This is a genomic window from Xanthomonas sp. XNM01 (genome assembly GCF_014851915.1).
In the GTDB taxonomy this organism is placed as follows: Bacteria; Pseudomonadota; Gammaproteobacteria; order Xanthomonadales; family Xanthomonadaceae; genus Pseudoxanthomonas.
In genome coordinates, this window is record NZ_JACVAP010000002.1 from 728,872 (window position 1) to 786,542 (window position 57,671).

46 protein-coding genes (2 of these 46 only partly in view) are annotated in these 57,671 nt (G+C 69.3%); 25 read left to right on the forward strand and 21 right to left on the reverse strand.

Features of this window, described 5'->3' with window-relative positions:
• Positions 1-2,285 carry the 5' portion of an Rne/Rng family ribonuclease gene (locus IB242_RS10995; RefSeq protein ID WP_192279099.1) on the reverse strand. The gene continues 847 nt to the left of window position 1, outside the view, so the window shows 2,285 of its 3,132 coding nt (coding positions 1-2,285); its start codon is at positions 2,283-2,285; its stop codon lies off the left edge, out of view.
• 403 nt (positions 2,286-2,688) lie between these two features.
• Between IB242_RS10995 and IB242_RS11000 the strand changes: the two genes are divergently transcribed.
• Positions 2,689-3,648, forward strand: coding sequence for an RluA family pseudouridine synthase (locus IB242_RS11000; RefSeq protein WP_192279101.1), 960 nt, complete (start codon positions 2,689-2,691; stop codon positions 3,646-3,648).
• Between the two features lie 265 nt (positions 3,649-3,913).
• Here IB242_RS11000 and zupT read toward each other — a convergent pair whose 3' ends face one another.
• From zupT to IB242_RS11015, 3 genes are read right to left on the reverse strand one after another with little or no spacing between them, the layout of a single operon-like run.
• Entirely contained in the window at positions 3,914-4,723 is an 810-nt protein-coding gene (zupT, locus tag IB242_RS11005; protein ID WP_192279103.1) for a zinc transporter ZupT, read from the reverse strand.
• Between the two features lie 45 nt (positions 4,724-4,768).
• On the reverse strand, positions 4,769-5,191 hold the full coding sequence (locus IB242_RS11010; RefSeq protein WP_192279105.1) for an energy transducer TonB: 423 nt from the start codon (positions 5,189-5,191) through the stop codon (positions 4,769-4,771).
• Between the two features lie 2 nt (positions 5,192-5,193).
• Positions 5,194-5,538, reverse strand: coding sequence for a 4a-hydroxytetrahydrobiopterin dehydratase (locus tag IB242_RS11015; protein WP_192279107.1), 345 nt, complete (start codon positions 5,536-5,538; stop codon positions 5,194-5,196).
• Positions 5,539-5,627: 89 nt separating this feature from the next.
• Here IB242_RS11015 and IB242_RS11020 point away from each other — a divergent pair, with 89 nt between their 5' ends.
• From IB242_RS11020 to IB242_RS11045, 6 genes are all read left to right on the forward strand, one after another.
• A complete protein-coding gene (locus tag IB242_RS11020; RefSeq protein ID WP_192279109.1) occupies positions 5,628-6,224 on the forward strand; it encodes an NfuA family Fe-S biogenesis protein in 597 nt (198 codons plus the stop codon).
• A gap of 16 nt (positions 6,225-6,240) precedes the next feature.
• Complete coding sequence (locus IB242_RS11025; RefSeq protein WP_192279111.1) at positions 6,241-7,983, forward strand: hypothetical protein; 1,743 nt, start codon at positions 6,241-6,243, stop codon at positions 7,981-7,983.
• Between the two features lie 178 nt (positions 7,984-8,161).
• Positions 8,162-9,290 (forward strand): peptide chain release factor 2 gene (gene prfB / locus IB242_RS11030; protein ID WP_192279112.1). Its coding sequence is split into 2 segments (ribosomal slippage): positions 8,162-8,236 and positions 8,238-9,290, totalling 1,128 coding nucleotides; the frame shifts between segments, so codons are not numbered across the junction.
• A 135-nt stretch (positions 9,291-9,425) separates the two neighbouring features.
• Positions 9,426-10,958: a lysine--tRNA ligase gene (lysS, locus tag IB242_RS11035; RefSeq protein WP_192279114.1), complete on the forward strand. Its 1,533-nt coding sequence runs from the start codon at positions 9,426-9,428 to the stop codon at positions 10,956-10,958.
• A 174-nt stretch (positions 10,959-11,132) separates the two neighbouring features.
• Positions 11,133-12,266: a two-component system response regulator gene (locus tag IB242_RS11040; RefSeq protein WP_192279115.1), complete on the forward strand. Its 1,134-nt coding sequence runs from the start codon at positions 11,133-11,135 to the stop codon at positions 12,264-12,266.
• Positions 12,259-14,442: an ATP-binding protein gene (locus IB242_RS11045; protein WP_192279117.1), complete on the forward strand. Its 2,184-nt coding sequence runs from the start codon at positions 12,259-12,261 to the stop codon at positions 14,440-14,442. The genes IB242_RS11040 and IB242_RS11045 overlap by 8 nt, the downstream gene beginning before the upstream one ends.
• 41 nt (positions 14,443-14,483) lie before the next feature.
• On the opposite strand, the gene IB242_RS11050 is transcribed toward IB242_RS11045, so the two are convergent.
• Genes IB242_RS11050 through IB242_RS11070 form a run of 5 tightly spaced genes read right to left on the reverse strand, consistent with a single transcriptional unit; the run spans position 14,484 to position 21,121 of the window.
• Positions 14,484-17,048 (reverse strand): EAL domain-containing protein, encoded by a 2,565-nt coding sequence (locus IB242_RS11050; RefSeq protein WP_192279119.1) that lies wholly within the window; start codon positions 17,046-17,048, stop codon positions 14,484-14,486.
• Positions 17,045-17,941, reverse strand: a complete 897-nt coding sequence (locus IB242_RS11055) for a hydroxymethylglutaryl-CoA lyase (RefSeq protein ID WP_192279121.1) — start codon at positions 17,939-17,941, stop codon at positions 17,045-17,047. Before IB242_RS11055 ends, IB242_RS11050 begins: the two co-directional genes overlap by 4 nt.
• On the reverse strand, positions 17,938-19,929 hold the full coding sequence (locus IB242_RS11060; protein WP_192279123.1) for a biotin carboxylase N-terminal domain-containing protein: 1,992 nt from the start codon (positions 19,927-19,929) through the stop codon (positions 17,938-17,940). Before IB242_RS11060 ends, IB242_RS11055 begins: the two co-directional genes overlap by 4 nt.
• Complete coding sequence (locus IB242_RS11065; protein ID WP_192279125.1) at positions 19,929-20,324, reverse strand: VOC family protein; 396 nt, start codon at positions 20,322-20,324, stop codon at positions 19,929-19,931. The genes IB242_RS11060 and IB242_RS11065 overlap by 1 nt, the downstream gene beginning before the upstream one ends.
• Positions 20,324-21,121 (reverse strand): enoyl-CoA hydratase-related protein, encoded by a 798-nt coding sequence (locus IB242_RS11070; RefSeq protein ID WP_192279127.1) that lies wholly within the window; start codon positions 21,119-21,121, stop codon positions 20,324-20,326. The genes IB242_RS11065 and IB242_RS11070 overlap by 1 nt, the downstream gene beginning before the upstream one ends.
• Before the next feature lie 114 nt (positions 21,122-21,235).
• Between IB242_RS11070 and IB242_RS11075 the strand changes: the two genes are divergently transcribed.
• The 3 genes from IB242_RS11075 to IB242_RS11085 are packed head-to-tail and all read left to right on the forward strand — an operon-like array spanning position 21,236 to position 23,592.
• Positions 21,236-21,487, forward strand: coding sequence for a FeoA family protein (locus tag IB242_RS11075; RefSeq protein ID WP_192279129.1), 252 nt, complete (start codon positions 21,236-21,238; stop codon positions 21,485-21,487).
• Complete coding sequence (locus IB242_RS11080) at positions 21,484-23,343, forward strand: ferrous iron transporter B (RefSeq protein ID WP_192279131.1); 1,860 nt, start codon at positions 21,484-21,486, stop codon at positions 23,341-23,343. Before IB242_RS11075 ends, IB242_RS11080 begins: the two co-directional genes overlap by 4 nt.
• 3 nt (positions 23,344-23,346) lie before the next feature.
• The gene (locus IB242_RS11085; RefSeq protein ID WP_192279132.1) at positions 23,347-23,592 is read left to right on the forward strand and encodes a DUF6587 family protein; all 246 of its coding nucleotides are present in this window, start codon (positions 23,347-23,349) and stop codon (positions 23,590-23,592) included.
• A 226-nt stretch (positions 23,593-23,818) separates the two neighbouring features.
• Here IB242_RS11085 and IB242_RS11090 read toward each other — a convergent pair whose 3' ends face one another.
• From IB242_RS11090 to IB242_RS11100, 3 genes are all read right to left on the reverse strand, one after another.
• Positions 23,819-25,318, reverse strand: coding sequence for a hypothetical protein (locus IB242_RS11090; protein WP_192279134.1), 1,500 nt, complete (start codon positions 25,316-25,318; stop codon positions 23,819-23,821).
• 1 nt (position 25,319) lies between these two features.
• Positions 25,320-27,008 (reverse strand): molecular chaperone HscC, encoded by a 1,689-nt coding sequence (locus IB242_RS11095; protein ID WP_192279136.1) that lies wholly within the window; start codon positions 27,006-27,008, stop codon positions 25,320-25,322.
• Positions 27,009-27,134: 126 nt separating this feature from the next.
• Positions 27,135-27,401 carry a DUF2798 domain-containing protein gene (locus IB242_RS11100; protein ID WP_192279138.1) on the reverse strand — a complete coding sequence of 89 codons (267 nt, stop codon included), beginning with the start codon at positions 27,399-27,401 and terminating at the stop codon, positions 27,135-27,137.
• A 131-nt stretch (positions 27,402-27,532) separates the two neighbouring features.
• On the opposite strand from IB242_RS11100, the gene IB242_RS11105 reads away from it, so the two are divergent.
• A complete protein-coding gene (locus IB242_RS11105; protein WP_192279302.1) occupies positions 27,533-28,441 on the forward strand; it encodes a LysR family transcriptional regulator in 909 nt (302 codons plus the stop codon).
• A 252-nt stretch (positions 28,442-28,693) separates the two neighbouring features.
• Here IB242_RS11105 and IB242_RS11110 read toward each other — a convergent pair whose 3' ends face one another.
• The 4 genes from IB242_RS11110 to IB242_RS11125 form a co-directional block, all read right to left on the reverse strand.
• Entirely contained in the window at positions 28,694-30,301 is a 1,608-nt protein-coding gene (locus IB242_RS11110; RefSeq protein WP_192279140.1) for a carboxyl transferase domain-containing protein, read from the reverse strand.
• A gap of 168 nt (positions 30,302-30,469) precedes the next feature.
• The gene (locus tag IB242_RS11115) at positions 30,470-30,889 is read right to left on the reverse strand and encodes a hypothetical protein (RefSeq protein WP_192279142.1); all 420 of its coding nucleotides are present in this window, start codon (positions 30,887-30,889) and stop codon (positions 30,470-30,472) included.
• Positions 30,890-31,038: 149 nt separating this feature from the next.
• Positions 31,039-31,380, reverse strand: a complete 342-nt coding sequence (locus IB242_RS11120) for a hypothetical protein (protein ID WP_192279144.1) — start codon at positions 31,378-31,380, stop codon at positions 31,039-31,041.
• 121 nt (positions 31,381-31,501) lie between these two features.
• The gene (locus tag IB242_RS11125; RefSeq protein WP_192279146.1) at positions 31,502-32,677 is read right to left on the reverse strand and encodes an acetyl-CoA C-acyltransferase; all 1,176 of its coding nucleotides are present in this window, start codon (positions 32,675-32,677) and stop codon (positions 31,502-31,504) included.
• Positions 32,678-32,839: 162 nt separating this feature from the next.
• On the opposite strand from IB242_RS11125, the gene IB242_RS11130 reads away from it, so the two are divergent.
• Positions 32,840-35,707 carry a S8 family serine peptidase gene (locus IB242_RS11130; protein ID WP_192279304.1) on the forward strand — a complete coding sequence of 956 codons (2,868 nt, stop codon included), beginning with the start codon at positions 32,840-32,842 and terminating at the stop codon, positions 35,705-35,707.
• Between the two features lie 836 nt (positions 35,708-36,543).
• Here the strand turns inward: IB242_RS11130 and IB242_RS11135 are convergent.
• Positions 36,544-37,701: an isovaleryl-CoA dehydrogenase gene (locus tag IB242_RS11135; RefSeq protein ID WP_192279148.1), complete on the reverse strand. Its 1,158-nt coding sequence runs from the start codon at positions 37,699-37,701 to the stop codon at positions 36,544-36,546.
• A 694-nt stretch (positions 37,702-38,395) separates the two neighbouring features.
• Positions 38,396-39,496 carry a Glu/Leu/Phe/Val dehydrogenase gene (locus tag IB242_RS11140; protein WP_192279150.1) on the reverse strand — a complete coding sequence of 367 codons (1,101 nt, stop codon included), beginning with the start codon at positions 39,494-39,496 and terminating at the stop codon, positions 38,396-38,398.
• A 201-nt stretch (positions 39,497-39,697) separates the two neighbouring features.
• On the opposite strand from IB242_RS11140, the gene IB242_RS11145 reads away from it, so the two are divergent.
• The 8 genes from IB242_RS11145 to IB242_RS11180 all read left to right on the forward strand — a co-directional run bounded on the left by IB242_RS11145 (position 39,698) and on the right by IB242_RS11180 (position 49,624).
• Complete coding sequence (locus IB242_RS11145; RefSeq protein ID WP_192279152.1) at positions 39,698-40,324, forward strand: TetR/AcrR family transcriptional regulator; 627 nt, start codon at positions 39,698-39,700, stop codon at positions 40,322-40,324.
• A gap of 116 nt (positions 40,325-40,440) precedes the next feature.
• Positions 40,441-41,274 (forward strand): alpha/beta hydrolase, encoded by an 834-nt coding sequence (locus IB242_RS11150; RefSeq protein ID WP_225540397.1) that lies wholly within the window; start codon positions 40,441-40,443, stop codon positions 41,272-41,274.
• 559 nt (positions 41,275-41,833) lie between these two features.
• Positions 41,834-45,568 carry a methylmalonyl-CoA mutase family protein gene (locus IB242_RS11155; RefSeq protein ID WP_192279157.1) on the forward strand — a complete coding sequence of 1,245 codons (3,735 nt, stop codon included), beginning with the start codon at positions 41,834-41,836 and terminating at the stop codon, positions 45,566-45,568.
• Between the two features lie 114 nt (positions 45,569-45,682).
• Positions 45,683-46,810: a retron St85 family effector protein gene (locus tag IB242_RS11160; RefSeq protein ID WP_192279159.1), complete on the forward strand. Its 1,128-nt coding sequence runs from the start codon at positions 45,683-45,685 to the stop codon at positions 46,808-46,810.
• Positions 46,803-47,732 carry a retron St85 family RNA-directed DNA polymerase gene (locus IB242_RS11165; protein WP_192279161.1) on the forward strand — a complete coding sequence of 310 codons (930 nt, stop codon included), beginning with the start codon at positions 46,803-46,805 and terminating at the stop codon, positions 47,730-47,732. The genes IB242_RS11160 and IB242_RS11165 overlap by 8 nt, the downstream gene beginning before the upstream one ends.
• Before the next feature lie 255 nt (positions 47,733-47,987).
• Positions 47,988-48,335, forward strand: a complete 348-nt coding sequence (locus IB242_RS11170) for a hypothetical protein (protein ID WP_192279163.1) — start codon at positions 47,988-47,990, stop codon at positions 48,333-48,335.
• Between the two features lie 30 nt (positions 48,336-48,365).
• Positions 48,366-49,157, forward strand: coding sequence for a restriction endonuclease (locus IB242_RS11175; protein ID WP_192279165.1), 792 nt, complete (start codon positions 48,366-48,368; stop codon positions 49,155-49,157).
• Positions 49,158-49,297: 140 nt separating this feature from the next.
• The gene (locus tag IB242_RS11180; RefSeq protein WP_192279167.1) at positions 49,298-49,624 is read left to right on the forward strand and encodes a hypothetical protein; all 327 of its coding nucleotides are present in this window, start codon (positions 49,298-49,300) and stop codon (positions 49,622-49,624) included.
• Between the two features lie 42 nt (positions 49,625-49,666).
• Here the strand turns inward: IB242_RS11180 and IB242_RS11185 are convergent, their stop codons facing one another.
• Complete coding sequence (locus IB242_RS11185) at positions 49,667-50,881, reverse strand: IS4 family transposase (RefSeq protein WP_192279169.1); 1,215 nt, start codon at positions 50,879-50,881, stop codon at positions 49,667-49,669.
• 463 nt (positions 50,882-51,344) lie between these two features.
• Between IB242_RS11185 and IB242_RS11190 the strand changes: the two genes are divergently transcribed.
• The 4 genes from IB242_RS11190 (at position 51,345) to IB242_RS11205 (ending at position 54,258) form a co-directional block, all read left to right on the forward strand.
• Positions 51,345-51,962 (forward strand): hypothetical protein, encoded by a 618-nt coding sequence (locus tag IB242_RS11190; RefSeq protein ID WP_192279171.1) that lies wholly within the window; start codon positions 51,345-51,347, stop codon positions 51,960-51,962.
• Between the two features lie 140 nt (positions 51,963-52,102).
• Entirely contained in the window at positions 52,103-52,735 is a 633-nt protein-coding gene (locus tag IB242_RS11195) for a hypothetical protein (protein ID WP_192279173.1), read from the forward strand.
• A 94-nt stretch (positions 52,736-52,829) separates the two neighbouring features.
• Entirely contained in the window at positions 52,830-53,399 is a 570-nt protein-coding gene (locus IB242_RS11200) for a hypothetical protein (protein ID WP_192279175.1), read from the forward strand.
• A gap of 88 nt (positions 53,400-53,487) precedes the next feature.
• Positions 53,488-54,258 carry a hypothetical protein gene (locus IB242_RS11205; RefSeq protein ID WP_192279177.1) on the forward strand — a complete coding sequence of 257 codons (771 nt, stop codon included), beginning with the start codon at positions 53,488-53,490 and terminating at the stop codon, positions 54,256-54,258.
• A 227-nt stretch (positions 54,259-54,485) separates the two neighbouring features.
• Here the strand turns inward: IB242_RS11205 and IB242_RS11210 are convergent, their stop codons facing one another.
• A complete protein-coding gene (locus IB242_RS11210) occupies positions 54,486-55,436 on the reverse strand; it encodes a hypothetical protein (RefSeq protein ID WP_192279179.1) in 951 nt (316 codons plus the stop codon).
• Between the two features lie 613 nt (positions 55,437-56,049).
• Between IB242_RS11210 and IB242_RS11215 the strand changes: the two genes are divergently transcribed.
• Positions 56,050-56,889, forward strand: a complete 840-nt coding sequence (locus IB242_RS11215; protein ID WP_192279181.1) for a glycoside hydrolase family 11 protein — start codon at positions 56,050-56,052, stop codon at positions 56,887-56,889.
• Between the two features lie 111 nt (positions 56,890-57,000).
• On the opposite strand, the gene IB242_RS11220 is transcribed toward IB242_RS11215, so the two are convergent.
• A protein-coding gene (locus tag IB242_RS11220; protein ID WP_192279183.1) for a hypothetical protein crosses the window boundary here: on the reverse strand, positions 57,001-57,671 show its 3' portion. The gene runs 244 nt beyond the window's last position; 671 of the gene's 915 nt are visible here — the last part of the coding sequence; its start codon lies off the right edge, out of view; it ends in the stop codon at positions 57,001-57,003.

Genomic DNA, 57,671 nt, shown 5'->3' on the forward strand with positions numbered 1-57,671 from the left:
TCCTCGCCGGCAGCCGGCTGCTCGCCTGCCACCGTCTCGACAGCAGCGATGTCGGCGCCATCGGTCTCGGGCGCCGACGTCGGCGCAGTCACGAGCGCGGCGGTCGATGCGGCGACCACGGCAGTTGTGGCCACGTCCTCGGCGGCCACCGCCGGATTCTCGCGCGGGGCCTTGGCCGGTGCGTTCTCACCGTTGGCTGCCGGCACCTGCTGCTTCTGCTCCTGGCGCGGCGCCTGGGCCTGCCGGGGCTGCTTCTGCTTCTGCGGCTTGGCGGCCTGGGCATCACCGGTGGTCGCGGCGGACGGCTGCTGCCTGACCTTGTCCTGCTGCCGATCCTGCTGCTTGTCCTGCGCCTTTTCCTGGCGCGGCTGCTGCGGATTGCCGCCCTTGCCCTGGCCGCGCTGCTTCTGCTGCTGGCCACGGCCGTTCTGGCCCTGGCCGCCGGCATCGCCGTTGCGACCATCGCGGCGCTGGCGATCACCGCGCTCGCCGCGGTTGCCACGCTGCTCGCCCTGGCGGGTCGACTGCTCCCTGGTCCGTTCCGGTGCCGGAGCGGAATCGGCCGCGCCGAACAGGCGCTTGAAGAAGCCGACCACGCCGCCACCGGTCTGCACCGGCGTCTGCACGGGCACGGCCACCGGCGCGGGTGCCGGCGCTTCCTCGCGCTCCTCGCGTACCGGGGCCGGGCGCGGCGGCGCCACGCGGGTCACGGCCGGCGGCGGCGGGATGTTGAGCTGGGCCTTGGTCAGCGCATGCACCGGCAGCTTGCGCGGGGTGCCGCGCTGGTAGCTGGGCTTGCCGCTTTCCTCGCCGAGTTCGTTCTCGCGCAGGCGCGTGACTTCGTAGTGCGGAGTGTGCAGCTGTTCGTCGGCGACGATGATGATCGGCGCGTCGTGGCGCTTCTCGATCTCGCGCAGCGCGTTGCGCTTCTCGTTGAGCAGGAAGTTGGCGATCTCGACCGGGGCCTGGACCAGCACCTGTCCGGTGTTCTCCTTCATCGCGTGCTCTTCGGCGACGCGGATGATCGACAGCGACAGCGACTCGACGCTGCGCATGCGGCCGTGGCCTTCGCAGCGCGGGCAGACGATCTGGCTGGACTCGCCCAGGCTGGCGCGCAGGCGCTGGCGCGACATCTCCATCAGGCCGAAGCGGCTGATGCGGCCCAGCTGGACGCGGGCGCGGTCGTACTTCAGCGATCCCTGCAGGCGGTCTTCGACCGCACGCTGGTGCTTGGACGAGGACATGTCGATGAAGTCGATCACCACCAGGCCGCCCAGGTCGCGCAGGCGCAGCTGGCGGGCCACTTCCTCGGCCGCTTCCAGATTGGTGTGGAACGCGGTTTCCTCGATGTCGCCGCCCTTGGTGGCGCGGGCCGAGTTCACGTCGACCGCGGTCAGCGCCTCGGTCTGGTCGATCACCAGCGCGCCGCCGGAGGGCAGGCGGATGGTGCGCTCGTACGCGTTCTCGATCTGCGACTCGATCTGGAAGCGGTTGAACAGCGGGATGTCGTCGGTGTAGTGCTTGAGCTTGCGCAGGCTCTGCGGCATCACCTGCTGCATGAACTGCTGCGCGTCCTGGTACATCTCGTCGGTGTCGACCAGGATCTCGCCGATGTCGGCGCGCAGGTAGTCGCGCAGGGCGCGGATGATCAGGCGCGATTCCTGGTAGATCAGGAACGGGGCCGGCTTGGCCAGCGCGGCCTCGGCGATCGCGCGCCAGGCGGCCAGCAGGTAGTCCAGGTCCCACTGCAGCTCTTCGGCATCGCGGCCGACGCCGGCGGTGCGGATGATCACGCCCATGTCGTCGGGGATGTTCAGCGCGTCCATCGCGCGCTTGAGCTCGGCGCGGTCCTCACCCTCGATCCGGCGCGAGACGCCGCCGGCCGACGGCGAGTTCGGCATCAGCACCATGTAGCGGCCGGCCAGCGAGATGAACGTGGTCAGGGCGGCGCCCTTGTTGCCGCGCTCGTCCTTGTCGACCTGGACCACCACTTCCTGGCCTTCGCGCAGCAGCTCGCGGATGCCGGCCTTGTTGTGGTCGACACCGGCCTGGAAGTAGTCGCGGGAGATTTCCTTCAGCGGCAGGAAGCCGTGGCGGTCGGCGCCGTAATCGACGAAGGCGGCTTCGAGCGAGGGCTCGAGGCGGGTGATGCGGCCCTTGTAGATGTTGGACTTGCGCTGTTCCTTCGAGGGTTGCTCGATGTCGATGTCGTACAGCGTCTGGCCATCGACAATGGCCACGCGCAGCTCTTCGGCCTGCGTGGCATTGATCAGCATTCGCTTCATTGTTGCGTTCCTTGAATGCGCTCTACCGCGCGGAACGCCGGGGTATTGGCTCTGGAATCCCACCCCGGGAGGTGGGGTCCGCCGTCCATACCGCGCAGGCGCGGGTTTGGACGGAATCTCGCTTCCAGCGCTGCAACACCGCGGCGGACCACGGGAGCGCTCTGTTACCTGTTGTTGCGGGCCGGCGGCGCTGGGCGCCGCACGGGACATGTTCAGCTACCGATGCTCTGACCCACCGGGCCATGGCCGGGTCTGCCTGCAAGCCGCTAACATGGCCGCCCCGGGGGCGGTGGTCGCGCACTGTGCCGGGATCGCGGGAAGCCCGGGCTTCTGGCCCTGCAACTTCTTCCAGCGGAATCAAACCCTTACATAGCCCCCCGAGTCTAACAGAATAATCGTGTCCATGACCGACCCAGCCAGCGCCCGTGCCGGCGCCCGCACCGTGAAGGTGCCGGACGACCGCGCCGGACAGCGCCTCGACAACTTTCTGCTCGGCCAGCTCAAGGGCGCGCCGCGCAGCCTGGTCTACAAACTGGTCCGCAGCGGGCAGGTGCGTGTGAACGGTGGTCGGGCCAAGGCCGAGCGCAAGCTCGAGGGCGGTGACGAGGTCCGGATCCCGCCGGTGCGGGTGGCCGAGGAAGGCGAGCGTGGCACGCCCGCGCCCGGCCTGCTGCAGCGGATCGAATCGGCGATCGTGTTCGAGGACGCACGCCTGCTGGCGCTGGACAAGCCGACCGGCGTGGCCAGCCACGGGGGCAGCGGGATCAGCTTCGGCGCGATCGAGACCCTGCGTGCCCTGCGTCCCGGCCAGACCCTGGAACTGGTCCACCGGCTGGACCGCGACACCTCCGGGGTGCTGATCGTGGCGAAGAAGCGCTCGGCGCTGAGCGAGCTGCAGGCGCTGCTGCGCGAGGATCATGGCGCCGGCATCCGCAAGCGCTACCTGACCCTGCTGACCGGCCGGATGCCGGACGGGACGATGACCGTGGACGCGCCCCTGCACGTGGGCCTGCGCCAGGGCGGCGAGCGCCATGTCCAGGTCAATCCCATCGGCAAGGAATCGATCAGCCATTTCCGGGTGCTGGAGCGACACGGCGGGCAGTCGTACTGCGAGGTCCGCATCGAGACCGGCCGCACCCACCAGATCCGCGCCCACGCCCAGCACATCGGTCATCCGGTGGCCGGCGACGACAAGTACGGCGATCCGGAAGTGAACCGGCGGCTGCGTGACAAGGCCGGCCTGCGCCGGCTGTTCCTGCACGCGGCTTCGCTGGAGTTCGCGCTCGACGACGGACGCAGCCCTTACACGATCAGGGCGCCGCTGGCGCCTGAACTGCGCGAAGTCCTCGAGCGGTTGTCGTGAGCGGAGGGGGCGGGACAGCGGATCAGTGTCCCGGGCTTCCCTCGTTCTCTCCGCCATCGATTGCCGATCCACCGGCGGGAAGTGCTGGCGGCCGGCGCTTCGGCTTCGGTCGCCACCACCGGCCCTTCCGATCGGCGGATCGCCGTGGGCGAGGGGAAACGTGGGCGAGGGGGAGGTTGCCTCCGCCTTCGGTGGTCGGTCGCCCGATCGGCGACGGGTGAAGGCGGGACTGCCGCTCCCGTCATGCGCCTGGGCTATACGTCCGTCACCATTTGAACAGCACCAGGCTCAGCGCCAGCACGCCCATGCCGCTGACCAGGCCGTACACCGTCTCGTGGCCCTTGGCGTAGCGCTTGGCTGCCGGCAGCAGTTCGTCGATGGCCAGGAACACCATCACGCCGGCGATCACGCCGAACACCGCGCCGAACACCGCCTCGGACAGGAAGTTCGACAGCAGTGCGTAGCCGATGAGCGCGCCGACCGGTTCGGCCAGGCCCGACAGCAGGCTGGCGACGAAGGCGTAGGTCTTGTTGCCGGTGGCGTAATAGACCGGTACCGCGATCGCGATGCCCTCGGGGATGTTGTGGATGGCGATGGCGAACGCCAGCGGCAGGCCGACGGCCGGGCTCTCCAGCGTCGCGAAGAACGTCGCCAGGCCTTCCGGGAAGTTGTGCGCGGTGATCGCGATCGCGGTCATCAGGCCGACCCGGCGGATGTAGTCGCGGTTCTGTTCGCGCAGCGCCGGGTCGTCGCTGGTCAGGCTGTCGTGCGGATTGGGCACCAGCCGGTCGATCAGCATGATCAGCACCATGCCGGCCAGGAAGGCGAAGGTGGCGTAGGTGAAGCCCAGCCGATCGTCGAAGGCCGCGGTGAACGAGGCGATCGACTTGTTGAGGATCTCCGACAGCGACACGTAGACCATCGCGCCGCCGGCGAAGGCCAGCCCGAACGCGAGCAGGCGCGGGTTCGGGCCGCGCGCGAAGGTGACCAGCAGGCTGCCCAGGCCGGTGGCCAGGCCCGCGGCGAGAGTGACGCCGAGGGCGACCAGGACGGCGGACAGGGAGGGGTCTTGCATCGGTATGGGCGGGATGGGCGGCGATGGAGAAGGGCGCGGCGGCGGTCAGCCGCCGCGACGGGCGTCGAGCGCGAAGCAGGCGTCCGGACGGATGTCCGGGGCGCGGAAGTTCATCGGCACCTGGATGGTCTTGGCCACCGGCTGCCCGTTGCGGGTCGCCGGGCGGAAGGTCCAGCCCTTCACCGACTCCAGGGCCAGCGTGTCCAGCGCCTCGACGCCGCTGCTGCGGGCCAGGTCGATCCGGGTTGGCTTGCCCTCGACGCCGATCTCCACGTTGAGCACGCTCTGCCCGGCGGCGCCGGCGCAGGCCAGTTCCATCGAATAGACCGGCGGTGGCGTATCGATCGCGGCGACCTCGGTCGGCGGGACGGCCGGGGCCGCAGGCTCGGTGCTGCCGCCACCGCAGGCCGTGAGCAGGCCGGCCGTGGTCAGGAGCGCGAAGATGCGGAAGGACGCGTGGGTCGTCATGGTCAGGTCTCCAGCAGGGCGGCGGCGCGGGCCGCGCAGATGAAGTCGTTCTCGCTCAGTCCGCCGACGTCGTGGGTCGAGAAGCGGACCACGCAGCGGTCGTAGTGCACGCCCAGGTCGGGATGGTGGTCCTCGCGGTGGGCGACCCAGGCCAGCGCGTTCACGAACGCCATCGTGCGGTGGTAGTCGTCGAAGCGGAAGGTCCGCATCAGGGCGCGCCCGTCCTCGGCCAGCTCCCAGCCCGGAATCTGCGGCAGCAGCTCGGCGATGCGGGCTTCGCCCAGGCGATGGTCCTGGCCGCGGCGCGGAGTGCAGTGGGCCTGGGCGAGCGGAATCAGGTCGGACATGGTGGTCCCTCCGGCAGTCTGAACATGGTGCGTGGCCCGTCCCCACGCCCGGGTGCGGCGTTGCGATGGGAGGGCGCTAGAATAGCCGCATGATCAACATTTCCGACAGCGCGCAGGCGCACTTCCGCAAGCTGGTCGAGCGCGAGGCGATCCCGGGGCTGGGCGTACGCCTGAGCGCCGTTCATGGTGGTACCTCGCGTGCGGACGCCCGGCTCGAATTCGCCGAGCCGTCCGAGCTGGCAGGCGACGAATGGGCCGTCGACTGCGACGGCTTCACCTTGTATGTGGCGGCCGACAGCGTGGCCTGGCTGGACGGGGCGGACATCGATTACGTGTTCCAGGGCACCGGGGCGCAGCTGACCATCAAGGCCCCGAAGATCAAGGGCGAGGCGCCTGCCGAGTCTGCGTCGCTGGTCGAGCGTGTGCGCTGGGTCATGGAGAACGAGATCAATCCGCAGCTGGCCCAGCATGGTGGCCGCGCGACCGTGCAGGAAGTGTCCAGCGACGGCGTGGTGCTGCTGCGCTTCGGTGGCGGTTGCCATGGTTGCGGCATGGCCGACGTGACCTTGAAGCAGGGGATCGAGAAGACGCTGATCGCACGGGTTCCGGGCATCACCGCCGTGCGCGACGCGACCGACCACGATACCGGCGACGCACCGTACATGCCGCGCGGCAACGCCGCCTGATCGCCTGCGCGCGCCGATGATGCGGGCTGCCGAGATCATCGACGCGCTGCTGGCACGCAGGCCGGGCGCGCTGCTGCTGGAGCGCGTGACCCGGCTGCCCTATGGGTGGGCGTTCTGGATCCGCGCCCGCGCGGCCACGCCGCTGCCGCCCGTGCCGGCCCAGCCGCTGGAACTGGCGCTGGCCGCCGGTGCCCGGGTCCATGAACGCGCTCCGCCGCTGGGGCGCTGGGCGGCGATGCTGTCGCTGCTGTGGCAGGGCTGGTATCCGGCACCCCGGGACGAGCGGCCATTGCGCTGGTGCTCCGGTGTCGGCAGCACGCTGCTGCATGTCCTGTTCTTCGCGGCCCTGCTCTGGATGGCGTACCTGCAGTCGCTGGTGCCGCCGTCGCCTGCGGCCGGTGGCGGTGGCGACCGGGTCCAGGTCGGCTTCGTCGCCCGGGAGGGGGAAGAGGGCGAGGCCGGAGCGGAAGCCGGGGTGACCGCCGCGACCGAAGCGGCCGATGGCGCCACACGCGCCGACGCCGCGGCGCCACCTGTGCCGCAGGCGGACGACGCACGGCCGTTCTCCTTCCTCGATATCCCGGTGCCGACCCCGCCCGACGCTGCCCCCATGCCGCCACTGCCCGATGAGGCGCCGACGCCGGCGCAGCCGGTGCAGGTCACCGTGGTGGACGTGCCGACCATCGCCCACGTGCTGCCGCCGACCACGCCGCCCGCGGCCCCGGTGCCGGAGGTGCGCGAGCGCGAGGTGGCGCTGGTGATCGTGCCCCGGGTGACCGCCCTGCAGCCGCGTCCGGTCGACGTGCCGCAGCCGCCGCTGCGCGAGCCGCAGCTGCGTCCACGCGAGATCCAGGTGCCGGAGGCGATCGCGGCGCCGGTGCTGCCCGACCGCACGCTGCCGGTGCGCGACGCGGCCATGCCGGCGATGCGGGAGCCCGCGGTGCGCCAGCGCGAGATCGCGATGCTGGAACAGCCGCCGGTACCGGTGCTGCGCGCGCCCGATGCCGGCGTGCGCGAGGTGATGGTGCCGGCAGCGCCTGCGCCGCAGCTGCGCGAGCGTGAAATCGAAACCCGGCAGGAACTGACGCGCCCGATGGCCCGGGTGCAGGTGCCGCAGGCCGCCGTGGCCGCGCCCCCCTCGCCGGAGCAGCGCGTCCGCCAGCGCGAGGTCGCGCCGCGCGCGGCCCCTGCCGCTGCGGCGTCGATGAGCCCGGCGGCAGCGCCGACGACCGCCGGCCAGCCGTCGGTGGCCGGCGATCGCAACGCCAGTGCGGACGACTGGAGCCGTGGTCCCGCCGCCGACGCGTGGGCGCAGTCGGGTCCGGCACCCGGCAGTGGCCTGTTCGACGGCGACGGACGCGCCCGTCTGCCCGATGCCGCGCCAGGGCCGGGCGCCGCCGAGCGCGGTGCGCCGGGTGGCGACAACGATCGCTGGACCGAATCGCGGATCGCCGAGTCGGGCAGCTGGATGCAGCGTCCGGCGGACGATTTCAGCCGGACCCGGTTCGACCAGTACTGGGTCCCCAACGAATCGCTGCTGGCCGACTGGGTGCGGCGCGGTGTCAGGAACATGTCCATTCCCATTCCCGGCACCAGCCGGCGCATCAACTGCGTGATCTCGCTGCTGCAGCTCGGCGGCGGGTGCGGCGTCAGCGACGACAACCTCAACGAGCAGCCCGCGGTCGCGCGCCCGCCGCCGGACGTGCCGTTCAAGCCTGACCTGCAGGAGGACAACGGCAGCGTGCGGCCGCAACGCTAGCGGCGGCACCTGACTAAACGCGCGCGTGCTGGCTGCGCCTCGGGATGCGCTGGAGCGCGGCGAGGCCATCGCTGACCCGCCGCCGGCCCGGCCGGGGCTCGACCCGCTGCCCGGTCGGCATGTCTTCGTCGGCGCCAGCTGCTAGAATCCACGACCGCTTTTCGCAGCCAGTCCCGCCATGATCGAGCTCAATCCCATCCGCCAGCGCATCGCCGACCTGACCGGTCGCGTGGTTTCGCTTCGGGGGTATCTTTGACTACGACGCCAAGCGTGAGCGTCTGGAAGAAGTCAACCGCGAACTCGAACTGCCCAGCGTCTGGGACGACCCCGAACGCGCCCAGGCCCTCGGCCGCGAGCGCGCGACGCTGGAAAAGACCGTCGGCGGCATCGCCACGGTCCTCGATGGCCTGACCGAATCCAGCGAACTGCTGGAGCTGGCCGAAAGCGAACAGGACGAAGACACCGCCACCGCGGTGGTCGCCGACGTCGACCGCTACGAAGAGGCGATCGGCAAGCTGGAATTCCAGCGCATGTTCTCCGGGCAGATGGACGGCGCCAGCGCCTTCGTCGACATCCAGGCCGGCGCCGGCGGTACCGAGGCCCAGGACTGGGCCGAGATCCTGCTGCGCATGTACCTGCGCTGGGCCGAATCGCGCGGCTGGAAGACCGAGCTGCTGGAAGTCTCCGGTGGCGACGTGGCCGGCATCAAGTCGGCGACGTTCCGGGTCGAGGGCGATTTCGCCTACGGCTGGCTCAAGACCGAGATCGGCGTGCACCGGCTGGTGCGCAAGTCGCCGTTCGACTCGGACAACCGCCGCCACACCAGCTTCACCTCGGTGTTCGTGTCGCCGGAAGTGGACGACAAGATCGACATCGAGATCAATCCGGCCGACCTGAAGACCGACGTCTACCGCTCGTCCGGCGCCGGCGGCCAGCACGTCAACAAGACCGAATCGGCGGTGCGCATCACCCACGTGCCGACCAACACGGTCGTGGCCTGCCAGACCGAGCGCAGCCAGCACGCCAACCGCGACCGCGCGATGAAGATGCTGGCGGCCAAGCTGTACGAGCTGGAGCTGCAGAAGCGCAACGCCGAGAAGGACGCGGTGGAAGCCACCAAGTCCGACATCGGCTGGGGCAGCCAGATCCGCAACTACGTGCTCGACCAGAGCCGGATCAAGGACCTGCGCACCGGCATCGAGCGCAGCGACACCCAGAAGGTGCTCGACGGCGACCTGGACGAGTTCGTCGAGGCCAGCCTCAAGGCCGGCCTGGCGGCTGGTTCGAAACGGAGTGACGCGGCGTAAGCTGCGTCGGCGGTCGGAGCGCTCCCGCACCGGCCGCCCGCGATGGGCCCGCACCGCGTCCGCATCCCGCATACGATGCCCGGCGGTCGCACCAGGACGCCGGGCGAGTCTTCCTCTCCCGCCTTCCTGACCGCCATGACCGACCCGACCTCCGCTTCGCCGACGCCCGCCCCGCAGCCGCCCGTCGACGAGAACCACCTGATCGCCGAGCGCCGCGCCAAGCTGGCCGCGCTGCGCGCCGACGGCATCGCCTTCCCGAACGACTTCAAGCGCGCCGAGTACGCCGGCGACCTGCAGGCCGAGTTCGCCGACGCCGAGGCCTGGACGGCTGAAGCGCTCGAGGCGCTGCCGCGCCAGGTCGCGCTGGCCGGCCGGCTGATGGCCAAGCGGGTGATGGGCAAGGCCAGCTTCGCCCAGATCCAGGACGAGTCCGGCCGCCTCCAGGTGTTCCTGCAGGCCAACGCGCTGGGCGATGCCTACGCTGCCTTCAAGGGCTGGGACGTGGGCGACATCATCGCGGTCGAGGGTGGCCTGACCCGCACCAAGACCGGCGAGCTGTCGGTCAAGGCCGGCGCGATCCGCCTGCTGACCAAGTCGCTGCGCCCGCTGCCGGACAAGTGGCACGGCCTGAGCGATGTGGAACAGCGCTACCGCCAGCGCTATGTCGACCTGATCGTGACGCCCGAGGCGCGCGAGGTGTTCGTCAAGCGCAGCAAGATCATCCGTGCGATCCGCGCCTGGCTCGACGCGCGCCGCTTCCTGGAAGTGGAAACGCCGATGATGCATTACATCCCCGGCGGTGCGACGGCCAAGCCGTTCACCACCCACCACAACGCGCTGGACCTGGAGCTGTACCTGCGCGTGGCGCCGGAGCTGTACCTCAAGCGTCTGGTCGTCGGCGGCCTGGAGCGCGTGTACGAGATCAACCGCAACTTCCGCAACGAGGGCGTGTCGACCCGGCACAATCCCGAGTTCACGATGCTCGAGCTGTACGAGGCCTACGCCACGTATCACGAGGTCATGGACCTGACCGAGAACGTGATCCGCGACACCGCACAGCAGGTGCTGGGCACCACCGCGGTGGAATGGGACGGTGCGCAGATCGACCTGGCGCCGGCATTCCGCCGCTGGCGCATGGACGAGGCGGTGCGCCACCACAACCCGGAGATCACGCCGGCCGACTGCACCGACCGCGCCGCGCTGCTGGCCCACTGCGAGCGGCTGAAGATCAAGGTCAAGCCCTCCTACGGCTGGGGCAAGCTGCTGCTGGAGATCTTCGAGGCCACGGTCGAGCACACCCTGGTGCAGCCGACCTTCATCACCGACCACCCGGTCGAGGTCTCGCCGCTGGCCCGCGCCAGCGACACCGAAGCCGGCTATACCGACCGCTTCGAGCTGTTCATCAACGGCAAGGAGATCGCCAACGGCTTTTCCGAGCTCAACGATCCGGAAGACCAGGCCGCGCGCTTCCAGGCCCAGGTCGAAGCCAAGGACGGTGGCGACGACGAGGCGATGCACTTCGACGCCGACTACATCCGCGCGCTGGAGTACGGCATGGCGCCGACCGGCGGCCTGGGCATCGGCATCGACCGGCTGGTGATGCTGCTGACCGGCAGCACTTCGATCCGCGACGTGCTGCTGTTCCCGTACATGCGCCCGGAACACTGAGCCGGACCGGCTCCGGTTCCGCGGCCCGCGTGCCGGTCCGCCGGCCCGGGTGCAGTGGCCCGGCGCGCTGGCCGCCCGGGGGCGGGTCTTTCGTTTCAGCCGATACCGGCGCCCGGCAGCGGCGCCGGATCCGCTCGTCCGGAACAGGTTGATCCGGCGGCGGGCACCGGGCGGATGCGGGACACCGCAGGACCGCGTTATCCTGCCGGCAGGTCACGGCCAACGGGGGCGGAGCAGGCCTTGGATATCGTCATCGTCGACGACCAGGCATCGGCACGCACGATGCTGCGCCACATCATCGAGGACATCGCCTCGGAACTGGCCGTGCACGATTTCGGCGATGCGCGCCAGGCGTTGACCTGGTGCGACGCCAACCCGGTCGATCTGCTGCTGCTCGACTACCGCATGCCGAACATGGACGGGCTGGAGTTCGCCCGCCGTTTCCGGCGTCTGCCCAAGCACCGCGACATCCCGATCATCCTGATCACCGTGGTCGGCGACGAGCCGATCCGGCAGGCCGCGCTGGAAGCGGGCGTGATCGATTTCCTGGTCAAGCCGGTCCGTCCGCGCGAGCTGCGGGCGCGCTGCCACAACCTGCTGCAGCTGCGCCAGCAGGCCGAGACGGTCAAGCAGCGCGCGCTGTCGCTCGAGCAGCGGCTGCTGTCGAGCATGCACGAGGTCGAGGAGCGCGAACGCGAGACGCTGTCGCGGCTGGCGCGTGCGATCGAGTTCCGCGATGCCGGCACCAGTGCCTATCTGGAACGCATGTCGCGTGTGGCCGGCCTGATCGCCGAGGGCCTGGGGCTGCCCGGCGACGAAGTGCGCATCATCGAGATGGCCGCGCCGCTGCACGACATGGGCAAGATCGCGATTCCCGACGCGGTGCTGATGAAGCCCGGCAGTCTGGACCACGAGGAAATGGCGGTGATGCGGCGCCACCCGCGGATCGGCTACGAGCTGCTCAGCGGCAGCCAGAACCGGTTCATCCAGGTCGGTGCGGTGATCGCGCTGCGCCACCACGAGCGCTACGACGGCAGCGGCTATCCGGACGGCCTGGCCGGCGAGGCGATCCCGCTGGAGGCCCGGATCGTGGCGGTGGCCGACGTGTTCGATGCGCTGATCTCGCCGCGCCCGTACAAGGAGGCGTGGACCATCGATGGCGCGCTGGCGTACCTGTACGCGCAGCGTGGCCGGCTGTTCGATCCGGGCTGCGTCGATGCGCTGATGCGCAACCGCGAGCGCCTGCAGCAGGTGTGCGAGCAGTACTCGATCGCCTCCGCGCGTCCCGGAGGGCTCGACCATGTCTGATGTCGTGGCGTGGATCAGGCGGCGGCTGTCGCAGCGCCCGGACAGCGAGCATGGCCAGGCGCTGATCCGGATCGCGCTGATCCTGCTGATCCTCGGTTACGTGCTGTTGCCGGGCCCGCGCGCGGAGCTGTCGGCCGGCCAGTACCGCGACGTGCTGGCGATCGTGCTCGGCGGGCTGACCCTGAGCCTGGGCATCTTCGCCGCGCTGCTGGTGCGCCCTGGCCGCTCCGACGTGCGCCGCTGCCTGGGCATGGTCGCCGACTACGGGCTGATGGCCGCCGGCATGATCCGCATGGGCGAGCCGCTGGCCTGGGTCTACATCGTGGTGATGTGGGTGACGGTGGGCAATGGCCTGCGCTACGGCAACCGCTACCTGTACCTTGCAGTGGCCGCGGCGCTGGCCAGCTTCGGCGCGGTGCTGGCACTGGACGACTACTGGCAGCGCAACCTGAGCCTGGGCATCGGCCTGCTGGTGGGACTGGCGGCGGTCCCGCTGTACCTGTCCAACCTGCTGCGCCAGCTGACCCGCGCCACCCGCGAGGCGCGCCGCGCCAGCGAGGCCAAGAGCCGGTTCCTGGCCAACATGAGCCACGAGTTCCGCACCCCGCTCAATGGCCTGGCCGGCATGTCCGAGCTGCTGGTCACCACCCGGCTGGACGACGAGCAGCGCGAATGCGTGCGCACCATCCAGGCGTCCACGCGCAGCCTGATGGCGCTGGTGACCGACGTGCTCGACATCTCGGCGATCGAGGCCGGCAAGCTGCGGCTCGATCCGGAGGATTTCTCGGTCCGCGAACTGATGGGCGGGATCGGGCTGATCCTGCAGCCGCAGGCGCGCGCCAAGAAGCTCGATTACCTGGTGGTCATCGACGACGCGGTACCGCCGCTGGTGCATGGCGATGCCGGGCACCTGCGCCAGATCCTGCTCAACCTGGTCAGCAATGCGGTCAAGTTCACCGACCAGGGCCGGGTGCGCGTGGACGTGCGCCCGCTGGCCGAAGGTGGCGATGCGCACGAAGGCGCGCCGCTGTGGCTGCGCTTCACCGTCACCGATACCGGCATCGGCATCCCGCACGCGATGCGCGGACGCCTGTTCGAGGCTTTCGAGCAGGGCGATGCCGGGCTGGCGAGGCGCTACGGTGGCACCGGGCTGGGCACCACCATCGCCCGCGGCCTGGCCGAGGCGATGGGCGGGCGGATCGGCTACGAGCCGGCCGAAGGACGCAGCGGCAGCCGCTTCTGGCTGGAGCTGCCGCTGCGCGTGGCCGGTGGCGCCGGGCGCGTGCCGGCACCGGCGCTGGAGGGCGGGCTCGCCGAGGAGACGCGCGACGCCGGCGGCAACGTGATCGCCTTCAGCGACCCGTTCCTGCGCCACCGCGCGCGGATCCGCAGCATGCAGGTGCTGATCGCCGACGACTACGAGGCCAATCGCATGGTCCTGCAGCGCCTGCTGCAGAAGGCCGGCCACCGCGTCACCAGCGTCGACGGCGGCGAACACGTGCTGGAAGCGATGGCCGGCACCGACTACGACGCGGTCATCGTCGACCTGCACATGCCCGATGTCAGCGGCCTGGACCTGCTCAGGCAGCTGAAGGTGATGCAGGCCGGCGGCGGCACGCGCACCCCGGTGATCATCCTCAGCGCCGATGTCACGCCCGAATCGATCCAGCGCTGCGAGCAGGCCGGCGCCTATGCGTTCCTGTCCAAACCGGTCGCCGCCGGACGGCTGCTGGATACGCTGGCCGACATCGCGGCCCAGCGCGGCCGCCGCAGCGCGACCCTGCCGCAGCGGCCGCAGGCGCCGGCCGATGCGGTGTTCGATCCGGGCGTGCTCGACGAACTGGCGGCGATGGGCATGGGCGAGGCGTTCGAACGCGAGTTCGTCGCGCACTGCCTGGCCGATGCCGACGGCTGCATCGGCGCGATGGCCCACGCCGGCGAGAGTGCGGACTGGGCGCGGCTGCGCGACCACGCGCACGCGATCAAGGGCGTGGCCTGCAACACCGGCCTGGTCAAGGTGGCCGAGCAGGGCAGCGAGCTGATGCGGCTGGCCGACTGGCAGATCCGCAATGAATGGCGGCAGCGGCTGTCGATGCTCAACGCCGCGCTGACCCAGGGCCGCGAGGCGCTGGCCGCGCGCCTGCGCCAGGCCGATACCCGCGACGGCGATCCGTAACGCCGGGCGGCGCGGTCCGCCTGTGGGCGGCCGTTGCGTCGTCAGCCGCGTGCGGCGGCCTGTTCGGCCAGCAGGCGCCGGGCGAACTCGTCCGGCGGCAGCCCGGGCGCGAACAGGAATCCCTGGCCGACCGGGACGCCCAGTTCGAGCAGGAAACGCCGTTGCGCCTCCGACTCCACGCCTTCGGCGACCAGGCCCAGACCCAGGCTGCGGGCGATGCCGCACACCGCCTCGCACACCGCCACGTCGGAGTGGTTGTCCGGCACGCCCTCCATGAACAACTGGCTGAGCTTGAGCCCGTGGATCGGCAGACGGCGCAGGTAGTTCAGCGCGCTGTAGCCCTCGCCGAAGTCGTCGATGGTCAGCACCACGCCCATCTGCCGCAGGTCGGCGAAGGTGCGCAGCGTGGCCGGCGCATCCTCGATCAGCACCCGCTCGGTGAACTCGAGCTCCAGAGCCGAGCCTGGCAGGCCATGCTCCTGCAGGGTGCGCCGCACCTTGGCGGCCAGGTCCTCGGAGACGAACTGCCGGTAGGAGACGTTGATCGCCACCCGCACGATGCCCAGCCCCTGCTGCTGCCACTCGCGTACCTGGCGGCATGCTTCGCGCAGGACCCAGTCGCCGATCCGCACGATGTCGCCGGTGGTCTCGGCATGGCCGATGAACAGGTCCGGGCGCAGTTCGCCGAGCTGGTGGCTCTGCCAGCGGATCAACGCCTCGGCGGCGACGATGCGGCCGCGGCGCAGGTCCACCTGCGGCTGGTAGACCAGGCGGAACTCGGCGTTGTCGAGCGCGCGCCGCAGCTGGGTCTCGATCTGCAGCCGGTCCTGCTGGCGCTGGGCCAGGTCGGGGGTGAATTCCTGCCAGGTATTGCGGCTGCGGTGCTTGCAGTCGTACATGGCGATGTCGGCGCTCTGGATCAGCTGCTGCGGCCGGCTGCCGTCGGCCGGCGCGTAGGCGATGCCGATGCTGGCGCCGATGGTGAATTCGTCCTCGCCGAAGCGGAACGGGCGCGTCAGCGCCGCCAGGATCGCGTCGGCCAGCCGCCGCGCCTGGCCCGCGTCGGAGCCGGTGTCGCAGACCACCAGGAACTCGTCGCCGCCGAAGCGGGCCAGCAGGCCCTCGGTGCCGATCGCCATGCCGATGCGCTGCGCGGTGCGGATCAGCAGTTCGTCGCCGGCACCGTGGCCGAGCACGTCGTTGACCGTCTTGAACCGGTCCAGGTCGATGTAGAGCACGGCCAGCTGCGACGTCGACGGATCCTGCAGGCGGGTGTCCAGCTCGCCCAGGATCGCGTCGCGGTTGCGGATGCCGGTGAGCGGGTCGGTGCGCGCCTGCACCCGCAGGGTTTCCTCGGCCTGCTTGCGCTCGGTGATGTCCTGCAGGGTGCCGGCGATGCGCGGCGAGGCGTGCTTGCCCGGCTCGACCTCGCCGATCATCCGCACCCAGAAGCTGTGGCCGTCGCTGCGCTGGCCCTGCAGTTCCATGTCGAAGCTGCGGCGGTCCTCGTAGATGCGCTCCAGCGCGCCCTCCAGCCGGCGCTGGTCCAGCGGGCGCAGGCGGGCCAGCAGGTCCTCCATGCTGTGCCGGCCGACGTCCAGGTCGACGATGCGCAGCGTCTCGTCGGTCAGGTAGAGGTGGCGGCGGCTGCGGTCCCATTCCCAGCCGCCGATGTGGGCCAGCGACTGCGCGCGGTCGAACAGCGTGTTGTCGCGCTTGAGGTCGGTGATGTCGCTGAACAGCACGAACACGTGATCGGCGCAGTCGCGTCCGGACGAGAACACCGGCACCGTGGTCGCCGAGATCCAGATCATGTGGTCGCTGGGCAGGTGGTGCAGGCCGATCGTGGTGCTGGGCACGATCTGGCCGCTGCGCAGCGCACGCGACATCGGCCAGCGCTCGCGTGGCAGGCTGCGGCCGTGCTCGTCGACCACGCTCCAGTCGGCGAAGCGCGGCGGCCCGTCAAGGCGTCCGCCGAAGCCCAGGATCCGGTGCGCGGCCGGATTGGCCGACAGCAGCGCGAACTGGCGGTCGATCAGCAGCACGCCCTTGTCGATGGACTCCAGCAGCAGCCGGTAGCGCGACTCGGCCTGCCAGCGGCCGCTGAGGTCGCGCGCCACCGCGACGATGCAGCGCCGTCCATCGTGTTCGAAGCCGGCCGAGTGCACCTCCACCGGGAAGCGGCTGCCGTCGCCACGCATGTTGGTGACTTCGATGACGTAGGTCTCGCCGCGGTCCAGCGTGTCCCACACCGGGCACAGATGGTCCGGCGGCAGGTCCGGGTTGAGGGTCTCGATCGGCTGGCCGACGATCGCCTCGCGCGGGCGGCCGTAGGCGAGCACGCCGGCGCGGTTGAGGTCCAGCACGGTGCCGCCTTCGCTGAGGATGCTGACCGGGTCGGGCACCGCGTCGAACAGCGTGGTGTAGCGCAGGCGCGCGTGCTCGGCCTCGGCCTGGCTGCGCAGCAGCGCGTCGCGTGCCCGCACCAGCAGGGCGCGGGTCTGCGCGGGCAGGGCAGGGTCGTCGATCGCGCCGGCCAGCGCCTCCAGCACCGCGTCCGCCTGCGCCCCGGCGATGCTGTCGGAGGCGGGCGCGGCCAGGTTCATGCGTCGGCCAGCGCCTGTCCGACCCGGCTGCCGGTCGGCCGTCCCAGCCGCCGCGCGAGCCAGCGGCCGGTATCGGCCAGTGCCTCCAGGTCGATGCCGGTCTGGATGCCGATGCCGTGCAGCATGTAGACCAGATCCTCGGTCGCCAGGTTGCCGGTGGCGCCGCGCGCGTACGGGCAGCCGCCGCTGCCGGCGACCGCGGCGTCGACCACCCGCACCCCGGCCTCCAGGCAGGCGGCCACGTTCGCCAGCGCCTGCCCGTAGGTGTCGTGGAAATGCACCGCCAGCGCGTCCATCGGCACCGCGCCGGCCACCGCTTCCAGCATCGCCCGCGCACGCCTGGGCGTGCCCACGCCGATGGTGTCGCCCAGCGAGATCTCGGCGCAGCCCAGCGCATGCAGGCGCGCGGCGACGCGGACCACGTCGTCCAGCGGCACCTCCCCCTGGTACGGACAGCCGAGCACGGTGGAGACGTAGCCGCGCACGCGCACGCCCTCGGCACGCGCCTGCTCGATCAGCGGGATGAAGCGCTCGATCGAGGCGTCGATCGAGGCATTGATGTTGCGCTGGTTGAAGGCCTCGGACGCGGCGGTGAACACCGCGACCTCGTCGGCGCCGGCCGCGCGCGCCCGGGTGTAGCCCTGCAGGTTGGGGACCAGCACCGGATAGACCACGCCGGGGTGGCGGGTGATGCCGGCCATCACCTGTTCGGCATCGCCCAGCTGCGGCACCCAGCGCGGACTGACGAAGCTGGTGACCTCGATGCAGCGCAGCCCGCAGGCGGACAGCCGGTCCACCAGCGCGATCTTGTCGGCGGTGGAGACCGGCGTGGCTTCGTTCTGCAGGCCATCGCGCGGACCGACCTCGACGATCCGCACCGCATCGCCGCTCATTCCAGGACCACCAGGACCGCATCGGCATCGACGAAGTCGCCGCTGCCGGCCCGCAGTTCCACGATCCTGCCCGCACGCGGAGCGCGGACGCCGAGTTCCATCTTCATCGCCTCCATCACCAGCAGCTCCTCGCCCGCCTCGACCGGTTGTCCCACCTGCGCCCGCACCACCACGACCCGGCCCGGCATCGGCGCGCGGACGCGGCCATCGCCGCCGCCCGCGTCGCCTCCGCCGGACCGTTCCTCGTCCGCGATCTGCAGCGCGAGGCGTCGCGTCCCGTCGTGCACTTCGATGGTCCTCCCCTGGAAACGGACCCGGAGCGGACGCCTCTCCCCGTCGATACGCAGATCGAGTCCGCAACCGGACAGCGCCGCGTCGTCGACCGTGTGCGCCTGTCCATCGAGCCGGACCGCGTAGCGCCCGTCGCTGCCGGTGGCGGCCAGCGCGTGCGTGCCGTCGCGGCGCTGCAGGCGCAGCCGGCGCGCGCCGTGGCCGTGCAGGCGCCAGCCATCGGCCAGCGCCCACGGCGAGCCGGGATCGCCGCTGGCCGCGGCGCGGGTGCCGGCCGCCTGCTCGCCCCGCAGCAGCAGGGCGGTCGCGGCGCCGAGCACCAGGTGCGGTGCCTCCGGCGACGCCGCCAGGACCTCGTCCAGGTGCCGGTCCAGATAACCGGTGTCGATGCTCGCGCCGGTGATGGCGGGGTGCCGCACCAGCGCCTCGAGGAAGCCGATGTTGCTGTGGATGCCGGCCACGTGACACTGGGCCAGCGCCTCGCGCAGCCGCGCCAGCGCACGCGGGCGGTCGAGGTCGTGGACGATCAGCTTGGCGATCATCGGGTCGTAGAACACGCTGACCGTGTCGCCGGCCTCCACGCCGCCGTCGATGCGCACGTGCGCCGAGGGCGGCGGCAGTTCCAGCGCCTGCAGCCGGCCGGAGGCGGGCAGGAAGCCGGACGCGGGATCCTCGGCGTACAGCCGCACCTCGATGGCATGGCCGCGCTGGGGAATCTGCTGCTGGGGCAGTGGCAGCGGCTCGCCGGCGGCCACCCGCAGCTGCCACTCGACCAGGTCCAGGCCGGTGACCAGCTCGGTGACCGGGTGTTCGACCTGCAGCCGGGTGTTGATCTCCATGAACCAGAAACCGCCGTCGGGTGCGACGATGAACTCGACGGTGCCGGCGTTGACGTAGTCGATCGCGCGCGCCGCGGTCAGCGCCGCCGCACCCATCGCCGCGCGCCGCTCGGGCGTTAGGAAGGGCGAGGGCGATTCCTCCAGTACCTTCTGGTAGCGGCGCTGGGCCGAGCACTCGCGTTCGTTGAGATGCACCAGCTGGCCGTGGCTGTCGCCGAACACCTGGATCTCGATGTGGCGCGGCGACTCGATGTAGCGCTCCAGCAGCACCCGGTCGCGGCCGAAAGCGTTGCGCGCCTCGCGCTGGCAGCTCTCCAGCGCGGCCGGGAAGTCCTCGAGCGCACGCACGATGCGCATGCCCTTGCCGCCGCCGCCGTGCGCGGCCTTGATCATCAGCGGCACGCCCACCCGCGCGGCTTCGGCGGCCAGCGTGGCCGGCGCCTGGTCCTCGCCGGTGTAGCCGGGCACCACCGGCACCCCAGCCGCGGCCATCAGTTCCTTGGCGCCGGCCTTGCTGCCCATCTTCCGCATCGAGGCCGCGCGCGGACCGACGAAGACCAGGCCGGCGGCGGCGACGGCCTCGGCGAAATCGGCGTTCTCGGACAGGAAGCCGTAGCCGGGGTGGATCGCCTGCGCGCCGCTGCGCAGGGCCGCGGCGATGATCGCGTCGCCGCGCAGGTAGCTGTCGGCCGGCGCGGACCCGCCGATGTGGTGGGCCTCGTCGGCCAGGCGCACGTGCAGGGCGTCGGCGTCGGCGTCGGAGTACACCGCGACGCTGCGGATGCCGAGCCGGCGGCAGGTGCGGACGATGCGGCAGGCGATCTCGCCCCGGTTGGCGATCAGCAGGGTGTCGAACATCAGGGCTCCATGCCGTGGCAGACGGCTTCGATGTTGTGGCCGTCTGGATCGAGGACGAAGGCGGCGTAGTAGCCCGGGTGGTAGTGCGGGCGCAGGCCGGGCGCGCCGTTGTCGCGGGCGCCGGCGGCCATGGCCGCGGCGTGGAAGGCGTCGACCTGCGCACGCGAGGCCGCGCTGAGCGCGACATGGGTGCCACCGGCCGGCGTCACTCCCGGCCAGTGGCCGATCCAGAACTGCGGCTTGGCATCCGGGCCGAAGCCGGCGCCGGCGTAGCCGCCGGTCTGGTCCGCGCCGATCTCCATCACCAGGCGGTGGCCCAGCACCGCCAGGAGGTCGGTGTAGAACGCGCGGCTGCGCGCGAGGTCGGCGACCTGCAGTCCGATATGGTCGAACATCAGCGTGATTCCTTCTGCGCCCAGGCGGGCGGTCGTTTGTCGAGGAAGGCGGACAGCCCTTCCTGGCCTTCCGGCGAAACCCGCAGCGCGGCGATCAGCGCGGCGTTGTCGTGGTCGGTGGTCGTGGCGTCGTGCGCGCCGGAGGCGACACGGCCCACCAGCTGCTTGGCCGCGGCCGCGGCGACCGGACCGGCCCGCAGCAGCAGGGCGATCTGGCGCGCGATGGCCGCATCCAGCGCATCGGGCTCGACCACCTCGTGCAGCAGGCCGATCCGCAGCGCGGTGGCCGCATCGAAGGTCTCGCCGCTGGCGAACCAGCGCCGGGCCTGGCGCGGGCCGATCGCGGCGATCACGTAGGGCGAGATCACCGCCGGCAGCAGGCCCAGCCGGCTTTCGGTCAGGCCGAAGCTGGCAGCAGGCACGCCGATGGCGATGTCGCAGCAGGCGACCAGACCGACCCCGCCGCCGAAGGCCGCGCCGTGGACGCGGGCGATGGTCGGGCGGGGCAGGGCGTCCAGGGTGCGCATCAGACGGGCCAGGGCCAGTGCGTCGTCGCGGTTGTCCGCCTCGCTGGCCGTGGCCATGCCGCGCATCCAGCCCAGGTCGGCGCCGGCCGAGAACGAGGCGCCGTCGCCCTCCAGCACGACCACCCGGACCTGCGGATCGCGGCCGGCCTCGTCCAGCGCGGCGGTCAGCGCGGCGATCAGGACGGGGTCGAAGGCATTGTGCAGCTGCGGCCGGTTCAGGCGCAGGCGCAGCACCTGCGCCGCACGCTCGATCAACAACGGTTCCGGCATCGATCTTCCCATCTGTGCAAGGCAGCGTTCGATGATAGTCGGCCCCGCCGCCGCCGCCATGACGCACCGCGGCGATGTAAAATCGAGAATCATTTCCATGTTGCCGGGCGTTCCGTGACGCTGACCGATCTGCCATTGCGCACTCCTGTTGTCGTCCAGTCCGTCCGCGAGACCGCCCACAACGATCCCATCGCCCGCCGCCTGCGCGAGCTGGGCTTCGTCGCGGGCGAACCGGTCGAGGTGATGGCGAAGGGGCCGTTCGGGGCCGAACCGCTGCTGGTGCGCGTGGGCTATACCCGGTTCGCGCTGCGGCGCTCGGAGGCGGCGCGGGTGCAGGTGGCCCCGGCCACGGAGGACGCGGCATGAGCACCGCCACCGCGCCGTTGCGCCTGGCCCTGCTGGGCAATCCCAACTGCGGCAAGACCGCGCTGTTCAACCAGCTCACCGGCAGCCGGCAGAAGGTGGCCAACTACGCCGGCGTCACCGTCGAGCGCAAGGAAGGCCGGCTGCAGTCGCCGTCTGGCCGCAGTTACGCGGTGCTCGACCTGCCCGGTGCCTACAGCCTGAATCCGGCCAGCCTGGACGAGGCGATCACCCGCGACCTGTGCCGTGGCTTCTACCCGGGCGAGGCCGCGCCGGACGTGCTGGTCTGCGTGGTCGATGCCACCAACCTGCGCCTGCACCTGCGCTTCGTGCTGGAAGTGCGGCAGATGGGCAAGCCCATGGTGGTGGCGCTGAACATGAGCGATGCCGCCCAGCGGCGCGGCATCGGCATCGACCGCGAGGCGCTGCAGCGCGAGCTCGGCGTGCCGGTGGTCGAAACCGTCGCGGTGCGCCGCAACGGCGCGCGCGCGCTGGTCGAGATGATCGACCGCGTCGCCGCGCATCCGCAGCCGCCGTCGGTGCACCTGGCCGACGATGCCGACCTGCATGCCGAGACCCGGCGCCTGCTCGACGCCACCGTCGCCATGCCGCGCCGCACCGCGCAGATCGACGACGCGCTGGACCGCTGGCTGCTGCATCCGCTGTTCGGCCTGCTGACGCTGGCGGTGGTGATGTTCCTGATCTTCCAGGCGGTCTACGCCTGGGCCACGCCGGTGATGGACCTGATCGAGGCCGGCACCGGCGCGCTCGGCGAGTGGGCCGGCGGCGTCATCCCGGAAGGCCCGCTCAACAGCCTGGTGGTGGACGGCATCATCGCCGGCCTGGGCGGGGTGATCGTGTTCCTGCCGCAGATCCTGGTGCTGTTCGCCTTCATCCTGGCGCTGGAGGAATCCGGTTACCTGCCGCGCGCGGCCTTCCTGCTGGACCGGATGATGGCCGGCGCCGGCCTGTCCGGCCGCTCGTTCATCCCGCTGCTGTCCAGCTTCGCCTGTGCGATCCCCGGGATCATGGCCACGCGCAGCATTCAGGACCCGCGCGACCGGCTGGCGACGATCCTGGTCGCGCCGCTGATGACCTGCTCGGCGCGGCTGCCGGTGTACGCGCTGCTGATCGGCGCCTTCATTCCCAGCCAGACCGTGTGGGGCGGCTTCAACCTGCAGGGCCTGGTGCTGTTCGGCCTGTACATGGCCGGCATCCTCAGCGCGCTGGCGGTCTCGTTCGTGATGAAGAAGTGGCGCCGCGACAAGAGCGAGCATCCGCTGCTGCTGGAGCTGCCGTCCTACCGCCTGCCAAACCCGCGCGACCTGCTGATCGGCCTGTGGGAGCGCGCGCTGATCTTCCTCAAGCGCGTGGGCGGCATCATCTTCGCGCTGACCGTGCTGCTGTGGGTGCTGCTGAACTTCCCGGCCGCGCCGGCCGACGCGACCCTGCCGGCCATCGACTACAGCCTGGCCGGCCGCATCGGCCACGCGCTGGCGGTAGTGTTCGCGCCGCTGGGCTTCAACTGGCAGATCTGCATCGCGCTGATCCCGGGCCTGGCCGCGCGCGAGGTCGCCGTGTCCTCGCTGGCCACGGTCTATGCGCTGTCGGCGGCCGACGACGATGCCGCCGCGCAGGCGCTGCTGCCGCTGATCAGCGATGGCTGGTCGCTGGCCACCGGCCTGTCGCTGCTGGTGTGGTTCATCTACGCGCCGCAGTGCCTGGCGACGTGGGCGGCGATCAAGCGCGAGACCGGCTCGTGGAAGACCATGGCCCTCGCTGCCGGCTACCTGTTCGTGCTGGCCTACCTGGCCTCGCTGCTGACCTACCAGGTCGCCGTGGCGCTGGGCGCGGGCTGAGCGATGGAGGCGTCGCTGCTGCTGCAGTACGTGGCGGTCGGGGCCATCGTCGCCATCGCGCTGTGGGTGTTCGCGAAGAAGCAGTTTCCCGGCACGCTGCGCCGCCTGCGCGTGGCGCTGGCGGTGCCGCTGGTCCGCGAGGGGCGCCCGCGCTGGATGCGCGCGCTGGGCAGGCGCATCGCGCCGCCGGGCCGCGGCAACGAAGGCGCCTGCGGCGGCTGCAACGGGTGCGACCCGCCGCCGGGCTGATCGCGCCGGCGGCCAACTGCCGGAACACGCTGCCGCCCGCGCCGGCGTCGTTCACAGGGGGCGCAGGCACCGGGTTCCACCGCGTCGAGCATGGGCGATCGCTGCTTGCCGGTCCGCGCTGCGTATCCACGCGCGGCTTGGGCGATCAGGGCAGGGCACGTATCGGCCGTCCCGATCCTGTGCGCCGGCCTGCGGTCGTGCCGCTGGCCCGTCCGCCCCGCGCCGGTCAGCCGTAGACCAGCGAGGCCAGCAGGCCGGAGGCGAGCACCACGTAGGACAGCACCATGGTCCAGCGGTTGTCGTCCACCGCCGACAGCGGCACGCGCCGGCGCCAGGCATACAGCGCATCGCCGGCGGTGACCCACAGCGGCACCAGCGCGAAGGCCACCAGCGTCGGCTCGACGCGGTCCGCGCCGATCAGCGCGCCCAGCCACCAGCTGCCCAGGCAGAAGCGCAGCAGGTTGAAGAACCGCCGCCAGTAGACCAGGCAGGCGATGCCGGTCAGGCAGTAGGCCAGCCAGTCGGCGGCAGGCCATGCGGCGCCGAGCGCCAGGCCGCACAGGGCCAGCACGACCGGCGCGCAGAGCTGGACGTTGGTGGCGGTCGGCATGCGCTGCCAGCGCATCATCAGCCGCGTCAGCAGCACCCCGGCTTCCAGCGCGAAGAAGCCGCCGAAGTAGGCGGCGGCGATGGCGAACACTTCGGCCTTGCGCTCGGAGAAGACCAGGCCGGAGACGAGCACGAACATCGCCACGGCCAGGCCGCGCAGCGCCATGCCGGCCCAGCGCCAGCGGCCGAGATGGCGCGGGTCGGCCATGCGGACGAAGAAGGCGTGCTGCTCGCCGTCGATGCCCGGCGGCAGGCCGCCGTACTCGTCGATGAGGCGATGGCCGAGCGCGGCGATGCGCGGCCCCAGCGTCGGCACCGACGCGTAGAGCAGCGCGCGCTGCCAGCGGAACGGGCGCTTGAGCTGGCGCACCGCCATCGGGCTGGCCTCGCCGTGGTCGGCGGTGTACTCCTGCCGCACCTGCCAGCGCACGGTCGCGCGCGTGGCCCAGGCCTGGTCGTCGATGCCGAAGAACTGCGCCAGCAGCGCGGCCTGCCTGGCCGACAGGGCGACGTCGCGCGACTCGACCCCATGCCGGACCACATCGCCGGCCTGCCGCTTGTGGTCGAGGTCGTACAGCGCGGGATGCCGCGCCAGCCAGTCCGCGAGCTGCTCGGTCTGGTTCTGGCCGATGCGGACGAGCAGCTCCTCGAACAGCGCCCGGGGATCGAAGGCATGCCGGTGCAGCGCATCGTGCAGCGACGGTGGCGCGGGCTGCGCTTCCGCCGCGACCGCGCCTGGCTCCGCGGTGGAGGGCCGCGGCGGCGCCGTGTCGTCGCCGGTGTCGGCGGGCGCGGCAAGGATCGCCTCCAATGTGTCGGCGACCAGCGGCATCGGCGAGGCGGCGCCGTCGCCGGGCGACCAGCGCAGGGTCAGCGTGGCGTCCGTATCGGCGGTGGGACCGGCCTGCGCCGCGTCGTGCCAGTCCGTGTCGTCCTCGTCCTCGTCGACGATCCGGTGGCGCGCGTACTGCAGCGCCGCCTGGTAGGCCTCGTGCAGGCGCTGGAACGCGACCGGATCCTCGTCCGGCCGGGTCTGCTTGAGCTTGCGCGCGTAGGCGCGCTTGATCGCGCGCTCGTCGGCACCGGCATCGACGCCGAGCAGGGCGAAGACGTTCATCTCAGCAGCGCGATTCGAGCTGGTCGAGCATGGCCGCGAAATGCGTGCGGTGTTCGTCGATCAGCGCCAGGTCCTGCGAATCGAGCGCGCTGCCGAACTGGACCAGCGCGCTCTGCAGGTCGTCGCGCGCCCACAGCAGTTCCTCGTACAGCCGCTCGGCACGGGCGACCAGGCTGAGGTTCTCCTGCTGCTCGCGCGGATGCACCTTCAGCGCCGACAGCGCCTGCAGGCGCGCGCGGATCTCATGCGGCTGCAGCACGCCCGGATTGCGCTCCAGGATCACCTCGCGCACCTCGCCGGTGGCCACCACTCTGGCTTCCACCTGCAGCAGGCCGTTGACGTCGTAGGTGAAGCGCAGGTCGATCGGATTCTCCGCCGCCGGCCGCGGCTTGACCTCGACCCGGATGTTGCCGAGCTTGATGTTGTGCTCGACCCGCGCGCTTTCGCCCTGGTAGATGTCGAACTCGACCTGGGTCTGCCAGTCGCGCAGCGGGAAGTAACGCTCCACGCGGCTGACCGGCACCGTGCTGTTGCGCTGGATGATCGGCGAGAAGATGCCTTCGATCATCCGCCCCTGCGCGCCTTCGCGGCTGGTGGACACGCCCAGCGTGTGCGGGCAGACGTCGGTGAGGACCACTTCCTCCAGCGTCTCGTCGCGTCCCTTCATGCCGGCGGCCACCGCCGCGCCCAGCGCGATCGCCTCGTCCGGATTGACGTGGCGCAGCGGCAGGCGACCGAACATGCGGCTGACCAGGCGCGCGGCCAGCGGCATCCGCGACGCGCCGCCGACCATCACGATCTCGTCCAGCTGGGTGCCCGACAGCTTGGCGTCGCGCATCGCCCGCTCGATCGGCGCGCGCAGGCGCTGCACCAGCGGGTCGCAGATCTGCGCCATGCGGGTCTCGTCGATCGCCCATTCCAGCGCCTGTCCGCCGGCCTGCACGGACACCGTCGCAGCGGCGCCAGGGCCGGACAGGTCGCGCTTGGCCTGCTCCAGGCGGCGCAGCAGCTGCGCGCGTTCGGCCGCGGTCAGCGCCTGCGGGTCCAGGCCCAGCTCGCGCACGCAGGCGTCGAACAGCGCCTGCAGGAAATCGTCGCCGCCCAGGAAGTTGTCGCCGGCGCTGGCGTGGACCTCCATCACGCCCTCGAACATTTCCAGGATCGAGACGTCGAAGGTGCCGCCGCCGAGGTCGAACACCAGCACCCGGCCACCGTCGCGCTGCTGCAGGCCATAGGCCAGCGCCGCCGCGGTGGGCTCGTTGATCAGGCGCTCGACCTTAATGCCGGCCAGTTCGCCGGCGATGCGCGTGGCCTTGCGCTGGGCGTCGCTGAAGTAGGCCGGCACGCTGATGACCGCCTCGGTGACCGGGGTGCCGAAGCGCGATTGGACATCGCCGATCAGCGAGCGCAGCACCAGTGCCGACAGTTCCTCCGCGCGGAAGCTGTGCCGGCCAAGCCTGGTGACGCGGTCGGTGCCCATCCAGCGCTTGAAGCTGCCGACGCTGTGCTGCGGGCGGGTGACCAGATGGTCCTTGGCCGCCCGGCCGACCAGGATCGTATCGGTGTCGTCGACGCTGACCACCGACGGCGTCAGCACGTCGCCCAGCGCGTTGGCCACCAGCTGCGGCTGTCCGTCCACGTAGGCGCTGACCAGCGAGTGGGTCGTTCCCAGATCGATTCCGACGAGCATCCTGTTCCCGGTGGCGGTGACCAGCGCCAATTCTAGGCGCGCCCGCCTCGGGCCGGATAGCGCCCGGGCGGCTGCCGGGCGTGATGCCGGTCGCGGCCTGCGCACCGGCCGGCCCACGTGCAGGCCTCAGGCGTGGGGATGCACGCTCCATGCGACCAGGCGCACCACCATCGGCCTGACCACCAGCACGCAGCAGAACGCGGTCGGCATCGCCAGCGCGTAGGCCGACAGCACCCGCATCGGGAAGGCCGCGTCGACGCCGGCATTGGCGGCGGTGATCACCATGCTCATCAGCATCGCCATGATCGCGGCCATGTAGAACGCAAACACGAACGGCGTGGTGCGCGGTGCCAGTTTCCAGCCGCGGGGCAGGGAGGTGCTCGGGTCGGTCATGGGAGGAGTCCTGTGGGGCAGCCGACGCTGCGGGGAGCGCATCGTCGCCGCGCGTCCCGTCCGCGTCAGCGGGCTGGCGCTTGGCGCAGCCCGAAGCCAAGCTTGTGCGTCCCGATGGCACGCTGGCCCCGATGAACCTGCTGCAGCTGATCCGCACCTTCGTCCGCACCGCCGAGGCCGGCAGCATGGCCGCGGCCGCGCGCACGCTGGGCATCAGCGCGACCGCGGTCGGGCAGAACATCGCCCGCCTGGAGGCGCACCTGGGCGTGCGCCTGTTCAACCGCAGCCCGCGCCAGCTGGCCCTCACCGAGCGCGGCGCGCTGTACCTGGAGCAGGTGCGTCACGTCGAGCACGACCTGCAGCGGGCGCAGGCCGCCGTGGCCGCCGACGACATCGAACCGGCCGGGCGCCTGCGCATCGCCACCTCGGCCGCCTTCGGCCGGCATCTGGTCGCGCCGCTGCTGCCGGCGCTGCAGGCGCGCCATCCGCAGCTGGAGATCGAGCTGATCGTGGCCGACCGGCTGGTCCGGCACGCACATGAGGCGGTCGACGTCAGCCTGCGGATCGCGCCGCAGCTGGACGAGGGCCTGGTCGCGCGGCCGCTGGCGCGGATCCCGTTCCTGTTCTGCGCGGCGCCGTCCTACCTGGCCGAGGCGGGCACGCCGTCCAGCCCCGAGCAGCTGCGCGACCATCGCTGCCTGCTGTTCCGCTATCCCACCGACGGCCGTTACCTGCGCTGGCGCTTCGTGCAGGACGGCGAGCGCTTCGATGCCGAGGTCAGGGCGGGCATGGTCTGCGACGACATCGACGCGCTGGCCGCCCTGGCCGCGGCCGGCGGTGGCATCACCCGGCTGGCTGCCTTCGTCGCCGCCCCCTGGCTGGCGCGCGGCGAACTGCAGACGCTGTTCCAGGACTGCGCCGCGCAGCCCGAGCCGATGGAGGTGTTCTTCTGCGTCTCCGACCGGCGCGATTTCACCCCCAAGGTGCGGGCGCTGTTCGAACACCTGCGCGCCGGGCTGCCGCCGGCCTGGCGGGCCTGACGCCGGCGCGGCCGTTCCGCACGTCGGCACCATCGCCGCGCGCGCCCGCCGGTACGCAGGTGCCGGGCGCGTGGTCGCGGCGCTGGCGGGAAGCGGCCGATATCGCACGCGGCAGTGGCACCACGCCGGCGGCGAGGAAACGGATGCCGTGCGTGCATCCTCGCCGCTTCCGCGAGAGCGGGGCTGCATGCCGTCGTCGGTCGCCCGCCATCGACCTGCGATCAAGCGTTTCGGTCGTGGGCAAGCGCCGCCCTACATCCGGAATACGCCGAACTTCGCCGGGGCGATCGGCGCATTGAGCGCGGCCGACAGGCCCAGCCCGAGCACGCGCCGGGTATCGGCCGGATCGATGATGCCGTCGTCCCACAGCCGGGCGGTGGCGTACCACGGGCTGCCCTGGGTTTCGTACTGGTCGCGGATCGGCGCCTTGAACGCCTCCTCGTCCCCGGCGCTCCACTGGCCGCCACCGGCCTCGATGCCGTCGCGGCGCACGGTGGCCAGCACGCTGGCCGCCTGCTCGCCGCCCATCACGCTGATCCGCGCGTTCGGCCACATCCACAGGAAGCGCGCACCGTAGGCACGGCCGCACATCGCGTAGTTGCCGGCGCCGAAGCTGCCGCCGATCACCACGGTGAACTTCGGCACGCTGGAGCAGGCCACCGCGGTGACCATCTTCGCCCCGTCCTTGGCGATGCCGGCGTTCTCGTACTTGCGGCCGACCATGAAGCCGGTGATGTTCTGCAGGAACACCAGCGGGATGCCGCGCTGGTTGCACAGCTCGATGAAGTGTGCGCCCTTCAGCGCGCTCTCGCCGAACAGGATGCCGTTGTTGGCGACGATGCCGACCGGGTAGCCGTGCAGGTGGGCGAAGCCGGTGACCAGGGTCTTGCCGTAGCGCGCCTTGAACTCGTCCAGCTCGCTGCCGTCGGTAAGCCTGGCGATCACCTCGCGGATGTCGAACGGGCGCCGGGTGTCCTTCGGCACCAGGCCGTACAGCTCGTCGGCCGGGTACAGCGGGGCGACCGGTTCGCGCACCGCCACCGGCAGCACCTTGCGCCGGTTGAGGTGGCCGACGATGCCGCGCGCGATCTCCAGCGCATGGTGGTCGTCTTCGGCGTAGTGGTCGGCGACGCCGGAGGTGGCGGTATGCACGTCGGCGCCCCCCAGTGCTTCGGCGTCGACCACCTCGCCGGTGGCGGCCTTCACCAGCGGCGGGCCGCCGAGGAAGATCGTGCCCTGCTCGCGCACGATGACGCTCTCGTCGCACATCGCCGGCACGTAGGCGCCGCCGGCGGTGCACGAGCCCATCACCACCGCGATCTGCGGGATGTTGTCCGCGCTCAGCCGCGCCTGGTTGTAGAAGATCCGGCCGAAGTGCTCGCGGTCGGGAAACACCTCGTCCTGCAACGGCAGGAAGGCGCCGCCGGAATCGACCAGGTAGATGCACGGCAGGTTGTTCTCGCGCGCCACTTCCTGGGCGCGCAGGTGCTTCTTGACCGTGATCGGGAAATAGGTGCCGCCCTTGACCGTGGCGTCGTTGGCCACGATCACCACCTCCTGTTCCATGACCCGGCCGATACCGCAGACCATGCCCGCCGCCGGCGCGCTGCCGTCGTACATCTCCTCGGCGGCCAGCGGTGCGATCTCCAGGAACGGGCTGCCCGGATCGAGCAGGGCGTCGATGCGTTCGCGCGCCAGCAGCTTGCCGCGCTCGGTATGGCGCGTGCGTGCCTTCTCGCCGCCGCCCTCGGCGGCCCGGGCCAGGCGGCGGTGCAGTTCGTCGGTCAGTGCGCGGTGATGGCTGGCGTTGTCCTGGAATTCCTGCGAGCGGGGATCGACCTGACTGCGGATGGCGGGCATGGGATGGCGATGCGTTGGAAAGCGCCCAGCATAGGGCAGGCGGCCGCCGCTGCCTTCTGGCGGCGCAGCACGCGTGCTGCACGCCGCACATCGATGCGGCCCGCCGGCGCACAAACAAACAGGCCCGCCGATGGGCGGGCCTGCATGCATGCATCGTGGATGCGTGCGTCAGCGATCGCGTTCGGCGCGCTGCTCGGCGCGGTCGGCCGCCTCGCGGGTTTCGTCGGCGACCTTCTGCGCGGCATCGGCACTGGCGTCGGCCGCGCGTGCGGCAGCATCGCGGCTGGCCACAGCCGCATCGTCCAGCGCACGGTCGGTGGCATCGGCGGCGACGCGTGCGTCTTCGCGCAGCTCCGCACCGGCCACGCGCGCATCCTCGCGCAGTTCGGCGCCGGTCTCGCGCGCGGCATCGACCGCCGAGGCGGCGGCATGTTCGGTCGCGGCCGCGGCGTGATCGGCTGCGGCGGCGGCATGGTCGGCGGCGCGCGATGCCTCGTCGCCGGCCTGTTCGCGCGCCGGTTCGTTGCAGGCGGCGAGCAGCGCGGTGGCGGCGGCGATCGAGAGGAACAGGGGAAGGTGACGGTTCATGGCCTGGCTCCTTGCGAAGGGTGGGCGGCAACCGGCGGTTACCGTGGCCGCAAGGGTGGCGAGGGCCGGGTCGGCGGGCCGTGAAACCGGCCCCAAAAAAAAGCCGCCGGTTTCCCGGCGGCTTTCCTGCCATTCAGGCGAAGCGCAAATTACTTCTTGGCTTCTTCGGCAGCGTCCTTGGCCTGCTCGGCGACGTCCTGCGCGGCACCGGCGGTGTCGGCAGCAGCGTCGGCAGCGGCGTCGGTGCTGGCAGCGGCAGCGTCGGCAGCGGCGTCGCCAGCGGTGGCGGCGGCGTCAGCGGCGGTGTCGGCAGCAGCCTGGGCGGCGTCAGCGGTCTGGGCGCCGGCGGCAGCGGCCGAATCGGCAGCAGCCTGGGCCTCGGCAGCGGCGGTGTCAGCGGCAGCGGCGGCGTCCTGCGCAGCCTCCTGCTTCGAGCACGCGGCCAGGGCCAGACCCAGAGCCAGGGCGATCAGCAGCTTGTTGATGTTCATTCGGGTATTCCTCGTCGTTAGTTTGGGCAACGCGCAATCGCGCGCCGTCACAATGATGACAAGCCCTTTTCGGCTGTCAAGCGCCCTCAGGTCATTTTCGTAAAGGGGTCGTGAAAAACGGTTACACGATTTCGATCGCGAGCGCCGTGGCCTCGCCTCCGCCGATGCACAGCGCAGCCACGCCACGCTTCAGGCCGCGTTTACGCAGGGCGCTCACCAGGGTCACGACCAGGCGCGCACCGGAGGCGCCGATCGGATGGCCCAGCGCGCAGGCCCCGCCGTTGACGTTGACCTTCGCGTGCGGAATGCCCAGCTCCTTGATCGGCGCCATCGCGACCACGGCGAACGCCTCGTTGATCTCAAACAGGTCCACGTCCTCGAGTTTCCAGCCGGCTTTCTCCAGCACCGAGGAAATCGCGCCGATCGGCGCGGTGGTGAACCATTCCGGCTGCTGCGAGAACGTGGCGTGCGCGGCGATGCGCGCCAGCGGGGCGATGCCGCGTCGCGCGGCCTCGTCGGCCGACAGCAGCACGGTGGCGGCGGCGCCGTCGGAGATGCTCGACGAGCTGGCGGCGGTGACCGTGCCGTCCTTGGCGAACGCCGGCTTCAGGGTCGGGATCTTGGAGACGTCGGACTTGCCCGGCTGTTCGTCGCTGGCGAACTCGACCTCGCCCTTGCGGGTGGCGACCTTGACCGGAACGATCTCCTCGTCGAACGCGCCGGCCGCCTGGGCCGCCTGCGCGCGCTTGACCGACTCGATCGCGAACGCGTCCTGGTCCTCGCGGGTGAAGCCGAACTTGGCCGCGGTGGCCTCGCCGAACACGCCCATCGACTTGCCGTCGTACGGATTGGTCAGGCCGTCCCACGCCATGTGGTCGACGGCCTGGAAGTTGCCGTAGCGGTTGCCGGTGCGCGAGTTGGGGATCAGGTGCGGCGCGTTGCTCATCGACTCCATGCCGCCGGCGACCACGATCGTGGCCGAGCCGGCCTTGATCAGGTCGTGGCCCAGCATGATCGCCTTCATGCCCGAGCCGCAGACCTTGTTGATGGTCGTGCAGCCGGCGCTGGTTGGCAGGCCGGCGGCGAGCGCCGCCTGGCGCGCGGGCGCCTGGCCGAGGTTGGCCGGCAGCACGCAGCCCAGGATCACTTCGCTGACATCGGACGCGGGAACGCCGGACTGGGCCAGTGCCGCCTCGACCGCGGTGGCGCCCAGCGAGGTGGTCGGCACCCCGTTGAACTGGCCCAGGAAGGAACCGATGGCGGTGCGTTTGGCGGCGGCGATGACGATGTCGGACATGTGCGATGACCTCTTCGGATGAGTCCCGATTATCGCGGCTGGCACACGCCCCCGCCACCGCGGCCGCCGACAGGCGACAGCGGGCCGCCGTTGCGGTATACGGACCGACACAGAAGCGGTGGTCATGGACGCCGTCGCACGCACCGGGAGCGAGAGATGGGCATGCAGGTGGCGGGATCGGGCAGGGCGGTCGCACGGACACTGCTGGCGGTGGCGGTCGGAGCCGCGCTGCTTGGCGGGCTCACGGCCTGTGGCGGTGGCGGTGGTGGCGAGAACATCCGCCCCGGCACGCCGACCTCACCGCCGCCTCCGCCACCACCCCCGCCGCCGCCGCCCCCGACGTCTCCACCGCCGCCGCCGGTGCAGCCGGCGATGGATGCGCACCTGGCGCTGACCAATGCCACCGGCGCGCAGCGCGGCGGCTACACCGGGGCCGGCTACCGCATCGGCGTGATCGATACCGGCGTCAACCGCAACCATCCGGCGCTGGCCGGACGGGTCGCCGCCAACCTGAGCTACGTCAACCCCGCCCGCAACGACATGACCGTGGACGACAAGGTCGGCCACGGCACCACCGTCGCGCAGCTGGCTGCCGGGCAGCCGGTCGGCAGCTGGCCCGGCGGCGTGGCGCCGGGCGCCACGATCCTTTCGGCGCGCATCATCAACGACGAACGCCCCACCGATGACGGCTCCGGCCAGGGCAACGCGGTCGATGGCGCGATCGGCCTGAAGCCGGTCCACCAGGACCTGGCCGCACGCGGCATGCGGATCATGAACAACTCATGGGGCGGCCTGTACTGGACCAACCCGAACGCCACCGCGGCGATCGCCGACGAGTACCGCTTCTTCATCCGCGACAACGACGGTCTGGTCGTGTTCGCCACCGGCAACGAAGGCCGCGGCGACCCGACCAACATGGCCGCGCTGCCCAGCCAGGCCGGCCCCAACAACAGCCGCCCCGCCGCCGACCTGGAGCGCGGCTGGCTGGCGGTGGCGGCGCTGGATACCGCCAACCCGACCCAGCTGGCGTCCTATTCCAACGCGTGCGGCGTGGCGATGAACTACTGTCTGGTCGCACCCGGCACCGCGCTGTTCACCGGGCACACCGACACCGTCGGCAGCACCACCTACTTCTACGGCAGCGGCACCTCGTACGCCGCGCCCCTGGTGTCCGGTGCGGCCGCGGTGGTGTGGGAGAAGTATCCGTACTTCAGCAACGACCTGGTCAGGCAGACCCTGCTCGGCACCGCCACCGACCTGGGCGTCAGCGGCGTCGATGCGGTGTTCGGCCATGGCCTGCTGAACCTCGAAAAAGCGCTGCGCGGCCCGGCGAAGTTCGACTGGGGCGACGTCAGCGTGGCATTCAGCGGTAGCTCGCAGTGGACCAACCCGATCAGCGGCAATGGCGGCCTGGTCAAGCGCGGCGATGGCACGCTCACCCTGGGCGCTGCGGGGACGCCACTGGACTACGCAGGCGAGACCCGCGTGCAGGGCGGCACCCTGCGCGTGCTCGGCGACCTGCGCCGCTCGGATGTCACCGTCGACAGCGGCGCACGCCTGGCCGGCGCCGGCACGCTGGGCGGCGACCTGACCAATGCCGGCACCGTGCTGATCGATGCCGGCGCCGCCGACGCCACCAGCATCCGCGTGGGCGGCGACTACGTGCAGCGCGCCGGTGCGCAGCTGGCCACCGTGCTCGGCTATGGCGAACTGCTGGTGCAGGGTCGCGCGACCATCGAAGGCGGCACCGTGCATGTAGCCGGCGTGCGCAGCGGCTACGTCACCCAGGTGCGCGAGAACGTGCTCACCGCCAACGGCGGCCTCAACGGCCGCTTCGAGGGGTTGACCAGTGCGCCGTCGGTGTTCCTTGAAGCCTCGCTGCTGTACTCGGGTACCCAGGCCTGGCTGGACGTGCGCCGGATCAACGTCACCGCCGCGGCGCTGGGACTGCCGGACATCGGACCGGCGGGCGTTGGTGCCGCCACGCGTGTCGAACAGGCCTTCGCCCGGATCGACGCGCAGCAGGCGCAGGGCGGGGGCGCGATCGCCGACGGCGTCATCCGCATCGCCGGCGACCTGCAGCGCATCGAGGACGCCGCCGCGGCGTCGGCCTCGCTGCGCAGCCTCTCCGGCGAAGTGCATGCGGCGGCGGCCAACGCCACCTTCGACACCCTGGACCTGACCCGGCGCACGCTGGCCTCGCGCTTCGACGGGCTCGCCGCGTCCGGCGCCCGCGCCGGCGGCTGGGCCCGCACCCTCGGCCAGGCAGGCGAGGGCGGTGGCGCGCAGGCCCAGCTCGATGGCTGGATGATCGGCAACGACGTGGCCGTCGGCACCGGCCTGGTCAGCGGCCTGGCGTTCGGCGAGAGCAACAGTCGCAGTCTGGTCGGCGGCACCGCCGACCGCAGCCGCGAACGCCAGACCCAGGCGCAGGCCTATCTCGGCGGCCGCTGGGGCGCGGCTTACGCATTTGGACAGGTCGGCGGCGGCCAGTACCAGCGCGGGATCGACCGCCAGCTGCTGCTGGAAGGGCAGCGTCTTGGCGTGCACAGCGACTACGCGGGCAGCTTCGCCAGCGCCAGCCTCGAAGCCGGCTACCGCTTCGAGCACGGCGCCGGCGCGCTGGTGCCGTACGTCGGCGCCGAACATGCGCAGGTGCGCAGCGATGGCTTCCTGGAGCACGGCGGCGAAGGCTTCGGTCTGCGCAGCCACGATGGCAGCGCCTCGCGCAGCCAGGCCATCGCCGGCCTGCGCGCCGAACGCGACTGGCAGCGGATCACGCTGCGTGGCTACGCCGAATGGCAGCAGACCCTGGCCAGCGACGGCATGGCCCTGGACGCCAGCTTCACCGGCATCGAGGCCTGGTCGCCACTGGCCTCGTCCGACCCGACCCGCTCCGGCGGCATGGTCGGCCTGTCCGCGCAGGCCTGGTTGTCGCCGCATTCGACGCTGTCGTTCGGCTACGACCAGCGCTTCGGTCCCCGCGGCGACGCGCGGATGCTGTCGCTGCGCTACGCGTTCGGGTTCTGAGCCTGGCCACGTCCTGTGCTGCGGAGGCCGGGATCGATGGCGGTCGCGGTCGAGCCCGCTCCTACAGAAGACGACCCCACGACGCGCGTGGAGGTGCTGGATCCCCTGTAGGAGCGGCCCCAGCCGCGACCGCCATGCCAGGCGACGCATTGGCACGGATGCGTTGGTCGTCGCATCCGAGGCGTCGGATCGGCTTCGCTGGATGGAGGGTGGTCGCGGTCGAGCCCGCTCCTACAAGAAGAGGGCCTCACGACGCGCGTGGAGGTGCTGGATCCCCCGTAGGAGCGGCCCAGCCGCGACCGCCATGCCAGGCGACGCATTGGCACGGACGGGTTGGTGGTCGCATCCGAGCCGTCGGATCTGCTTTGTTGGATGGATGGTGGTCGCGGTCGAGCCCGCTCCTACAAGAACAGGGCCCTCACGGCGCGCGTGGAGGTGCTGGATCCCGTGTAGGAGCGGCCCCAGCCGCGACCACCATGCCAGGCGACGCATTGGCACGGACGGGTTGGTGTCGCATCCGAGGCGTCGGATCGGCTTCGCTGGAAGGATGGTGGTCGCGGTCGAGCCCGCTCCTACAAGAAAGGGGCCTCACGACGCGCGTGGAGGTGCTGGATCCCCCGTAGGAGCGGCCCCAGCCGCGACCGCCATGCGAGGCGACGCATTGGCACCGATGGGTTGGTGGTCGCATCCGAGGCGTGGATCGGCTTCGCTGGATGGAGGGTGGTCGCGGTCGAGCCCGCTCCTACAAGAACAGGGCCCTCGCGGTGCGCGTGGAGGTGTTGGATCCCCTGTAGGAGCGGCCTCAGCCGCGACCGCCTGGACTCGCGGATATCCGCTCAGCCGTTGCCCTCGAACAGCTCGCGGCCGATCAGCATGCGGCGGATCTCGTTGGTGCCGGCGCCGATGGCGTAGAGCTTGGCGTCGCGCAGGATGCGCCCGGTCGCGTACTCGTTGATGTAGCCGTTGCCGCCCAGCGACTGGATCGCCTCCAGCGCCACCTGCACGGCCGATTCCGACGCATGCAGCAGGCAACTGGCCGCGGCCGCGCGCGAGGAATGCCCGGCGTCGTAATCGCGCGCGACCTGGTAGGCGAAGGCGCGGCTGGACTGTAGCGCGGTGTACATGTCGGCCAGCTTGCCCTGCATCAGGCCGAAGGTGCCGATGGCCGCGTCGAACTGCCGGCGTTCGCGTACGTAGGGCAGGGCGATGTCGAGCGCGGCCTGCATCAACCCGATCGGGCCGCCGCTGAGCACCAGCCGTTCGGTGTTCAGGCCGCTCATCAGCACGCGCACGCCCTGGTTGACCTCGCCGAGCACGTTCCCGGCCGGAATCTCGCAGTTCTCGAACACCAGCTCGCAGGTGTTGGAGCCGCGCATGCCCAGCTTGTCCAGCTTCTGCGCGGTGGAGAACCCCGGCATGCCGCGCTCGACGATGAAGGCGGTCATGCAGCGGCTGCCAGCCTCCTTGCCCGCGGTGCGCATGTAGACGATCAGCACGTCGGCCTCGGGGCCGTTGGTGATCCACATCTTGTTGCCGTTGGCGATCCACACGCCATCGTGCAGTTCGGCGGTGCAACGCATCGAACCGACCACGTCCGAGCCGGCGCCGGGCTCGCTCATCGCCAGCGCGCCCTTCCATTCGCCGCTGCACAGCTTCGGCAGGTACTTCTGCCGCTGCGCGTCGTTGCCGTTGAGGTAGAGGTTGGACACGCACAGGTTCGAGTGCGCGCCGTAGCTCAGGCCGATCGATCCCGACGCACGCGAAATCTCCTCCATCGCCACCAGATGCGCGGTATAGCCCATCTCGCTGCCGCCGAACTCCCCCGGCACGGTCATGCCCAGCAGGCCGAGCTCGCCCAGCTTGGGCCACAGGTCCTGCGGGAACACGTTGTCGTGGTCGACCTGCGCCGCACGCGGCGCGATCTCGCTGTCGGCGAAGCGGCGCACCGCATCGCGCAGGGCCTCGATCTCCTCGCCCATCTGGAACATCCGCATCGGGTCCCTCCACCCTGATGGTTTCATCTGTACCCAAGTGTAGGCGGCGGATGTGTCGGCGACACGTTGCAGGTGCAGCACGAACGCCGGCGGTGGCGCGGACGGAGCCGGGGTGCTGCCGGCATGGCTCCGCGCCGCCGCCATGCGAGGCCGGCTTTCGTGCAGGTCGCGACCGGAGCGCTCCCGCGCGTCACGGGCCTGGCCGAACCCGGCGCTGACGCCCCGCGGCGTCCCAACGCGTGGTGTCCGCGCGCCGTCGCCAGGGCGATGCGCGGAAGCAGCGTCGAAATCGGGCCTGCGCACGTCGCCGGCCGGCGGTGTCGGCGTGGAACACGGCAGTCCGCGCTCCCGGGCGCCCGCAGGCCTCGTCCATCGCCGGTCGGGCGGCGATCAGGCGACGATCAGGGCGGCCTACGGTTCATGGAGCGCGGACGGCGGATTTCCGGCGCGGGGGCGGTTACTCCCGCCTGCTGCAGTGCGGACGCTGCCGCGTTCGCATCCCCGGCATGCGCTGGCGTCGCCGCGCGGACCGCAGGGGCCGAAAACGGCGATGGATGCGCACGTCAGCAAGGTGCAGGGCGGTGCGGTGGTCCGGACACAACGGCGTCCTTCCCGGACGGAGGCGCACACCGCGGTGGCACGCGCGAACCGCATCGGGCAGCACGCATCCGCGCGCCGGCCCGATAGCGACGGCTCAGCGCTCCCCGCGCAGATGGCCGATGCGCGGGGTGGCCCGGCCCATCGGCAGCTTGAGCTTGCCGATGGCGGCCAGGCGCGTTTCGGCGATGCGGTCGGCGGCGTACTGCGGGCTGATGCCTTCGCGCTCGGACAGGTCGAAGATCTTCCCGACGTTGTGGTAGATGCTGCGGATCAGCCGCATCGCGCGCTCGCGGTTGTAGCCGTCGATCTCCAGCGACACGTTCATCACGCCGCCGGCGTTGACCGCGTAATCGGGTGCGTACAGGATGCCGCGCCGGTGCAGTTCGTCGCCGATCGCATGACTGGCCAGCTGGTTGTTGGCCGAGCCGCAGACGATCTTCGCCTTCAGCCGGTCGATCGTGGTCTCGTCGATGCTGCCTTCCATCGCGCACGGGGCGAACACATCGGCGTCCACGCCATGGATCTCGTCGCAGGCCACCGCCTCGGCGCCGTACTCGGACACCGCGCGGTCCACCAGCGCCGGATCCAGGTCGGAGACGATCAACTTCGCACCGCGCTCGCGCAGCAGCTTCACCAGCTCCATGCCGATGTGGCCCAGGCCCTGCACCGCGATCCGCGCCTTGCCCACTTCCTCGTGGCCGAACTTGCGCTGCATCGCCGCCATCAGCCCCTGCAGGGTGCCGTAGGCGGTGAACGGAGCCGGGTCGCCGGAGCCGCCATGCACCTGGTGCACGCCGGTGACGAACTCGGTCTCCAGGTAGATCTGCTCCATGTCGTTGACGTCGGTGCCCACGTCCTCGGCGGTGATGTAGCGGCCGGCGAGGGCGTCCACATGGCGGCCGAAGCTGCGGAACAGCGCCTCGGACTTGTCCACCTTCGGGTCGCCGATGATCACCGCCTTGCCGCCGCCGACGTTGAGCCCGGCCAGCGCGTTCTTGTAGGTCATCGTGCGGCTCAGCCGCAGCACGTCGCGCAGCGCGTCGGCCTCGTTGGCGTAGTGGCGCATGCGCACGCCGCCCAGCGCGGGGCCGAGCACGGTGCTGTGCATGGCGATGATCGCCTTCAGGGCGGCGTCCGGGTTGTGGCAGAAGACGACCTGTTCGTGGCCGGAGGTGGCGAGCGTTTCGAAGAGCATGTGGGGCTCCGCGTCTTGGCTGTGGCGTCGGCGGCGGGCGCGACGGGGCGACAGGAGGGTGAGCGTGCACTGCAAACAAAAAACGCGACGGGGCCGGATGAGAGGCGTGTCGTCGCGATGGCGGCATTCTAACCCGAGGCCCCGGCCGCCATGTGAGAGTGCGCTTGAATGGATCGAACGGTCGTGCTATTTATGCGCGCCATGCATCCTGCCTCCGCTTCCCAGACCGCCAAGGGCGCCAGCACGCGCGAGCGCCTGGTCGAGCACGCGACCGGCCTGGCCGGCCGCTACGGCCTGGAAGGCGTGACCATCGGCGACCTGGCCGCCTCGGCCGGCATGTCCAAGAGCGGGGTGTTCGCCCACTTCGGGTCGCGCGAGGACCTGCTGCGGGAGACTCTGGATTCGGTCGCCACCGAGTTCGTCGGCCGGATCATGACGCCGGCGCTGGCCCAGCCGCGCGGCCTGCAGCGGTTGCGCGCCATCGCCGAGCACTGGATCCGCTGGATCGAGGCGCACCCGGACGGCTGCATCTTCCTCAGCGCCATGCTCGAGTACGACGGCCGGCCCGGGCCGATGCGCGACCACGTCGCCGCGCTGTCCGGCGGCTGGCGCCAGGCGATCGAGCGCGCCGTGCAGATGGCCGTCGACAGCGGCGAGCTCGCCGCGCGTGTCGACGTCGAACTGCTCGCCTTCCAGCTGCAGGCCGTGGTCGAAGGCCTGCATCACGCGCGGCTGCACCAGCCGCAGTCGGCGTCGCGGCTGGCCCGCGCTGCCGTCGATGAACTGCTGGGGCGGCATCTGGCCGCGCCGGCGTCCCCCAACCACTGACCGGAGCGCCCATGGCTGCCGTGCCCGATTCCCTGTCGTCACAAAAAAGCACGACCGTTCGATCCGTCTCGGCGCCCTGGTGGCTGCGTGCGGCTTTCGCCAGCGGCAGTTTGATGATGCCGCAGGCCACGGTGGCGCAGGCCGCGCGGCTGTTCGGCACGCCGATGCGCTCCTCGCGCAAGCGCGCGCTGGCGGCCGACCCCGGCGACGGCCGGCTGGAATGGCTGGACCATGGCGACACGCGCCTGGCGACCTACGTCTGGGGCGACCCGCGGAGCCAGCCGTGGGTGCTGTTCGTGCACGGCTGGTCCTCGTTCGGCCTGCGCTGCCTGCCGTGGATGACCGCGCTGCGCCAGGCCGGCTACGCCTTCGTCTCCTACGACCAGCCGCGGCACGGCCGCAGCGAAGGCGGCAGCGCGTCGGTGCCGGGTTTCGCCTCGGCGTTGACCCACGTCGCCCGCCAGCACGGCCGGCCGGCGGCGGTGATCGCGCACTCGATGGGCGGCGCCGCGGCGACCTACGCACTTGCGCAGGGGCTGGAAGCCGAACGCGCCATCCTGATCGCACCGGCGGCCGACATGCGCGCTGCCGGCGAACGCTTCGCCGGCATGGTCGGCCTGGCGCAGTCGCTGGTCGGGCCGATGTTCGCCGGCTTCGAACGTGCGCTGGGCGTCTCGGTCGACGACATCGCCGCGCACCGGCACGTGCCGACGCTGGGCCTGCCGGCGCTGGTCGTCCATGACCTCGCCGACACCGACGTGCCCTGGCACGAAGGCGAGGCCTACGCCCGCCTGTGGCCGCGTGCGCGCCTGCTCAGCACCACCGGCATGGGCCACCACCGCATCGCCGCCGACCCGCTGGTGATCGCCGCCGCGCTGCGCTTCCTGGCCGGCGAAACCGTCGGCGAGCGCGTGGTGTCCTCGCCGAACCTCCCGTTCGGTCTCGCCTGAACCGGCGCCACGGATCACACGCCTCGCTTACTGTAGGAGCGCCGCAGCCGCGACCGCCATGCCCGGTGCCGCATTGGATGCGCCGGACGCCGGGCAGTCGCGGTCCCCCGAAAAAGGGGTGCAAGCAGAGCCCGCTCCTACAACGGCGGCCCCCGCGAAACCTCGACGGATCGCATGCCACGCCTCCCTGTAGGAGCGGCCACAGCCGCGACCGCCATGCCCGGTGTCGCATTGGACGCGCCGGATGCAGCGCAGTCGCGGTCCCCCGAAAAAGTGGTGCAAGCACAGCCCGCTCCTGCAACGGCGGTCGCCGCGAACCTCGACGGATCGCAGCCACGCCCTCCTGTAGGAGCGGCCGCAGCCGCGACCGCCATGCCCGTGCCGCATTGCCCGCACCGGATGCAACGCAGTCGCGGTCCCCCGAGAAAGATGTGCAATCACAGCGCACATCTGCGCCGATGCCCCGCGGCGCCCCATCACCAAAGTCACGCTGCACTGCACCCAATCGTTTCAGGTGCAAGGACTAAGATCGGGGCAGGTTCCAGCACAGGTCACGCGCATGTCCACGCCCGCCAGCCAGTTGCCCGACGCCCGCACCGATGCGACGCCGCTGCGCTTCGTCACCGCCGCCAGCCTGTTCGACGGGCACGACGCCGCCATCAACATCATGCGCCGGCTGATCCAGGCGCAGGGCGCCGAGGTCATCCACCTGGGCCACAACCGCAGCGTCGAGGACGTGGTCCGCGCGGCGCTGCAGGAAGACGCCGACGCCATCGCGCTGTCGTCCTACCAGGGCGGCCACGTCGAATACTTCAAGTACATGGTCGACATGCTGCGCGAGCGCGGCGCCGGCCACGTGCGCGTGTTCGGTGGCGGTGGCGGCACCATCACCCCCGAGGAGATCCGCGAACTGCAGGCCTACGGCGTCGAGCGCATCTACCACCCCAACGACGGCATGAAGATGGGCCTGGTGGAGATGATCGGCGACGTGGTCCAGCGCGCCGCCGCCGGCCGCGACCGCCACCTCGCGCAGGCGCACGACGCGGCCGATGCCGACGCCCGCTTCATGCCCGACATCGACGACGAGATCGGCCTGGGCCACGTGCTGTCGGCCATCGAGGACAACAGCGTCGGCGAGGCCGAGCTGGGCCGCCTGCGCAAGCAGTGGCAGCTGGCGGCCGGGCATACGCCGGTGGTCGGCATCACCGGCACCGGCGGCGCAGGCAAGTCCTCGGTCACCGACGAACTGCTGAACCGGTTCCTGGCCTGCTTCCCGGCCATGCGCATCGCCGTGGTCTCGGTCGATCCCACCCGCCGCCGCACCGGCGGCGCGCTGCTGGGCGACCGCATCCGCATGAACAGCCTGCGCAGCCCGCGCGTCTACATGCGCTCGATGGCCACCCGCCGCCAGAACGTGGCCACCAACGCGGTGCTCAAGGACTGCATCGGCTTCCTCAAGGCGCGCGGCTTCGACCTGGTGATCGTGGAGACCGCCGGCATCGGCCAGTCCGATTCGGAGATCGTCGACCTGGTCGACTTCCCGATGTACGTCATGACCAGCGACTACGGCGCGGCCAGCCAGCTGGAGAAGATCGACATGCTCGACTTCGCCGAGCTGATCGCGCTGAACAAGTACGACCGTCGCGGCGCCGAGGACGCGCTGCGCGACATCCGCAAGCAGTGGAAGCGCAACCGCAACGCCTTCGCCACCGCCGATGCCGACATCCCGGTCTATCCGACCATCGCCAGCCAGTTCAACGACCCCGGCATCAGCTGGATGTTCATCAACCTGTGCCGGCTGCTGCGCGAGAAGAAGGGGAAAGGGGGTCAGAGTCACTTTTCCCCCGTTGAACATCGCTCGCCGCAACACCCTGAGGGGAAAAGTGACTCTGACCCCCTTTCTTCCCCGCGCTGCGATTTCACTCCCCAGCTCGACACCAGCCTCAAGGAGCCGCGCGCCACCGTGCTGATCCCCGGCGCGCGCGTGCGCTACCTGGCCGAGATCGCCGAGCAGGGCCGGGCCATCAACCGCCGCATCGAGACCGAGGCCGAGACCGCCAGCCGCGCCCAGGGCCTGTGGGAAGCGCTGCGCGAACTGGACGATGCGCAGCTGCCGGAGCGCCTGGCGCCGTACCCGCACGAGGCGCTGCATCCTGCCGCGCGAGTGCCGCGCAGTGCCGAGCCGGCCGCCGCCGACGCCGCGATGCCCCATGACGCGCGCACCGCCGATCCCGCGCATCGCAACGACGCCAGCCCCGACCGCAGCCTGCTCACCCTGCGCCAGCGCTACAACGACGCCATCCACGCGCTGTCGTCAGAATCCCTGCGCCTGCTGCGCGAGTGGCCGGCCCGGCTGCAGTCCATCACCGACGACGTCACCGAGTACCAGGTGCGCGGGAAGGCCATCCGCGTCGAGAACTACCGCGAGTCGCTCAGCCATCAGAAGGTCCCCAAGATCGCCGCGCCCACCTACCGCAGCTGGGGCGAGCTGCTGACCTTCCTCGGCAAGGAGAACCTGCCAGGCAGCTATCCCTACACCGGCGGCGTCTACCCGTACCGCCGCACCGGCGAGGACCCCATCCGCATGTTCGCCGGCGAGGGCACGCCCGAGCGCACGAATCGCCGCTTCCATTACCTGTCGGCCGGACAGCCGGCCGCGCGCCTGTCCACCGCCTTCGACAGCGTCACCCTGTACGGCGAGGACCCGGCGCCGCGCCCGGACATCTACGGCAAGATCGGCAACTCCGGCGTCAACGTGCCCACGCTGGACGACATGAAGAAGCTCTATTCCGGCTTCGACCTGTGCGCGCCCACCACCAGCGTGTCGATGACCATCAACGGCCCGGCGCCGATCATCCTGGCGATGTTCCTGAACTGCGCCATCGACCAGCAGGTGGAAAAACACCTCAAGGCGGACCCGCAGCGCTGGGCCGACGCGCAGCAGGCCATCGACGCCTTCTTCGAAACACGCATCGCCGCCGGCGGCAGCCGCCCGCGCTACCACGGTGAACTGCCGGCCGGGAACGACAGCCTGGGCCTGGGCCTGCTGGGCATCACCGGCGAGCAGCTGGTGGACGCCGACACCTACGCCCGCATCAAGGCCGACACCCTCAGGACCGTGCGCGGCACCGTGCAGGCCGACATCCTGAAAGAAGACCAGGCCCAGAACACCTGCATCTTCAGCACCGAGTTCGCCCTGCGCATGATGGGCGACATCCAGCAGTACTTCGTCGACCACCAGGTCCGCAATTTCTACTCGGTGTCCATCTCCGGTTACCACATCGCCGAGGCCGGGGCGAACCCGATCAGCCAGCTCGCCTTCACCCTGTCCAATGGCTTCACCATCGTCGAGTACTACCTGGCGCGCGGCATGCGCATCGACGACTTCGCGCCCAACCTGAGCTTCTTCTTCAGCAACGGCATGGACCCGGAGTACACCGTCATCGGCCGCGTCGCCCGCCGCATCTGGGCGCGCGCCATGCGCGAGCGCTACGGCGGCAACGAACGCAGCCAGATGATGAAGTACCACATCCAGACCAGCGGCCGGTCCCTGCACGCGCAGGAGATCCAGTTCAACGACATCCGCACCACGCTGCAGGCGCTGTACGCCCTGTTCGACAACTGCAACAGCCTGCACACCAACGCCTACGACGAGGCCATCACCACGCCCACCGAAGAGAGCGTGCGCCGCGCCGTGGCCATCCAGATGATCATCAACAAGGAGCTGGGGCTCAATTTCTGCGAGAACCCCTGGCAGGGCAGCTTCGCGGTGGACTACCTGACCGACCTGGTCGAGGAGGCCGTGTACGCCGAGTTCGAGGCCATCAGCGAGCGCGGCGGCGTGCTCGGCGCCATGGACACCATGTACCAGCGCGGCAAGATCCAGGATGAGTCCATGTACTACGAGCACAAGAAGCACGACGGCTCGCTGCCGCTGGTGGGCGTGAACATGTTCCTGCCCAAGGAAGGCGGCGGCGAGGTCGCCACCGAGATCGAACTGATCCGCTCGACGGAAGGCGAGAAGGCCCAGCAGATCGAAAACGTGCGCGGCTGGCAGGCCTCACGCAACCGGCTGGCGCCGGAAGGGGAAACCGGCCACGGCCATGTGGTGGCGGAAGAGGGGGAGGGCGCGGCCGAGGTGCACGACGGCCACGGCCTGGCGTATCTTCAGGACACTGCGCGCAGGCGGGGGAACGTCTTCGCGGCCCTGGTGGATGCGGTCAAGACCCACAGCCTGGGGCAAATCAGCCATGCGCTGTATGACGTGGGCGGGGAGTATCGAAGGAATATGTAACGCCGCCTCGGACCAGGGGTGCGAGTGTCGCGGTCGTTCTCCTGGCAGCGATCGGTGGGTGCGTGTGCCAGTGATAGCGAGCCTTGGCATCGGCCCTTACATCGGATAGCCTTGGTGCCCAGCCGTTATGCGGCTGGTTGGGGAGATAATTGCTTTTTAGCGGTCTGCGTTTGCCGCGCAGATAGTCTGACGCTTCGTCGGACTGTTGAAATTGCGTGGGATTATCGCCGTAAAGCCGGTGCCCGGCTTCGCTGCGAGCCCTCGCAAAGCCGGGCACCGGCTTTACGGCGCATCAAAGTAAAAAGCAAATTGGCGATGATGGATCCTAGGGACGATGCAATACTGAAACTAGCAAGTAGCCCTGCTTGGATCAGGGCGTACAGCGGTTTCATATTTGTATGTGGCGGACCAGTTGATGTGCGCGAGCAAGAGCCACTTTCCGTTCGGGATGCGCTATTGCGTGTGGCTGCTTCGAAGCCGTCACTGTTTAACCGGATCAGGCTTGCTGAAGAGTTCAAAGAATGGTCGGTCGATGGGCACTACCGCGATCTCCGTACCTTTGAAGAGCACCTTGCTGAGCTTTCCGATGTAATTGTGTTGATACTGGAGAGCCCCGGAAGCCTTGCCGAGCTAGGGCTATTTTCCGCTATGGAGTCGTTCCAGAGGAAGCTCTCTGTATTCGTCTCTTCACATCATTTCGACCAGCCTTCATTCATCCGTCTTGGCCCCATCAAATACTTGGAGCTATTGGAAAATGAGGCCGAGGTTTTTCCTTGGGTTCGATTGCAGGGAGGGCGCGAAACAGTCGATAAAGATTGGCTTGCTGCGTCTGCTCATGAATTATTCGACGCTCTGCAAGAGCGTGCGGTCTCGAAAAATCCAGAATCAAGATTCGATCCAGGAAAGTGGCTGCATAGAGCTCTTCTTATTTGTAATCTAATTTGGCTGATGAGTGCGCTGACCATTACGGAAATCGAGCTTTATCTCGACTTGTTTGATGTGAAGATGTCAAATGAGGATTTGCGGCAAGCAATGTTTATATTGGAGCGCCTTGAGCTTGTTTATATCGTTGCCAGGTCGCGCCAGCGATTTTATGTTGCTAAGGGTAGTTCTGATTTCATTAGATGGAGCATAAAGCGCTCTGAGTTAGATCTCGAGCGGATGCAGATGGATATCGCTCGGTACTACGAAGAGGTAGATCGGAAGCGATTCCGCGCCATCCAGGAGGTGCGTCGTGGATAAATTGGAGAGCTCGCACCTCATCAGGGTCTTGTCCTTGGAGTCTGGTCTGCTTCCGGAGCAGGTTGCCAACATCGTCAGGACTGCTCCGTTTCGCTACAAGAGCTTTAAGGTTAAAAAGCGCACCGGCGGTCTGAGGCAGTTGGCGCAGCCTGCAAAAGAGGTTAAATGGATCCAGTCGAGGGTTGTTGATTTTCTTCGCCCGCTTCTTCCGATGCATGACGCGGTGAATGCCTACGAGGTTGGCTCCTCAATCAAGAAGAATGCGGGAATCCATGCTTCATCACGATTTCTCTTGAAAATGGATTTCTCAAACTTTTTTCCATCCATACTGGAGAGTGATATTGTCGCTCACATAAATTGCTTCGCTCCTTCTATTTCTGAAGTTGACGCATTTGTGATAACTAGATCGTGTATGTGGGCAAACGGGCGGAAATTCCCCCTTCAGTTGTGCATTGGGGCCCCCTCTTCCCCATTTCTATCTAACTCGGTCATGTATAGCTTTGATGATCTAATTTCAAAGAAGGCTGCAGAGCGAGATATCACTTACACGCGATACGCGGATGATTTGACCTTCTCTTCTCGGCGGGAAGGGATTCTTGCCGATTTCCAGTCGATGGTCGAGGTGGTTATTTCAGAAATTTTGTACCCTCGATTGAAATTAAATACTGCGAAGACATTGCATGCGTCACGAGCTGGCCGCCGAGTGGTGACCGGGATTGTAATAACGCCAGAAGGTGAGTTGTCGGTGGGTCGAGACAGGAAGCGGCTTGTTCGTGCTATGGCTCATCGTGACTCGATGTCTCAGTTGGATTCCGACGGCGTCGATAAACTGGAGGGATTAATTAATTTCATTGATGGTATTGAGCCTGGCTTTGCGCAGAAGGCTAGGCGATGGAGGAATAAGAAGGTTGCCGGTGCATAGTTTTGCTTGGGGAGGAAAGCTTGCAGTTCTATAGTCCAGATTTTCTCATCGAATTGAGAGGCAAAGAGCGGATAAGGGGGGGCAGAAAAGACAGGAAGGTTTCCCCGCGTTTTCATGTGGCCAAGGTCATCGGATGGTCTTTGGCGATGATCGTAGCCGCTCCAGCCGCGTGAACACGCGCTCCATCGACTATCGTCTGACTGGTAACGCGGTCAGGTTAACTTTAATTTTTCGATGAAGGGATGCTGGGGGGATATGGATATCAATCGAAAGATTCCGTTCTTCGGCGTGCGGCGCTTCGCACGTGAGCTGCTTGCCGATCTGGCAGCCGTATCCAAAGATCGGGACGCCATGCATGGCACGCTTGCCCGCATCGGCGGGCTGACGCAGCTGGAGCGCGAGAAAGCACTGGAGCGGCTCAAGGCCGAGATCTCCGCGACGTCTTCTGCCTGGAAGGTGCAGCTGGCCGAGCTTGGTTCCGAGCGGGATCAACCGCTTGCCCAGGTCGCCGAGCTGCGCAAGGACGTGGTCGAGACGCGGGAGCGGGCTCTGCTGCAGCGAGTGACCGGGTCAGTTTCACTTATTTGGGATGACGCCGCATAAGCGGCGACATAGGCCAGTCAGGGGGACGGCATGCGACAGGGATTGATGCGGGCGGCGCATCGTCGGGACGATGCGCTGACAGGGATGAGGTGGGGCAGGCTGGAGCATCTTCTCGCCGTGTACTACCGGGATGCGGGTTATCAGGTGACACACGTGGGGACAGGCGCGACGGCCGGCCGGTTCGATGGCGGTATCAATCTGGAGCTGCGGCGCGACGGGTGTCTGGTGCTGGTGCTGGTGCAGGTCAAGCACTGGAAGGCCTGCAAGGTGGGGCACAACGACGCGCATCAACTGATCGGCGTGATGGTCAACGCCAAGGCCAACGGCGCCATCGTCGTGACCAGCGGCGAGTTCACCCGTGCTGCCATCGAAGCCGCCGCCCGCAACGGCCGGGTCCAGTTGATCGACGGCGACGAACTCCGCGCAATGCTTGGCCTGCTACCGGATGCTCCGCCCGCAGCAATCCGCATCGCCGACACGCTGGCAGCCCAAGTCGGCGAGCAGCTGTTGAATGCGGCAATGGGGCGCGCTGTGCCTGCAGGACGTAGAGCTGCCAAGTCCTGGGCCAAAGCCACCGGCGTTCGCAGCGTCTTGCATCCTCCTGTTGATCGCGTACCAGGTGATCCAAGGGCTGAACTGGAATCTGAATCAGAGTCTCCAGAACATCGGACAGCCTGCAGACGCTTCGCGACTGTCGACTACAAACCCAAGCGCCATCGGCAACGTGACGTCCACTCCTGTGGCCAACACCTTCTGTATCGAACGCGATTTCTGTACGGACACTACCCTCGATCGCCGCATCGCGCACGCCACGCGTCCTAAGCCGACGCTGGCCGAAGTCCCTCCAGCGCAAGGCCGACGCTGCGATGGAGGTGCTGCGGCCTTTCACACCAGAGATGTAATCAGCCCAATACGCGTCGCCAAGTCATGGCGTGCGTCATTACAAGAGAATGGAACAGAAAATGAGCGCTTCAGCAGAGCACACGACCATGCAGCCCCAGTCCCAGCCCCCAGGGAAGGGCGCGATCGCATCCTTCTTCGACACTTTGATCGGCACGATCATGTTAGTGCTGCTTTCTGCAGGATTGATTACGATCACCCTCACTTGGCGCACAAGCGATGTGGAGTTTCTGGGGGGCGGACAACTACGGGTCACCCAAAGCACTTGGTGGGGGCTTCAGAAAACGGTGACCAAGCTTGAGTCTTCGGTGCAGGATGGTTGGGTTGAGATCGACGAAAACGAAGTGCGTGTTCCGCTCCGAAATCGTGCGATCCGTCTTCAGAACTGATTTCGGAGAAACGGTGTCAGGGACTAAGGTTTCCCCACGTTTTCATGCCGCCAAGGCCATCTGATCAAGGACGGCCTTTGGTGGTGATCGCAGCCGTTCAAGCCACGTGGATGCTGGCTCCATCGGCCATCGCCTGACCAGCGCTTCGCGGCCAACGCGCAGCGTCGAGTACAGCTTGCGCGTGCTCTTGATCGGCCAGAGCCAGTGGGCGATGCCGGTGGCCTCACAAGCCAGCCCGGCAAGCCAGCTGGCGAAGCTGGCCAGGGTGCTGACCAGCAGCAGGATCTGCAGGCGTTTGCCCTGCCGGGTAAGGCTGTCTTCCATGGCTTGACCGTAGCGGTGCGACTTGAGGTCGCGGAATGCCAGTTCGATCTGCATGCGCTGGGCATAGAGCTTCACCAACTGCCGGGCGCTGGCGCTCCTGAGTTCCGGCGATGCCACGATCAGCCACGGCTCCCGTTCGCGGGCCGACGCTTTTTGGCTGCTTGAGGCGCGTGATGTCCGGCCGGGCGTGCGTCGATTCGGGCGGGTGCGCCCCTGGCGTGCCTTGGCATACAGCACCAGGCGGCAGGCGATGGGTGAGCTGCGGTTGGCCAGCATCGGCGGCAGTTCGCACGGCGTTGTGGAAGCTGAGTCGTGCAGCTTCCGGCTGTCGACCCACTCGTCCGGCCGATCAGGAACCTGCTGCGGTTTGACCTGCGTGCGCCCGCGCAACCGACCGACCCAATGCCAGCCCATCGCCGAAACGGCACGAAACCATGGTGTGCGGAAGCCAGCGTCGGTCACCAGGATCGGGGTAACGTCATCGGGCACCAGCCGCTGCAGCTGCTGAAGAAAGCGTCTTTCTGCTGCGGGCGCGCCCTGTTCGCGACCGGAGACGACCATGTCCAGCAACGTCAGCGTGCGCCCTCCGACCGGGACGGCGGCACGCAGCAGGCACCAGCTCTTGTCTGGCTTGAGATCCGACCAGCCGATGACGATGATCGGCTGCGGTCCACGCAGCAGCCAGCGCGCCATGTCGTGATCGATGCCGTTGCGCTCGACCTGCAGATGGTGATTACCCAGCAATCGATCAAACGCCTTGAGCGGCGCTCGCACACGCATCGCCCCGGGCCAGGCGCGTGCGACATCGGTCAAGGTCAGTCGACGCCCCTGCAGCAGCGCTTCGACCGCGTGAAGCAGTGCCCGCTCGCGCAGGGCATGCATGGCCGACAGTGAGCGTGGCAGACACTTCTGCAATACTTGGCTGGCGCGCATGGTCGTCAGTCCTTCTCTGGCTTAGTCACCTTGAAGGCTGTGCCATGCGCGCACTTGTTTCCACCCGTGCACAACGCAAGGTGTTGATCTTGCAGATGGAAACGTGGGGAAACCTCAGGGTCAGGTTAGCTTTCAATTCTGGGGCCTGACGGTGGCTTACTCTCCATGCGTGTGGATTCCGCTTGGTCCTATACGGCTTGACACCCCTGCATTTCCGGCGCAGTCTCGCTTCCAAGGAGCGTCGAAACTCCTCACAGAGCGGTACCCACCTCCGTCAAACCGGTGGGTTTTTTGTGTCTGCAGTTCCTGCAGGCGCAGCCGACGCGATGCCTGCGTCGGGAGGGCGGCTAATACAACACCCGCAAGGGGAATACGCCCGCCGGCTCTGTGCGGTTTCGAACCTCCCGACTTCCCGTCCGCTGCTGCATGGCGGGCGGCCACTTCATGGAATGAGGAGGCAATCATGTCGACGTACGCATCGAATGGGTTGGATGGCCTGCACTACGTACTGCCCGAGGACAGCCAGCTGCGGCTGCAGCGGGTCCGCGACCACGTCCGGTTCCTGGCCCAGCTGGCCGAGCCGCGCAGCGCGGACGAGGGGCCGGATTCGGCACCCGAAATCCGCATGGGCGAACTGACGTCCTGCCTGGAACTCCTGGGCGACCACTTGGATCGGGTGCTGCAGGAGGTGTCCTGGCCGTCGCGGCCGGCCGCTGCCGCAGACGCTGCCGACACAAGCGACGAGGACGCCACGGACGTCACGGACAACGCGTCTCCGGACGCACCCGATACCGACACCGCACACCTCACCTTCGGCGTCACCCTGGACCAGATCGACACCCTCAACCGCCTGATCGAAACGATCACCGCCCACGGCGACGTGGTGGCCGCCACCGACATGGCCGAGTTCGCCGACGGCACGCTGTCCGTCGTCGGCCACGCGATCTTCGACGCCGCCGGCGAAGTGCGCGAGGTGCTGGACGAGGTCAATGCGCAGCGTCTGGGGCCAGCCACTGGTCTGCCATCGCGCGTGCGCGAGGCGAGGGCGGGCTACGGGCCTGCAGGTGCGTCGCTGCACTGAGCCACCACCACGGGCGCCCCTCGGATGTGGGGCGCCCGTCATTCACTGGCTGCGAACCGATCGGCCTGGCTGCTCATGGGGTCCCGCCTTGGTAAGAAGCCGGGTAGGATCAGGTTGAGTGTGAAATCGAGTGCGGAGCATTGAATCAGCCAGCTGAGGTGCCGGGCTTCTTCGAGGAGCTTGAGGCTCGTATGCGCGCGACGATACCGCCCGTGCAGTTGGGCATCAGGCGCGATGTCTTGCTTTTCCTGTCAATCGTTTTGGGAGTGGTGCTTGCGATCGTGCCTTGGGGCTCTCTCATCGCTCCGGCTCCTAGCTTCTGGCTCACTTGGGCTGGCCTGACGGCACAGCTGAGTGGCGCGACGCTGATGGCGTACCGTCAGGCTAGGGATGTGCTTCCAGAGTTCAAGGACGCAAGACGCAAGTACGCAGTGGAGTTGGACGAGAGCTTCACCGAACGCGGGCGCCTTCTGGAGTGGCTTCGTTCCGTGCCCGACGAGATCAGGCAGTCCCGATTGAACTATGCCCAGATGCGGTTGGAAACGATGAAATCGCGCTACCCGATGATTTTCGGTGCGGTTGATCGGCTCGGCGTTTTGCCGGTTCTGGTTGCCGTGTTCATCCAGTATCAAGCGCTGAAAGCCGTCTCCGGCCCCGTCATGTTTCTCGGGGTGCTAATCGTGGTGCTCTACCTCATGTCCCTCTGGATGATGCGATTCCGGATCCAGTTGGAGAGTTACGTGCGCGTGCTGCAGGACGCCGAGCCCTCTTGATAGGTAGCCGTGGCGCACCGTCGGCGACTCTTGGTCGCAGGTCGGCGTCGCTACTATCTATTGTCCCCTGATGGCCGGGAACAGGAGAATACAGATGCAGATGCAGGGACGAGCGATGTGGCGGGGGCTTGCGCTGTGCATGGCGTCGGCGTCTGTGTACGCGATGGGGCAGGACTCCGCGCAAACACCATTACGTGCCGGCGCGTCTGCAGCGTCCGCGTCCGACATGGGCCGCGATACGGCGAATGCCGCTTTCGCCGGTCCGTTTGCCGGTGGCTGGGAGGCGTGCGCAGGCGCGCGCTCACCGGACGAGTGCCACCGCTATCAGCTGGTGCAGCGCGGCGAACGGATCTGCGGGACGTGGTCTTACGTCGCGTCGGGCAGGGAATACGAGGGGCGTCTCATCGCGCGCGCGACATCAGCGACGGCCGCGCGGCGCACGCACGTCTGCGGGCGTGCGGGTTCGATGACCACCACGGAATGCGATGCGGGCTGGCAGCGGACCGACACGCCGCTGCACCTGTGCAACGGAAGGCTTGGCGACATGCCAGGAGCGGACGGCCGCTGTGTCGCGGACCATCTGCCGATGTCGGAATCGTCGGAGCGCGTGGCGGACCTGCTGGCGCAGGACTGGGTGCAGGCCTGTCTGTCGATGAATCCGTAAGGTCTGGACTGCCAGCCTGGCGTCGGCGATGACGTGCTCTGTTCGAAGTAGCGAGGCAGGTTCACTTTTCAACGCAGAGGAGCTGCAGATGAGCAACGTACCGTCCCCCGCACTTGCCGGAGGCGTCCTCGTCCTGGCCCTGATGCTGTCGGCCTGCGGGGACGGAGCCGCCCCCGAGCCGACCTCCGCGGACGCGCCGGCGGCGACCGCCGGAGCGGAGCGCGTGGATGGCCCGGCATCCTGCGGTGCGTTGTCGTTGGTCGAGGGCGCCAGCATCTCCGGAGACGCGCTGGGCAAGTGCCTGGCCGATTACCTCGCGTTCGCGGGCTCCGGGGCGTTCACCATGCGCTCGGAGACCGTGTCCTCGCGGACGGTGTGGCGCATGGGCGACGAGTACGAGGCCTACGCAGCGCTCGACAGCGGCGTGCGGATGACCACCACCGGGGGCAGGTCCTGGGTCGACTTCGGCGACACCGGCTGGGTGGAGGCGGACCCGAGCACGCCGGGAATGGAGGTCGGGTTCGGCATCGTCAAGGCATGGCGCGAGGCGACGGGGCCGGAGATGACGCGGCGGATGATCGCCGCAGCTCCCGAATGGAAGGTCGGTGCATGGCGCGACATGGCGTTGCCCGACGGCACGTCCCGGCATCTTGCCGGTGTGACCGCGACGGCGCCGTTCCATTGGGGCGGCGCGACCATCGACGCCATGACACTGTGGATGGACGAGCCCGGTCGGATCATCCTGCAGCTGGCGACCGCCGGCGCAGCGGGGTTCACGGCGGATACGACCACGCATTACACCCAGTGGGGCGGCGAGGTCGCTATTCCCGATCCTGCGTCGTCCGCAAGCGTGCGATAGCGGGGAATACGTCCGCCGTCCATGAGCGGTTTCGAACCTCCCGACGTCCCGTCCGCTGCTGCACGGCGGGCGGCCACATACGCCATCGAGACGGCTATCCGTTTGTACGGTGCGGCTCTGCACTGACGTGCTGGAGTGTGCGGTCGCCGATGATGCTGTCGGGCCGTCAAGCAGGAAGCCCCGCATCGGCGGGGCTTCTTGCTGTCTGCTGTACGGATGCCAGGCGCCTAATCGCTGACCAGTTCGTCTTCCAAGTCCGGCGACAGCCACCATGCGCGCCCGTCTTCCCGTGCGGGGACCGGACATTCGCGGACCTCGACCGCCTCCACGTGCCGGCCGGGATGGTCCGCGGCCCAATTGCCGAGCAACGTGTCGACCGCGTGCCGGTCCAGTGCGGCGATGCCCAGGTTGCGCTGGGACTGCCAGTCGTTCCCGTCGTCATCCGCATGCCGATGCGGTGCGCCATAGCTGCAGCGCAGGCAGTAGCTGCGGATGCTGTGCGTCCAGTCCTCGCTGTAGCCGATGCCATCGCCCTCTGCGCGGAGCAGTGCATCGATGTCACTTTTGCTGCCGGCGTGGACGAACACGACGAAGGTCTGGAACGGCGAAGGCACCAGGCGCTCCAAGCCATTGAACACGTGCACCTCGTGGTCCCCGTCGAAGCGCGACCCGGTGGACGCGCCGTCGTGGAGCACGATGTCGCCGAAGCGGTGGCCGCTTTCTGGGAGCGGCACGTTCAGCAGCCGGGCGCGGACCGGATCGATACGGCGTGCAAACACGGTTTCGCCATGTCCCCAGGGCGCAAGCCGCACGACGGCGATGCCGAAATCCGATGCGATGGGGCCGTCGCCCGGCGGGATGGCGATGCCGCAGGCCGCCCAGAGTTCGCGGACCTTGCTCCAGCGGCCCAGCGCGGTCGCGGCGATGGCGGCGTTCCAGTGATGTGCCTCGTCGAACGCGCCGTCCAGCGCGATGGCCCGCAGGTTGTGTTCCAGCGAGGCGGGCCAGTCCAGCCGGTACTTGTGAGCCAGACCGGCCATGTAGTGGTACGAGCGGTTCTCCGGCTGGTGCAGCAGCAGGGTGCCGAAATCGCGAGCCGCGCCGGCAAGGTCGCCGCGGTCCATCGACGCGTAGGCGTGCTCGTGCAGCTGTTCCATGTCGTCCTGTGTATCGGGCATCGCGGAGCATCCTTGTGTGTTGCAGGATGATCGCATGCAGGCGTGGAGGTAACGGGGCCTCAAGACGAATTCGCGTGCAGCAGCCTGCGACAGCCAGCGCTGCCGTACTCACTGCAGGCGCCACGCGTGTTGCAGCTGTTGGGGTCTCCGATCCCGCCCTGTCGAAAGCGCCCGGACGTGCCCGACAGCGGACATCATGCGGAAACCGAGCCTGACGCCATACGCTCGAGCGATAGGGCGGTCGCCCGGTGGGTATGGAGCGGCCTGCCAGGTGGTGTGCGCCCTGGAAAGCTTATGAAGCGCTGTGAGCCCCATAAGCTTTCTGTCGCTTCCTTTTGGAAGGACTGAGGGTTTCCCCCGGGAAGATGGGGGGCTGATTCATCTCGCTGGCGAGCATCGAGGCCTGCGATGACGTGATTCGGGTCGCCATTCCGCCGCAGAGAATGAGCCTGCAGTCGATTGCACGGATCGCCACCGTGCGCTGGCGAACGGATTGACAGGTGTGTCTACAATCGCCCGAGCCCATGCAGTCGCCGGGCGAGAGATGCTTGCCGTGGCGAAGACTGCGGCGCCCCCCTTTCCGTGCAGCACCCGAAGGTTCACTACGCCGCTCATGACCTACCGCCTCGCCACGTCCGTCCTGACTTCCGTCCTGTTCCTGGCCCTTGCCGGCTGCGATACGCCCTCGGCTCCCGAGAGTGCGCAGCCGCCTGCATCCGCAGCGACGGCTGCGCCCGCGCCCGAGGGCAAGCCGCCGATCACCAAGTTCACCGCCTACACCCAGCGCTTCGATGGGCAGACGCTGCTCACCCAGAGCCATGCGACCGGCCATGTGGGCGATGTGTTCTTCACCCACTGGAAGGATGGTGGCGAGGCCTCGCAGCAGCTGGACGACCAGGGCAATTTCAAGATCGACTGGATCGGCGGCAACTACAACTACGTCGGCGGCCCGGGCTGGGACCATGGCGACCGCAACCGCGTGATCGGCTACCACCTCAACGAGGACGCCGGCGCCAGCTTCGTGACGCTCTACGGCTGGGGTTACGACAAGATGATGGACCCGACCGACCCGGCCCACCTGGTCGAGTACTACATCGTGCAGCGCTGGACGTTCCTGCCGGGCCAGGGTGGCGAGCAGGGCGCGTCCTTCGTCAGCAACGGCGTGGAGTACACCACCTGGCGCACCGTGCGCGAGCAGAAGCCCTCGATCAACAACACGGCCACGTTCTACCAGTACTGGAGCCGGCCGGCCGAGCAGATGCCGCTGGGCGTGGACCACACCATCGTCTTCGCCGACCACGTGAAGGCCTGGGAGTCCAACGGCTGGAAGCTGCCGGACATGAACAACTTCGACGCCAGCGACGACCCGACCTATCAGGTGTTCGCGGTCGAGGTGTTCGGTGTGGAGAAGGGCGGCAGCGCATCCGGCCGGGTCTGGGACGCGGGCCGGTAATCGCGGATCGGCGGCGGGGCCGGCGCATGCGCGTCGGTCCGCCTGGATGATCAGGGACCGACGCGTGCGGGTTACCGACGCAATGAGAGCCGGGATGCTCCCGGCGCTTGATCAACCCAGCGCGGGCCCGCGCTCCGGCGGAGCGGGCTGGGCGGTGCGGGCATCCTGCTCGGCCAGCCGCGCGCGGCGGGCCTCGAGGAAGCGTTCACCGGCGGCCGATTGCGCCAGGGCCAGTGTGGCCTCGCGGATCGCGGCGGGATCCTGCGTCTGCAGGGCAGCCAGGTGCCTGGCCACCTCGGGATCGTCGGTCAGCCGTTGCGCGTGCCGGGTGCCGTCATCGCGTGTGGGTGCCGACGTGTCGTTGCGCGCATAGGCGGGATCGACCACGGCAGGCGCCCGCATCTTCCCGTCCAGGACCGGCTCATCGCGTGGCGCAAGGCCATGCTGGCCGACCTCGACACGATCGCTCCATTGCAGCTTGCCGTCCTTGTCGACGACGACCATCTCGCCGTTGCGGACGGCGGTTTCGACCAGGGCCGCCAGTCGTGCCGGCGATGCGTCGGGGTTGGCCAGCCCGATGCGGATGCCGACCGCGTTGTTGTGCAGGTCCATCGCTTCGGGCGTCGGTTTGTTGCCGGGCACGCCTTCGTGCGCGGTGGTGAACGCGCGCGCCCAGTCTTCGCCGAATGCCTGGGTCAGGCGGGCGTTCCAGTACGCGTGCCGGAACGCATCGAGATGCCCATCGGTGCCCATCCACTCGCGCCTGCGTCCATCGGGGACGT

What these genes read in the sequence shown, in the direction of transcription:
- IB242_RS11000 (WP_192279101.1), top strand. Translation starts at nt 2,689, where the DNA reads ATGACCGACCCAGCCAGCGCCCGTGCCGGCGCCCGCACCGTGAAGGTG.
- zupT (WP_192279103.1), bottom strand. Translation starts at nt 4,723, where the DNA reads ATGCAAGACCCCTCCCTGTCCGCCGTCCTGGTCGCCCTCGGCGTCACT.
- IB242_RS11010 (WP_192279105.1), bottom strand. Translation starts at nt 5,191, where the DNA reads ATGACGACCCACGCGTCCTTCCGCATCTTCGCGCTCCTGACCACGGCC.
- IB242_RS11015 (WP_192279107.1), bottom strand. Translation starts at nt 5,538, where the DNA reads ATGTCCGACCTGATTCCGCTCGCCCAGGCCCACTGCACTCCGCGCCGC.
- IB242_RS11020 (WP_192279109.1), top strand. Translation starts at nt 5,628, where the DNA reads ATGATCAACATTTCCGACAGCGCGCAGGCGCACTTCCGCAAGCTGGTC.
- IB242_RS11025 (WP_192279111.1), top strand. Translation starts at nt 6,241, where the DNA reads ATGATGCGGGCTGCCGAGATCATCGACGCGCTGCTGGCACGCAGGCCG.
- lysS (WP_192279114.1), top strand. Translation starts at nt 9,426, where the DNA reads ATGACCGACCCGACCTCCGCTTCGCCGACGCCCGCCCCGCAGCCGCCC.
- IB242_RS11040 (WP_192279115.1), top strand. Translation starts at nt 11,133, where the DNA reads ATGCGGGACACCGCAGGACCGCGTTATCCTGCCGGCAGGTCACGGCCA.
- IB242_RS11045 (WP_192279117.1), top strand. Translation starts at nt 12,259, where the DNA reads ATGTCTGATGTCGTGGCGTGGATCAGGCGGCGGCTGTCGCAGCGCCCG.
- IB242_RS11050 (WP_192279119.1), bottom strand. Translation starts at nt 17,048, where the DNA reads ATGAACCTGGCCGCGCCCGCCTCCGACAGCATCGCCGGGGCGCAGGCG.
- IB242_RS11055 (WP_192279121.1), bottom strand. Translation starts at nt 17,941, where the DNA reads ATGAGCGGCGATGCGGTGCGGATCGTCGAGGTCGGTCCGCGCGATGGC.
- IB242_RS11060 (WP_192279123.1), bottom strand. Translation starts at nt 19,929, where the DNA reads ATGTTCGACACCCTGCTGATCGCCAACCGGGGCGAGATCGCCTGCCGC.
- IB242_RS11065 (WP_192279125.1), bottom strand. Translation starts at nt 20,324, where the DNA reads ATGTTCGACCATATCGGACTGCAGGTCGCCGACCTCGCGCGCAGCCGC.
- IB242_RS11070 (WP_192279127.1), bottom strand. Translation starts at nt 21,121, where the DNA reads ATGCCGGAACCGTTGTTGATCGAGCGTGCGGCGCAGGTGCTGCGCCTG.
- IB242_RS11080 (WP_192279131.1), top strand. Translation starts at nt 21,484, where the DNA reads ATGAGCACCGCCACCGCGCCGTTGCGCCTGGCCCTGCTGGGCAATCCC.
- IB242_RS11085 (WP_192279132.1), top strand. Translation starts at nt 23,347, where the DNA reads ATGGAGGCGTCGCTGCTGCTGCAGTACGTGGCGGTCGGGGCCATCGTC.
- IB242_RS11090 (WP_192279134.1), bottom strand. Translation starts at nt 25,318, where the DNA reads ATGAACGTCTTCGCCCTGCTCGGCGTCGATGCCGGTGCCGACGAGCGC.
- IB242_RS11095 (WP_192279136.1), bottom strand. Translation starts at nt 27,008, where the DNA reads ATGCTCGTCGGAATCGATCTGGGAACGACCCACTCGCTGGTCAGCGCC.
- IB242_RS11100 (WP_192279138.1), bottom strand. Translation starts at nt 27,401, where the DNA reads ATGACCGACCCGAGCACCTCCCTGCCCCGCGGCTGGAAACTGGCACCG.
- IB242_RS11105 (WP_192279302.1), top strand. Translation starts at nt 27,533, where the DNA reads ATGAACCTGCTGCAGCTGATCCGCACCTTCGTCCGCACCGCCGAGGCC.
- IB242_RS11110 (WP_192279140.1), bottom strand. Translation starts at nt 30,301, where the DNA reads ATGCCCGCCATCCGCAGTCAGGTCGATCCCCGCTCGCAGGAATTCCAG.
- IB242_RS11115 (WP_192279142.1), bottom strand. Translation starts at nt 30,889, where the DNA reads ATGAACCGTCACCTTCCCCTGTTCCTCTCGATCGCCGCCGCCACCGCG.
- IB242_RS11120 (WP_192279144.1), bottom strand. Translation starts at nt 31,380, where the DNA reads ATGAACATCAACAAGCTGCTGATCGCCCTGGCTCTGGGTCTGGCCCTG.
- IB242_RS11125 (WP_192279146.1), bottom strand. Translation starts at nt 32,677, where the DNA reads ATGTCCGACATCGTCATCGCCGCCGCCAAACGCACCGCCATCGGTTCC.
- IB242_RS11130 (WP_192279304.1), top strand. Translation starts at nt 32,840, where the DNA reads ATGCAGGTGGCGGGATCGGGCAGGGCGGTCGCACGGACACTGCTGGCG.
- IB242_RS11135 (WP_192279148.1), bottom strand. Translation starts at nt 37,701, where the DNA reads ATGCGGATGTTCCAGATGGGCGAGGAGATCGAGGCCCTGCGCGATGCG.
- IB242_RS11140 (WP_192279150.1), bottom strand. Translation starts at nt 39,496, where the DNA reads ATGCTCTTCGAAACGCTCGCCACCTCCGGCCACGAACAGGTCGTCTTC.
- IB242_RS11145 (WP_192279152.1), top strand. Translation starts at nt 39,698, where the DNA reads ATGCATCCTGCCTCCGCTTCCCAGACCGCCAAGGGCGCCAGCACGCGC.
- IB242_RS11150 (WP_225540397.1), top strand. Translation starts at nt 40,441, where the DNA reads ATGCCGCAGGCCACGGTGGCGCAGGCCGCGCGGCTGTTCGGCACGCCG.
- IB242_RS11155 (WP_192279157.1), top strand. Translation starts at nt 41,834, where the DNA reads ATGTCCACGCCCGCCAGCCAGTTGCCCGACGCCCGCACCGATGCGACG.
- IB242_RS11170 (WP_192279163.1), top strand. Translation starts at nt 47,988, where the DNA reads ATGGATATCAATCGAAAGATTCCGTTCTTCGGCGTGCGGCGCTTCGCA.
- IB242_RS11175 (WP_192279165.1), top strand. Translation starts at nt 48,366, where the DNA reads ATGCGACAGGGATTGATGCGGGCGGCGCATCGTCGGGACGATGCGCTG.
- IB242_RS11180 (WP_192279167.1), top strand. Translation starts at nt 49,298, where the DNA reads ATGAGCGCTTCAGCAGAGCACACGACCATGCAGCCCCAGTCCCAGCCC.
- IB242_RS11185 (WP_192279169.1), bottom strand. Translation starts at nt 50,881, where the DNA reads ATGCGCGCCAGCCAAGTATTGCAGAAGTGTCTGCCACGCTCACTGTCG.
- IB242_RS11190 (WP_192279171.1), top strand. Translation starts at nt 51,345, where the DNA reads ATGTCGACGTACGCATCGAATGGGTTGGATGGCCTGCACTACGTACTG.
- IB242_RS11200 (WP_192279175.1), top strand. Translation starts at nt 52,830, where the DNA reads ATGCAGATGCAGGGACGAGCGATGTGGCGGGGGCTTGCGCTGTGCATG.
- IB242_RS11205 (WP_192279177.1), top strand. Translation starts at nt 53,488, where the DNA reads ATGAGCAACGTACCGTCCCCCGCACTTGCCGGAGGCGTCCTCGTCCTG.
- IB242_RS11210 (WP_192279179.1), bottom strand. Translation starts at nt 55,436, where the DNA reads ATGCCCGATACACAGGACGACATGGAACAGCTGCACGAGCACGCCTAC.
- IB242_RS11215 (WP_192279181.1), top strand. Translation starts at nt 56,050, where the DNA reads ATGACCTACCGCCTCGCCACGTCCGTCCTGACTTCCGTCCTGTTCCTG.